This window comes from Peptococcaceae bacterium, assembly GCA_024655825.1.
In the GTDB taxonomy this organism is placed as follows: domain Bacteria; phylum Bacillota; class Peptococcia; order DRI-13; family PHAD01; genus JANLFJ01.
The window spans coordinates 1-40,568 of record JANLFJ010000031.1 but is presented as its reverse complement, the minus strand read 5'-3'; the positions used below and the strand labels follow the sequence as shown (position 1 = coordinate 40,568).

Annotated in this window: 44 protein-coding genes and 1 riboswitch; of the genes, 1 reads left to right on the top strand and 43 read right to left on the bottom strand. The window is 55.8% G+C overall.

The genetic code is table 11. The features are described from left to right. Positions 1-455: 455 nt before the first annotated feature. A complete protein-coding gene (locus tag NUV48_11750) occupies positions 456-590 on the bottom strand; it encodes a zinc ribbon-containing protein (protein MCR4442811.1) in 135 nt (44 codons plus the stop codon). A 103-nt stretch (positions 591-693) separates the two neighbouring features. On the opposite strand from NUV48_11750, the gene NUV48_11745 reads away from it, so the two are divergent. Beyond that, entirely contained in the window at positions 694-1,230 is a 537-nt protein-coding gene (locus tag NUV48_11745; GenBank protein ID MCR4442810.1) for a type II toxin-antitoxin system PemK/MazF family toxin, read from the top strand. Positions 1,231-1,876: 646 nt separating this feature from the next. Here the strand turns inward: NUV48_11745 and NUV48_11740 are convergent. The 42 genes from NUV48_11740 to NUV48_11535 all read right to left on the bottom strand — a co-directional run. Further along, positions 1,877-2,407, bottom strand: coding sequence for a cob(I)yrinic acid a,c-diamide adenosyltransferase (locus NUV48_11740; GenBank protein ID MCR4442809.1), 531 nt, complete (start codon positions 2,405-2,407; stop codon positions 1,877-1,879). 2 nt (positions 2,408-2,409) lie between these two features. Further along, the gene (cobK, locus tag NUV48_11735; protein ID MCR4442808.1) at positions 2,410-3,228 is read right to left on the bottom strand and encodes a precorrin-6A reductase; all 819 of its coding nucleotides are present in this window, start codon (positions 3,226-3,228) and stop codon (positions 2,410-2,412) included. Then, positions 3,225-3,968 (bottom strand): precorrin-3B C(17)-methyltransferase, encoded by a 744-nt coding sequence (cobJ, locus tag NUV48_11730; GenBank protein ID MCR4442807.1) that lies wholly within the window; start codon positions 3,966-3,968, stop codon positions 3,225-3,227. Before cobJ ends, cobK begins: the two co-directional genes overlap by 4 nt. A 97-nt stretch (positions 3,969-4,065) precedes the next feature. Then, a complete protein-coding gene (locus tag NUV48_11725; protein ID MCR4442806.1) occupies positions 4,066-5,127 on the bottom strand; it encodes a cobalt-precorrin 5A hydrolase in 1,062 nt (353 codons plus the stop codon). Further along, complete coding sequence (cobM, locus tag NUV48_11720) at positions 5,124-5,879, bottom strand: precorrin-4 C(11)-methyltransferase (GenBank protein MCR4442805.1); 756 nt, start codon at positions 5,877-5,879, stop codon at positions 5,124-5,126. The genes NUV48_11725 and cobM overlap by 4 nt, the downstream gene beginning before the upstream one ends. Before the next feature lie 3 nt (positions 5,880-5,882). Further along, on the bottom strand, positions 5,883-6,497 hold the full coding sequence (gene cbiT, locus NUV48_11715) for a precorrin-6Y C5,15-methyltransferase (decarboxylating) subunit CbiT (protein MCR4442804.1): 615 nt from the start codon (positions 6,495-6,497) through the stop codon (positions 5,883-5,885). Further along, on the bottom strand, positions 6,484-7,110 hold the full coding sequence (gene cbiE / locus NUV48_11710; protein MCR4442803.1) for a precorrin-6y C5,15-methyltransferase (decarboxylating) subunit CbiE: 627 nt from the start codon (positions 7,108-7,110) through the stop codon (positions 6,484-6,486). The genes cbiT and cbiE overlap by 14 nt, the downstream gene beginning before the upstream one ends. Beyond that, positions 7,103-8,221 carry a cobalt-precorrin-5B (C(1))-methyltransferase CbiD gene (gene cbiD / locus NUV48_11705; GenBank protein MCR4442802.1) on the bottom strand — a complete coding sequence of 373 codons (1,119 nt, stop codon included), beginning with the start codon at positions 8,219-8,221 and terminating at the stop codon, positions 7,103-7,105. The genes cbiE and cbiD overlap by 8 nt, the downstream gene beginning before the upstream one ends. Next, positions 8,218-8,868: a precorrin-8X methylmutase gene (locus NUV48_11700; GenBank protein MCR4442801.1), complete on the bottom strand. Its 651-nt coding sequence runs from the start codon at positions 8,866-8,868 to the stop codon at positions 8,218-8,220. Before NUV48_11700 ends, cbiD begins: the two co-directional genes overlap by 4 nt. 118 nt (positions 8,869-8,986) lie before the next feature. Beyond that, complete coding sequence (cobD, locus tag NUV48_11695) at positions 8,987-10,075, bottom strand: threonine-phosphate decarboxylase CobD (GenBank protein MCR4442800.1); 1,089 nt, start codon at positions 10,073-10,075, stop codon at positions 8,987-8,989. Between the two features lie 16 nt (positions 10,076-10,091). After that, positions 10,092-11,048: an adenosylcobinamide-phosphate synthase CbiB gene (gene cbiB / locus NUV48_11690; protein ID MCR4442799.1), complete on the bottom strand. Its 957-nt coding sequence runs from the start codon at positions 11,046-11,048 to the stop codon at positions 10,092-10,094. 2 nt (positions 11,049-11,050) lie between these two features. Next, on the bottom strand, positions 11,051-12,589 hold the full coding sequence (locus tag NUV48_11685) for a cobyric acid synthase (protein ID MCR4442798.1): 1,539 nt from the start codon (positions 12,587-12,589) through the stop codon (positions 11,051-11,053). A gap of 21 nt (positions 12,590-12,610) precedes the next feature. Beyond that, on the bottom strand, positions 12,611-14,047 hold the full coding sequence (locus NUV48_11680) for a cobyrinate a,c-diamide synthase (protein ID MCR4442797.1): 1,437 nt from the start codon (positions 14,045-14,047) through the stop codon (positions 12,611-12,613). A 68-nt stretch (positions 14,048-14,115) separates the two neighbouring features. Then, entirely contained in the window at positions 14,116-14,814 is a 699-nt protein-coding gene (cobI, locus tag NUV48_11675; protein MCR4442796.1) for a precorrin-2 C(20)-methyltransferase, read from the bottom strand. Between the two features lie 20 nt (positions 14,815-14,834). Continuing rightward, on the bottom strand, positions 14,835-16,145 hold the full coding sequence (gene hemL, locus NUV48_11670; protein MCR4442795.1) for a glutamate-1-semialdehyde 2,1-aminomutase: 1,311 nt from the start codon (positions 16,143-16,145) through the stop codon (positions 14,835-14,837). Next, entirely contained in the window at positions 16,142-17,131 is a 990-nt protein-coding gene (hemB, locus tag NUV48_11665) for a porphobilinogen synthase (GenBank protein ID MCR4442794.1), read from the bottom strand. Before hemB ends, hemL begins: the two co-directional genes overlap by 4 nt. After that, entirely contained in the window at positions 17,128-18,684 is a 1,557-nt protein-coding gene (gene cobA / locus NUV48_11660) for a uroporphyrinogen-III C-methyltransferase (GenBank protein MCR4442793.1), read from the bottom strand. Before cobA ends, hemB begins: the two co-directional genes overlap by 4 nt. Continuing rightward, positions 18,681-19,616, bottom strand: coding sequence for a hydroxymethylbilane synthase (gene hemC, locus NUV48_11655; GenBank protein MCR4442792.1), 936 nt, complete (start codon positions 19,614-19,616; stop codon positions 18,681-18,683). The genes cobA and hemC overlap by 4 nt, the downstream gene beginning before the upstream one ends. Beyond that, positions 19,613-20,911, bottom strand: a complete 1,299-nt coding sequence (gene hemA, locus NUV48_11650; GenBank protein MCR4442791.1) for a glutamyl-tRNA reductase — start codon at positions 20,909-20,911, stop codon at positions 19,613-19,615. The genes hemC and hemA overlap by 4 nt, the downstream gene beginning before the upstream one ends. Then, positions 20,887-21,531, bottom strand: a complete 645-nt coding sequence (locus NUV48_11645; protein ID MCR4442790.1) for a bifunctional precorrin-2 dehydrogenase/sirohydrochlorin ferrochelatase — start codon at positions 21,529-21,531, stop codon at positions 20,887-20,889. The genes hemA and NUV48_11645 overlap by 25 nt, the downstream gene beginning before the upstream one ends. A 27-nt stretch (positions 21,532-21,558) precedes the next feature. Beyond that, the gene (locus NUV48_11640; protein MCR4442789.1) at positions 21,559-22,371 is read right to left on the bottom strand and encodes a sirohydrochlorin cobaltochelatase; all 813 of its coding nucleotides are present in this window, start codon (positions 22,369-22,371) and stop codon (positions 21,559-21,561) included. Between the two features lie 48 nt (positions 22,372-22,419). Then, positions 22,420-23,250: an ATP-binding cassette domain-containing protein gene (locus NUV48_11635; GenBank protein MCR4442788.1), complete on the bottom strand. Its 831-nt coding sequence runs from the start codon at positions 23,248-23,250 to the stop codon at positions 22,420-22,422. A gap of 14 nt (positions 23,251-23,264) precedes the next feature. Continuing rightward, positions 23,265-24,032, bottom strand: coding sequence for a cobalt ECF transporter T component CbiQ (cbiQ, locus tag NUV48_11630; protein ID MCR4442787.1), 768 nt, complete (start codon positions 24,030-24,032; stop codon positions 23,265-23,267). Then, a complete protein-coding gene (locus tag NUV48_11625) occupies positions 24,029-24,316 on the bottom strand; it encodes an energy-coupling factor ABC transporter substrate-binding protein (GenBank protein MCR4442786.1) in 288 nt (95 codons plus the stop codon). Before NUV48_11625 ends, cbiQ begins: the two co-directional genes overlap by 4 nt. Positions 24,317-24,386: 70 nt before the next feature. Then, complete coding sequence (locus NUV48_11620; GenBank protein MCR4442785.1) at positions 24,387-25,142, bottom strand: energy-coupling factor ABC transporter permease; 756 nt, start codon at positions 25,140-25,142, stop codon at positions 24,387-24,389. 209 nt (positions 25,143-25,351) lie between these two features. After that, positions 25,352-25,550: riboswitch (cobalamin riboswitch) on the bottom strand. A 67-nt stretch (positions 25,551-25,617) separates the two neighbouring features. Beyond that, on the bottom strand, positions 25,618-25,872 hold the full coding sequence (locus tag NUV48_11615; protein MCR4442784.1) for a hypothetical protein: 255 nt from the start codon (positions 25,870-25,872) through the stop codon (positions 25,618-25,620). A 34-nt stretch (positions 25,873-25,906) separates the two neighbouring features. Next, on the bottom strand, positions 25,907-26,479 hold the full coding sequence (locus tag NUV48_11610) for a hypothetical protein (protein ID MCR4442783.1): 573 nt from the start codon (positions 26,477-26,479) through the stop codon (positions 25,907-25,909). 43 nt (positions 26,480-26,522) lie between these two features. Beyond that, positions 26,523-29,834 (bottom strand): hypothetical protein, encoded by a 3,312-nt coding sequence (locus tag NUV48_11605; protein ID MCR4442782.1) that lies wholly within the window; start codon positions 29,832-29,834, stop codon positions 26,523-26,525. A 20-nt stretch (positions 29,835-29,854) separates the two neighbouring features. Continuing rightward, on the bottom strand, positions 29,855-31,525 hold the full coding sequence (locus NUV48_11600) for a hypothetical protein (protein ID MCR4442781.1): 1,671 nt from the start codon (positions 31,523-31,525) through the stop codon (positions 29,855-29,857). Between the two features lie 23 nt (positions 31,526-31,548). After that, on the bottom strand, positions 31,549-32,019 hold the full coding sequence (locus NUV48_11595) for a hypothetical protein (protein MCR4442780.1): 471 nt from the start codon (positions 32,017-32,019) through the stop codon (positions 31,549-31,551). A 61-nt stretch (positions 32,020-32,080) separates the two neighbouring features. Continuing rightward, positions 32,081-32,509, bottom strand: coding sequence for a hypothetical protein (locus NUV48_11590; GenBank protein MCR4442779.1), 429 nt, complete (start codon positions 32,507-32,509; stop codon positions 32,081-32,083). Positions 32,510-32,519: 10 nt separating this feature from the next. Further along, positions 32,520-32,702 (bottom strand): hypothetical protein, encoded by a 183-nt coding sequence (locus NUV48_11585; GenBank protein MCR4442778.1) that lies wholly within the window; start codon positions 32,700-32,702, stop codon positions 32,520-32,522. Positions 32,703-32,720: 18 nt separating this feature from the next. Next, a complete protein-coding gene (locus NUV48_11580; protein MCR4442777.1) occupies positions 32,721-32,933 on the bottom strand; it encodes a hypothetical protein in 213 nt (70 codons plus the stop codon). Continuing rightward, positions 32,930-33,103: a hypothetical protein gene (locus tag NUV48_11575; protein ID MCR4442776.1), complete on the bottom strand. Its 174-nt coding sequence runs from the start codon at positions 33,101-33,103 to the stop codon at positions 32,930-32,932. Before NUV48_11575 ends, NUV48_11580 begins: the two co-directional genes overlap by 4 nt. 21 nt (positions 33,104-33,124) lie before the next feature. Continuing rightward, entirely contained in the window at positions 33,125-34,048 is a 924-nt protein-coding gene (locus NUV48_11570) for a hypothetical protein (GenBank protein MCR4442775.1), read from the bottom strand. Between the two features lie 15 nt (positions 34,049-34,063). Continuing rightward, positions 34,064-34,981 (bottom strand): hypothetical protein, encoded by a 918-nt coding sequence (locus NUV48_11565; GenBank protein ID MCR4442774.1) that lies wholly within the window; start codon positions 34,979-34,981, stop codon positions 34,064-34,066. Then, positions 34,981-36,282 carry an ATPase, T2SS/T4P/T4SS family gene (locus tag NUV48_11560; protein MCR4442773.1) on the bottom strand — a complete coding sequence of 434 codons (1,302 nt, stop codon included), beginning with the start codon at positions 36,280-36,282 and terminating at the stop codon, positions 34,981-34,983. The genes NUV48_11565 and NUV48_11560 overlap by 1 nt, the downstream gene beginning before the upstream one ends. Before the next feature lie 13 nt (positions 36,283-36,295). Then, positions 36,296-37,486 (bottom strand): hypothetical protein, encoded by a 1,191-nt coding sequence (locus NUV48_11555; protein MCR4442772.1) that lies wholly within the window; start codon positions 37,484-37,486, stop codon positions 36,296-36,298. 2 nt (positions 37,487-37,488) lie between these two features. Further along, positions 37,489-38,106: an SAF domain-containing protein gene (locus NUV48_11550; protein ID MCR4442771.1), complete on the bottom strand. Its 618-nt coding sequence runs from the start codon at positions 38,104-38,106 to the stop codon at positions 37,489-37,491. Positions 38,107-38,140: 34 nt separating this feature from the next. After that, on the bottom strand, positions 38,141-39,529 hold the full coding sequence (locus NUV48_11545) for a hypothetical protein (protein MCR4442770.1): 1,389 nt from the start codon (positions 39,527-39,529) through the stop codon (positions 38,141-38,143). A gap of 18 nt (positions 39,530-39,547) precedes the next feature. Beyond that, entirely contained in the window at positions 39,548-39,970 is a 423-nt protein-coding gene (locus tag NUV48_11540; GenBank protein MCR4442769.1) for a hypothetical protein, read from the bottom strand. An 11-nt stretch (positions 39,971-39,981) separates the two neighbouring features. Beyond that, positions 39,982-40,568: hypothetical protein (locus NUV48_11535; protein MCR4442768.1), on the bottom strand; the 587-nt coding region annotated here is incomplete at its 5' end.

The following is a 40,568-nucleotide window of genomic DNA, read 5'->3' as shown; positions in this document are numbered from 1 at the left end:
GCTTGATTTGCGATTAGAAAATCATAAAAATAGCTTACATCGCAAAAAGCTCTTAATAGAATACGAGCTTAAATTAATTGATTATAAGATAAAATAGAATAATGCTGGAAAGAAAATTTCGGCAACGATCCCGTTTGCCAACGTTTCCGAACCTTAAGGCGATGGCCAAGCCATAGAAAGCTCTTTTCTTGGGCTTGGGCGAGCCGGCCGTTGCTGCGGTTAGGTTAGGGAATGTGGCGCGCCCGCCCGTGAAAACCGCTAAAGTTTTCCAATTTATTCATTTCGTTATCAATGAAGATATGTACGTTTACCATTTGTGAAGAATCTATAAATAAAAATATCTGTTTAATATAAAATAAGATCTTCTAGAATACCCACATGCTTCAGGTAAACATTTGAGGGTTTGAGAAGCCTATGGGTATTCGGATGAAGACTTTGAGATTTTGATGGAATTTTTAGCGATATTCTGTATTATTACATCTTGGGCAAGGTGGTAAAGTATCTGACGAGTCATCAAGCCTGACAACTTGTCCGCATTTTGTACAAGTATAAGAACCTATCCCGGCTTTTCTCCTGTAGTCGGCATACAATTTCCTCCTTTCCCTTATTATTCAAATATATATTACATATTCTTGCAGGATTTTCCTTCTTTCTGTCTAATTATGGTAGGGTAACACAGAAAGGATGTTAATATTGAATAAAGAAACATTAGAATTGCTTCAAAAAGCACAACGTGTATTAAACTGGAATAAGAGAAAACTATTTTATAGTATTTCAAAAAAACATCAACGTACTTGGACTGTTAAACGTGGTGAAGTATGCTTCGTTGATTTAGGAGAAAATATTGGTAGCGAAGAAAATTCTTTACGCCCCTGTGTTGTACTACAATCAAATGCGTACAATTTTACTTCTCCTGTTTTTACTTGTGCAATCATATCTACTAGCAAACTTACAATTCCCGATATACAAATTGAGATTACAGGGAATTATCAATACATAGACGAAAAGGGTAATAACCGAACACTAACGGGAACAATAGATTTAGGGCAAATTAAAACAATTGCCAAAGAACGCATAATTAATAATATTGGGATGTTAAAGGATGAAATGCAGGAAATTGATAGAAAGTTGTTTAATGTTCTAGGTATGACTTCTGTCATTGTGAAAAAGGATAATACTATAAAATCCTTAGAAGGAAAAGTAAAATACTTACAAGAAAAACTGAATTAAATCTTGCTTTTTTGAATATGCTATAGTAGTATAAAAGTACAGATATGGTGAACTTGGCAGTTCGCCGGTATTAAATTATTCAGTTATGACAAGTTTGGCGACTTGTCGGTAACCCCTCTTCATGAGGGGTTATTTATTTTTGCTTGGTTTTAGCAGCCCTATGGAACCGCAGAGATCACTGAAAAGGAAAATTTCGGCTAACGGGGCGCGGGTTTACGACGCCCCTGAGCCCTAGTGCTTGCACTTGGCGAAGGGGTGTCCGTAAACCTGCTGATAGGCGATGTCGCGAGCGCTTTGCGCGAGCGAGCCTATCAGCAGGCGAAGCCCGCGCCCCGATAATCGGACGAGCGAGCGCAGCGAGCGATGTCCGATTACTTCATTTAACCGAAATGCATTGCGAATTAAACACATTATATTGTAATAAAACAACATACCTTTCGTTTTATTCGCCATATTTTTTAAATTATCAACAAAAGATTTGGTATATTAACTCTCGTCTATATAATTTTATTGAATATGGCTTATATGAGGTTTACATATTCTACAATTAGAGCCTAAACCCTTCGGGAAATATGTCATATTATATCGAACATATTCCCTTTTTTTATTTATTTGGTATATCATGGAAATAGTCCGTAATTGCCGGTCATCTTTCAATACCATCCCTGGCCTTTACTCCGCTGCTGTAGTAATGCTTAACCGGCCTCATCTCCGTGACCAGGTCGGCCCGTTCCAGTATTTCCGGTGGCGCGTTCCTTCCAGTCAAAACAAGTTCCATTTCTTGCGGCTTTATTTCCATAAGCCTGCAGACATCGGATGCGTTGAGCAACCCGTAATGGACCGCCGCCATTACTTCATCAAGGATAACCAGGTCCGCTGAACCCTCGCGGATAAATTTTTCCAGTTCCGCATATTCCTGAGCGAATTTTTCCCGGAGGACACTTTTTTCATCTTCCAGCAATGCCCAAGTTGGTTTATCCGCTGCGGCCAACCGGCGTATTTCAAAATATGGAGCCAGCCGCCGCGCACTTTCAAGCTCGCCGCTGAAACCGCCTTTCAAGAACTGGAACATTACCACTTTCAATCCCCTGCCCACAGCACGCAAACCAAGGCCCAGGGCAGCCGTAGTCTTTCCTTTGCCGTTTCCCGTATAAACCTGGATATAACCCTTCTCCACCGTCACTCACCTGCCGCGTTTTTGTTCCCCGTGCTCCGGGTCTCTTTGACCTGTATCCCCAAAATCCTGCCCAGTTCTTCCAGCAGTTCATCCTTGTCCCTTACTACCAGGGGATACTCGACGGCGGGGCGTTTCACCAGGACCACGGGGATTCTCAGGTCCCGGGCCGCGGAAATCTTCTCCAGTGTTCCCCCGGCACGGCCGCTGTCTTTTGTCACAATCACGCCGGCCCGGTACTGCCTGAACATTTCGCGGTTCAGTTCCCGGCTGAAAGGCCCTTGCATCGCCACGATGCTGCGGGGCAGCAATCCCAGTTCCTCGCATTTTTTCAGGACTTCGCTCTGCGGCAGCACCCGGACCGCAAGGCGTTCCAGCGGTATAACCCGGCAAAATTCGGCCAGGTGCCTGCTTCCCACCGTCAGAAAAACGGTGCCCGCAAACTGCCGGGCTTTTTCAGCCGCCGCGCTAAAGGAAGAAACGGCAATAATCCCCTCCGCACCCGGTTCCAGCCTGGTCTCCTCCCTCTCATAGCGCAGGTAGGGAACAGCCCGCCTGCCGCAGGCTTCCACGGCCGCCCGCGATACGCCGGCGGCGAAGGGATGGGTGGCGTCAACCACCGCCTTTATTTCAGCCCCGGTAATAAGCTCTTCCATTTCCTGCCGGGTAAGAACGCCTTCTCTTACGGCAGCCCCCTCCGAACCCTGCCGGTGCAGCATCCCTCCGTATGAGGTGGCTGCGGAGACCAGCACCTGAAAGCCATGTTTGCTTAAAGTCACGGCTATCTCTCGCCCGTCGGCGGTTCCCGACAAGACCAGGATCATAATGCATACCCCCTGGGAGTGATCATTCTTCCCCCGCTGCAGTATGTCCGGGAGTTGCCGATAATGACCAGAGTGAACATGTCCACACTATAATCGGCCAGTTCCCCAAGGGTGGCGATCCATTTCTCCTGGTTTTCCCTGGCCGCGTTCCGGACAATGCCCACCGGCGTTTCTTTTTTTCTGTACTCAAGAAAGATGTCCCTGGCCCATTTCACGTAACCGGACCGGGAAGCACTCCCGGGATTGTAAAGCACTGTGACAAAATCGCCTTCCGCCGCCAGGCGCAGGCGCTTTTTGATCATCTCCCGTGGTGTCAGCAGGTCGCTCAGGCTGATCAAAGCCGTGTCGTGCATGAGAGGCGCGCCCAGGACGGCCCCGGCCATGCACGCCGCCGTAACCCCGGGGACCACCTCAATTTCTACCGGCTCCGTCTGTTTACCGTTTATTTCCAGCAAGGGACCTGCCATCCCGTAAACTCCGGGGTCCCCGCCGCTCACCAGGGAAACGGTTTTTCCCTCTCTGGCGAGGGCCAGGGCCTTTTCGCAGCGTTCCAGCTCCCGGCGCATACCCGAAGCAAACACTTCCTTTCCCGCCAGCAGTCCTTCAATTAGCTCCAGATAAACATGGTAGCCGATTACGGCTTCGCTGGCCTGAATGGCCTTCAGGACCTCGCCGGTCATATGGCCGGGGCTTCCCGGCCCCAGTCCCACTGCAAAAACCCTGCCTTTTTTCCCCTCCATCGCTTTAACCTCCCCGTTGTTCTGTTACCCTTACACTCCCGGTCGTACTCGCCGCATGTCGGGACATGCTGCCGCATTGATGCGGCCGCGTCCGGCATTAACCGATCACCACGCGCCGGTCCTTGACCAGGGCCACGGTTACCCCAACATGTCGTGATTTGCCCGCTATAAGGAAGGGCTCTTTGGCCGCCAGCCAAGCGGCCGGTTCCGCTACGGCCCCTACCCCGAGGTGTGCTTGGACAAAAGAGGAAACGGCAAACCGGTCCTCCACCGCCGCGATCTCGCGCGCCGTTATGGACAAAAGCGGCACCCCCAGCTCCTTTGCCGCTTCCGCCAGGCCCGGCTCGTCCTTTTTATACTCAATGGTAGCCAGGTGAGAAAGGCTGTAGCGGCTGATGTCGTTTTGGGCCAGTTCTTTCAAAACGGCACTGGTTATTTCCTCTTTTTTCGTGTCTCTCCGGCACCCCACCCCCGCGATAATGTTCCTGGGCCTCAAAATTATGTAAGGCAGCCCATCTCCTCTCCCCTTTTCCCGCACCGTTTCTTTTTCAGTGATATAAATAATTCCGGCATACCCCTCTCCGCAGGCGCGCGTCCCGTCCATCCTCTCCACGTGCGGCGGGAATTCCGCACCCAGCTTTGCTGTGCTGTACAGCCCGACTTTTCTCCCGTCCAGCAGGGCCAAGGCTATTTTCTTCCAGTCCCCGGAGTTCTCCAGGATGCAGCCGTTTTTCCGGGCCAGCTCATCCAGGGCCGGCAGCTCTTCCACATCGGTGGCCGTGGTGATGACCGGCTTTGCCCCGATCAGGGCGGCCAGTTCGCGGGCCAGTTCATTAGCCCCGCCCAGGTGGCCGGAAAGAAGGGAGACAACATGCTCGCCTCTCTCGTCCAGGACCACCACCGCCGGGTCAGCGTCTTTACCCTCCAGGAGAGGTGCAACGAGGCGGACGACAATTCCCGCGGCCATAATGAAGACAAGCCGGGGGTATTCCCGCCAAATTTCCCGGATGAGGGATGCCGGCCCTCCCTCGAAATAACAATGACCGGGGTATTTTTCCCCGTAACGCCGGGGAATAAAGACGCTTGTTCCGGGACAGCTTTCTTTGATTTTCACAGCCAGCGCAGCAGCCCTATCCGTCAGGGCGACAACCGCCGTCATGGACGGCCGCCCCTAAAACCGTGGCTGAAAGCGGGATCGTACAATTTTGAAAACTGGTATCGGTTGCCCAGGAAACCGCCCACCAGAACCAGGGCCGTCTTCTCAATCCCCTCTTTCCTCGCTTTGCGGGCAATGTCCTTCAACGTTCCCCTGATTATCTTTTCATCCGGCCAGGTCACCTTCTGAACCACGGCGGCCGGGCCGTCCTCGCCGTATGCCGGGATAAGGGCAGCCGCCACTTCCTCGATAAGGTGCGCGCTTAAAAAAACAGCCAGCGAAGCCCTTATCCTGGCCAACTCGGCCAGTCCCTGGCCGTCCGGGACAGGCGTCCTTCCCTCCTGCCTGGTGAGGATCACCGCCTGGGAAACACCGGGCAGGGTGTATTCAGCTTTAAGGGCGGCAGCCGCAGCCGTGAAAGAACTGACACCGGGGACGACCTCGCAGTCAATGCCCTGCGCGGCCAGGCCGTCTACCTGTTCACGCACGGCGCCGTATATACTGGGGTCTCCCGAATGCACGCGGGCTACCGTTTTGCCCGCTTTCGCGCCTTCAATCATTATCTGCAGGACCTCCGGAAGGTTCAAGGAAGAACTGTCGTAAACAGCCGCCTCTTTTTTATGTCCCTGCAGCACGGCGGGGTTGACCAGCGAGCCGGCATAAACAATGACATCCGCTTCCTGGATGATCCTCCTGCCCTTGATAGTCAACAGTTCCGGGTCCCCCGGCCCCGCCCCTATAAAATAGACTTTCATTCCTTACCGCTCCTTTCGTCCACAGGGCTTGATGCCTCGGACCAGAAAGACGGGATTCAGCGGTTCCAGGGCCGTCCCTCCGCCAAGTTCTCTCCCGCGGGCCAGCGCCGCAAACGTTACTTCCACCCAAGTAAGACCCGCCTTTTTCATGAAGCCTAGGCCGGCCTGCGCCGTCTCCAGGAGAACAGCGTTGATCACCAGGCGCCCACCCGGTTTCAACAGCCCGGCGGACCGGTCCACAATAGCTTCCAGTTTTCCGCCGCTGCCGCCGATCACAACTCCATCCGCCGGCGGAAGCCCCTCCAGGCAGGAAGGCGCTTCCCCCTGGATGACCCGCACGTTGGAAACGCCGAACCGCTCGCAGTTTTTTTCGATCAGTTCCACCGCCCGCCCTTCCTTTTCCACCGCAATGACCTTTCCTCCAGGCGCCAGCAGCGCGCACTCCACGGAAATGGAGCCCGTACCGGCGCCGATGTCCAGAAAAACCCCGCCAGGGCCGACCCCCATTTTGGACAGGCAAAGGACCCTGACCTCCTCCTTGGTCATGGGAACGTTTCCGCGCAGGAAAAGCCTGTCCGGTATCCCCGGCACCGTATAAGAACGTTTATTGATCATCATAAACCACCATCACGCTCAAATTCGAAACGGCTTGGCCTGCCAGCTTCTCCAGGGGCAAGTCGAGCACCCTTTCGGTGGGATAGGACAGGTCTTCCCCCACCAGGCCGCGTTTTCCCCGGACCCCGTTCTCCACCAGAAATCTCGCTATTTCTCCCGCCGGGAACCCCTGGTCGGTAAAGAATGCCACCTTGGGCCGTGTCTTCACCAGGCCAGCCAAGTCCTCAAGCCTGCGCCCGTGGAGGCTTATTATGCACGCATCCTGCCAGGGCAGGGCCCCCCTGGCAAAAAGATACTGGAGAGAGCTGATCCCGGGATAAACCTCAAGATCGTCTTTTCCGAAGTGCTGTCGCAGTGTCGTTAAAAAGCTGTAAAGCCCTGGGTCGCCCGAAACCAGGACACCCGGCCGCCGCACCCGGCGCGCTTCTTTTAACCGGCTGATGACTTCCTCCACGTGAGACCTGATGACAACTGTTTCTTTGTTTAAATTTTTAAACAGTTCGAGGTTCCTCCGGCCTCCGAACAGGATGTCGCACTGGCCTGCTTTCTCGTATATTATGGGAAGGACGTAGTCCGGGCTGCCCGGCCCGACTCCCAGTACCAGGATTTTATTCACGATAGAATTTCTCCACCATTCTTTTGGCCTCCTCATCCATGGCTAACAGTCCCCTGCTGGCGGAAAAGAGCACGGTCCCAACGGCTGCTTTCCCGTCGATGTGACTTCTCGCCCTTTCGCTGGCGCGCCGGGCCACCAGCCCGGGCAGGCCTGTAATTCCTTCATTTTCCAGCAATTCCAGGGCTGCCGCCGTCGTGTTCGTCTCCAGGACACGGCGGATTGTTTCCTTTTTCGCTCCTAGTAAACCGGCGTAAGCCGCCATTATTTCCATGCGGGCATCGGCTGCGGCGCTGTGGGTATTGAAAATACCGGCAGAAACCTTGATCAGCTTGCCCAGATCCCCGACCAGCAGCAGTTCGCGAAAACCCAGGGCTGCCGCTGCCCGCAGGACATAACCCGCGAAATTGCCGAACCTGACCAGCGGCCTGCCCGCCAGCCCCAGTTCCCGGCAAACGAAATCCTGCCCGTAATTGCCGGGGACCAGAATAACCCTGGCGGCGCCAAGCTGCGCCAACTGTTTTAGTTCAAGCCGCAGCGATTCCTGCCACGCTTCATCGGACATGGGCTCTACAATACCGGTGGTTCCCAGGATGGAAAGACCTCCTTCAATGCCCAGCTTGGGATTTAAGGTTTTGGGGGCCAGTTCTTCTCCGCCGGGAATGGAAACAATTATCTCCACCCCTTTACCGGATGGTAAGACTCTTGCGACTTCATTTTCAATCATCTGCCGGGGTACGGGATTGATGGCCGGCTGACCAATGCCCACGGCCAGCCCCGGCTTCCTGACGACTCCTACTCCCGGTCCCCCTTTTATGGCTATTCCCTCCGCCGCCTCCCTGGCTGTGGCCCAAATGAGCAGGCCATCCGTTATATCAGGGTCATCCCCCGCATCCTTTTTCACGGCACAGGAGGCTTCTCCTGTTTGTCGCCTCGACTCGCAGATTTCCAGGGTTAAATTGACACCGGCCGGGGTCTCAATTTCCACCGCCGGGACGCTTGGGCCGCCGAACAGCATGGCGGCGGCGGCTTTGGCAGCTGCGGCCGCGCACGACCCCGTGGTGTATCCCCGCCGCAGTTCTCTGCCGTTTATCCAGCGGCTCCCCAGGTTCACGCCTCCATCTCCTCCATCTGGTATAGTATGGAGTTGACAATGGCCGCAGCCACACCGCTGCCGCCCTTGCGGCCCCTGGTGATAATACTGGGCACGTCCAGGTCTGCCAGCAGATCCTTGGATTCGGCAGCCCCGACAAAACCCACCGGAACGCCAATCACCGCCCTGGGCCGCACCAGCCCTTCCTCCCTCATCTTCACCAGCCGCATCAGCGCCGTGGGCGCATTGCCGATTACGAAAACGGCGTTGCGTTCATCCCGGGCGGCGCGTTCCATGCTGATCAGGGCCCTGGTGACACCTCTCTCTTTCGCTTCACGGGTCACGTCCTCGTCGTCCATGAAACACTCGGCCTCCACCCCGAAGCGGGCCAGCCGTTGTTTATTGATGCCGGCAAGAGCCATCCGGGTATCGGTGACCAGCCTTAAGCCCGCGCGAAAAGCCCCCATTACCGCCTCCAGGGGATCGCGGCGGAATTCCAGGATACCGGCGTATTCCAGGTCGGCCGTCGTATGGATGACCCTCTTTACCACTCTCAACTCCCCTGGAGAAAAATTCAACCCGGCCGGGAAACTGCTTTCCAGGAGCCCGTCAATGGTTTCCATGCTCTTTTTTTCGATCAACAGCGGGTCGGTAATAAAGTCGCGCATTGGGACACTTCCTCCTGGCTTAAGGGTATTCTTCTATCCCGGTTACCGAAAACGATTAACCGGAAAAACCGGGACAGGGCTGCCTGGTGCGGCGAGTGGGAAACAAAAGGCTCAAAGCCTATAAAAAGTAGCGCAAGGCCTGGATGAGTTTCTCGTTGCCCTGCCGGTCCTTGACCGCCAGCCGGAAAAAACGTTTATCCAACGAAACAAAGCTGCTGGCGTCACGGATCAGGATCTTCTCGGCCGCCAGCACCGCCTGCAGCATACCGGCGTTCCATTTTTCATCCAGTGATTTCAGCAGAAAGAAGCTGGCCGCGCTTTCATATGTCTTCAGTTTATCGATATGTCTCAAACCCTCGAATAAAAAGGGCCGTTCCGTCATGATCCACTCCCTGGTCTTCCTGATAAACTCGCCATGCCCCAGCAGAAAAGGCCCCAGCGTGCAGGCAAGGGTGTTCACCGTCCACGGCTCCCTGTAGGGAAGCAGTTTTTCCAGGAGGCCGGGGTTGGCGAGCAAGTAGCCAAGCCGCAATCCCGGCACGCCAAAAAACTTGGTCAGGGCCCGCAGCACCAGCAAGTTGTCATAGTTCTCCAGTTCCCGCAAAACGGAAGCCTCTTCAGGCTCAGGCGCAAACTCGACAAATGTTTCGTCCACGAGCACTGCAGCGCCTGTCCTTGCGGCCTCCTCAATCACCGCCAGCAGTTCTTCCCTGGGAATAAGGCGGCCCGTGGGGTTATTGGGGTTGCATAGGATGGTCATCTCAAAACCCTGCCGGAGCCGGTCAAGAAAGGCCCCCGTATCCAGCCTGAAATCCGCTTCTTCCTCCAGGTAAAAGTATTCAAGCCGGCAGTCCGTCCCGTAGAAGGCGCGCTCATAGTCGCCGAACGACGGGACGGGGAGCAACACCCGGGCCGGCCGCAGGCTGCGCGCCACAAGATACAGCAGTTCGGTGGCGCCGTTCCCGGCCATAATCCAGTCCAAGGGGCAGCCGGTATAGCCGGCCAGGGCGGTCCTGAGATCGAGGTATTCCCTGTCGGGGTAGCGTCTCAGGTCTTCCAGGGCTCCGTATGCCAGTTCCCTTGCCTCTTCCGGCAGGGGAAGCGGGCTGGCGTTGGAACTGAAATCCAAAACCTCCCGCGGATCGAAACCGTATTTCCTGGCGAACTGCCAGATGTTGCCGCCGTGGATCCCTTCTTTAGGCATCATTCTTTGCTGCTCCTTTCTAGCGGAAACCGAATTTGAGGGCAACCGCGTAAAAAAACAGTATCCCTAAAACAGCCGTTGTTTTCATGATCCTGGAAGCCTCAAGGATGTCGGCCGGTTCCAGCGGTTTAACGGCGTCTCCGATAACCGGCTTCTCCACGGCCTGCCCGCCGTAATAATTGGTGCCGCCCAGCCTGACCCCCAGAAGGCCGGCCATCACGGCCTCCGGGTGACCTGAATTGGGGCTTTTGTGCTTCAGCCTGTCGCGCCGGTATATCCTGAAAGCCCTCCTGGCATCCTTGCCCCAGGCTCCGCCGGCGATGGGCATGAGCAGCCCGGTAATCCTGGCCGGCAGCCAGTTGGCCAGGTCGTCAAGCCTGGCTGAAGCCCAGCCCAAATCCCTGTACCGTTCATTCAGGTAGCCGACCATGGAATCCAGGGTGTTCACCGCCTTGTAGGCCATACCCAGGGCCGGTCCTCCAAGGAAGATGTAGAAAAGGGGAGCGATTACCCCGTCCACCGTGTTTTCAGCCACTGTTTCCACCGCCGCCCGGATTATTCCCTCTTCGTCCAGGTTTCCGGTGTCCCTGCCCACAATGTGCGAGAGCCTTCTCCGGGCCAGCCGGCAATCGCCTTCCTCCAGGGCCCGGTAAACCTTACCCGCCTCGTCGGCCAGGGAACGCGCCGCCAGGGCAAAGTAGATGAAAAGCACGCTGCCGGCGGCATACAGCCAGGGAGATATGGCCAGGGCCAGCTGCAGAAGGACCCAGGTGGCTCCGTAGGCGAAGCCCACCGTAACGAGGGCCAGGATAACGCCGGCCGCTTTCAGACCCCTGCCGCCCCTCGGAACCAGGCTGCGGATCACTGCCTCCAGCCGGCTGATAAGCTTTCCCAAAAGCCTCACCGGGTGGGGAATCCAGGCCGGATCGCCCAGCAGCAGGTCTAGCACGAAGCCGGAAAAAATGTAAACGCTCATGTTCAGTCCTCATTCCCCTTTCCCCAAACGGCGTAAAGCGCCCGCATATCCAGGGACCGCCGGACAACGTCCGCCAGCCTGTCGTATTCCCGTTCTTTCAATTCCCTGCGGGAGGGAGGGATGGCGGGAACAGGCGGCAGCCCTTTTATTTTGCGGACATTGTTTACAAGCTTCCGGGTAAATGCGGTGTTGTCGAAAATCCCGTGCAGGTAAGTGCCGAAAACCGTCCCTTCCCTGTTTGTCACGCCGTCCATTACGCCGGCATCCTTACCCGAGCGTTTCGTTATTTTGGTGAAGGGCCGGGCCGCAGGACCGAAGGCGCTTATTCCCATGTGGATTTCATAGCCTTCCAGCGTTTGACCCCGCAGCCCTTCCAGCAAGGCGGCGTCATCCCGGACAACCACGGCCTCCGCCTGCGCTGTCGTCTTATCCTTTTCTATGACGGTGCTCATGTCCAAAAGCCCCATCCCTTCAATTTCTCCTAGGGTCGATTCGGTGAAATGCGGGTCCCGCAGCGTTTTCCCCAGCATCTGGTAGCCCCCGCATATGCCGATGATCAGCCCGCCTCTTTCATGGTAGTCCAGGATTTGCCTTTCCATGCCCGATTCTCTCAGGTAGAGAAGGTCGGCCAGGGTGTTCTTGCTCCCGGGAATGAGCAGGAGGTCGGGTTTTCCCAGCATCCCGCCCCTGTTTATGTAACGCAGCGACACGTCGGGAAAATGGCGCAGCACGTTGAAATCGGTGAAATTCGACATGTAGGGCAGATGGAGCACTTCCACCGAGATTTCCCGCTCTTCCCCCGCTTCCCTGCGGTAAAATTCTTCCGTAACGCTGTCTTCATCGTCGATATTGTGGTCCAGGTAAGGCACCACGCCCAGCACGGGCACTTTGACAATATCCTCCAGCATTTTGAGCCCCGGTTTGAGGATTTCCTCATCGCCCCGGAACTTGTTGATGATTATGCCCTTGACCCTGGCCTTTTCACTTTCCGTCAGCAACAGCATGGTCCCGGCCAGCCAGGCGAAGACCCCGCCCCGGTCGATGTCGCCCACCAGGATTACCGGGGCGCCGGCCATTTCGGCCATTCCCATGTTGACCAGGTCCGCCTCGCGAAGATTGATCTCGGCCGGGCTGCCGGCCCCTTCGATGACGATGATCTCGTACTGCCCGGCCAGCCGGCGGTAGGCACCAAGAACCATCTCTTTCAGCTCCGGCTTGTAATGGTGGTACTCGCCGGCGGCCATATTTTTATAAACACGCCCCAGGCAGATGACCTGCGCGCCTTTATCGCTGGTAGGTTTGAGCAGGATGGGGTTCATCAGGGCCGAAGGTGGTATGCCGCAGGCTTCGGCCTGCACGACCTGCGCCCTGCCCATTTCTTCCCCCCAGACCGTGATATAGGAATTGAGGGCCATGTTCTGGGCCTTAAAAGGAGCCACCCTGTAACCGTCCTGCTTGAAAATGCGGCACAGCGCCGTCACCAGGAGGCTTTTGCCCACCGACGAGCCGGTGCCCTGGATCATGATCGCCCTGGCAGTCATAAAGCACACCCACTTCCGTTATTAAAGAATGCGCCAGCTGGTAGTTTCGCTGTTAAAATAATCGCGCGCCGCCGCCATGAACTTGCGGGCAAACGATGCGTTGCCATAGAAATGAAGGTGCGGGTAACCGGCCACGCCGTTTCCTTTCAGGTAGCCGCATTCCCATTCCTGCACCACTTTCCCGCTTCTTTTCTTGCTGAGACGGTAAGCGGCGGGGGCCTGGACCCCTTCCACCGCGGAATGGTGAAACTCGTGGACGCGGATGCCCTGGCCCTTTGCTCCCAGGAGACAGCTTTTTTGCAGCATAAGTTCGGCATAACCGAACCTCTGGAGCCGGGAAGTCATGCGGCATTTGCCCTGAAGCCAGCCCACCATCTGGTATTCGCCGCCGGTAAAGTCCACCAGGGACTCAAGCAGGTACATCAATCCCCCGCACTCAGCCAGGTAAGGAAGCCCCCTGCTCAAGGCAGCCTTCAGGCTTTCCCTCATCCCTTCATTCTTCTCCAGGCCAGGGGCGAAAACCTCGGGGAACCCCCCGCCCAGGATAAGCCCGCCGACCCCGTCCGGGAACCTCTCCCCGTGCAGGGGGCTGAAATACTCCAGCCTGGCTCCCAGCTCCTCCAAAAGATCAAGGTTATCCCAGTAGTAGAAGTTGAAAGCCTCGTCCAGGGCCACCCCGACCGGTATCTCCCGGCCGACCGGCGTCCCCGCTTCAAACGAACCGCCGGGCGCTTCCAACGGCCATCCCCCGGCCAGCCTGGCAAGTTCGTCCACCTCTACTGTTTTCTCCACCAAGGCTGCCAGTCTTGCGATTTTCTCCCGCAGAGAGGGGACCTCCGCGCTGGGAACCAGCCCTAAGTGGCGGTCCGGCAGCGCCACCTCCGCTTCTTGGGGCAGGTAACCGAAGACCTTGACTCCCGCGCTCTCTTCCACGGCCTCTTTCAGCAGCCTATAATGCCCCTCGCCGCCGAGCCGGTTGAAAATCACCCCGGCCAGGCTCAATGAGTGATCAAAATCCCGGTAGCCCCTGACCAAAGCCGCGCTGCTGGCGGCCATGCCGCTGCCGTCAACCACAAGCACGACAGGAGCCCGCAGGAGCCTGGCCACCTGAGCCGTGCTTCCCCTCCCGCCGCCTGCCTCGGCCCCGTCGTACAGGCCCATGACTCCTTCGATGACGGCTATACCCGCGCCGGCCATGTTTTTCCTGAACAGGTAGGCGAGGACTTCCTCGTCCAGCATCCAGCCGTCCAGGTTGCGCGACTTCCGGCCGGTGATAAAGGTGTGATAGGCCGTATCGATGTAATCCGGCCCCACCTTGTAAGGCTGGACCTTCATTCTCCCAGACAGCGCGGCCATCAGGCCGAGGCTCACGGTGGTTTTGCCCACGCCGCTTTGCGTCCCGGCAACAACCAGCCGGGGATACCCCGTTTTCCTGTCCAAGCCGGTCACCTCCAGCATTCCGGATCCTCACACCGGTTCCACTGCCTGCTTCTTTGCCCGGTGTCCCCCGGAATAATTTTTGCTCCTCATTTTCTCTTCACGATAATGGTGGAAAAATAGCTGACCTTTTTCTCCCCCAGTTCCCGCAGGTTGCGGTATATCTTTTCGTCTTCAAAGCCGCACTTGCTCACCAGCACGGCATCGTCCAACAGCCCGGCCGCCTCCAGCAGCCCGCTTATCTCCCGGAGGTTGTTGTGCGCCTTCATCAGGACAAGGTTGGACGGTATTTCCAGTACCCTTGCCAGGGTCTCTCTTCCGGCGGCAGCCGGGACAATGCTCAGGACCTCATCGCCCTGGACCAGTGGAATACCGGCCCTGCTGGCTGCAGCGCTGAACGAGGTAATGCCGGGTATGGTGCACACCTGGTACCCGGAAGCGGAAACAGCCTTGTATATGTAGCTGTATGTCCCGTAAAGCATGGGATCGCCGAGGGTCAAAAACACAACGTTTTCGCCCCTCTCCAGGTGAGCAAGGACCGTTCGTTCACCGCGCCGCCAAGATTCCGCCAGCAGTTCCCGGTCCCCGACCATGGGGAAGTCCAGCAGCACCACCCTGGCAGCGTCTTTAAGATACGGCCGGGCAATGGTCAAAGCCATGCTTTCTTCCTTTTGGCCGGCCCGCGGGGCGATGACCACCGCGGCTTCCCTGATCGTCCTGGCGGCTTTGACGGTGACAAGTTCCGGGTCGCCCGGGCCCACGCCCACACCGTAAAAAACACCTGGCATGTTTATCCTCCATTGCATTCCTAATTATTATACCAGACTTTAACCTCTTTAAAAGCTTGGGCGGCTGCGGCGACGGTCTTTTCGACATCTTCTTCGCCGTGGGCCGCGGAAATGAATATGGCTTCAAACTGGGACGGCGGCAGGTATATGCCGCGGGCCAGCATGGCCTGGAAAAAGACTCTGTAGGCTCCGGTGTCAGCCCTGGTTGCCGACCGGTAATCCCTGACCGGGCCCCGGGTGAAAAAGCAGGTGAGAAGAGAACCGCACCGGTTGACCGTCACCTCGACGCCCGCTTCTCCGGCCGCCGCAGCCAGCCCTTCAGCCAGCATGCGCCCCATGTTTTCCAGTCTTTCATAGGGATTGCCTTGCTTCAGTTCCTGCAGGGCAGCCAGCCCCGCGCTCATAGCCAGGGGGTTCCCCGAAAGCGTGCCGGCCTGGTAAACCGGTCCCGCCGGGGCTGCCAGTTCCATGACCTCCCTTTGGCCGCCGTAAGCTCCCACGGGCAGCCCCCCGCCGATGATCTTGCCCAGGCAGGTCAGGTCGGGCCTGATCCCTACGAGGTTCTGGAACCCGCCCCAGGCCAGCCGGAACCCCGTGATCACCTCGTCAAATATCAGAAGGGCGCCGTATCCAGCCGTTATTTTTCTTAAAGTTTCCAGGAACCCCTTTTCCGGCAGGACCACGCCCATGTTGCCGGCTACGGGTTCAACTATGACCGCGGCGATTTCCTCTCCCCTGCTTCGGAAAAGCTCTATTACTCCTTCCACGTCGTTGTATGAAGCGGTCATGGTCTCCGCCGCCGTTTCTTTTGGTACTCCCGGGCTGGAAGGAACGCCGAAGGTGAGGGCGCCCGAACCGGCCCTGACCAGCAAAGGATCGGCATGCCCGTGGTAACACCCCTCGAATTTCAGGAGCTTGCTTCGCCCGGTACGGGCGCGGGCCAACCTCAGCGCGCTCATGGTCGCTTCCGTCCCGGAATTGACCATGCGAACCAGCTCCACCGAGGGCAGGGCCTCGCAGATCAGCCTGGCCATCTCTGTCTCCAGCTCGGTGGGCGCGCCGAAGCTTGTGCCTTTTCTTTCCAGGCACTCCCGGATTGCTTCGACGACCCGCGGGTGGCGGTGTCCCAGGATTAAAGGCCCCCACGAACCGACGTAATCGAGGTACTCGTTCCCGTCCACGTCCGTAACCCGCGCGCCAAGACCGCTCTCGATAAACAGGGGATAATCCCCGACAGCCTTGAACGCCCTAACCGGGCTGTTGACACCCCCGGGAATGACCCGGCAGGCTTCCTCGTAACATTGTTTGGATCTTCGCGAACCGGTTTTCATCTAAAGCCTTCCTCCTTCAACCATCCGGCCAGGTCCAGGGCATGGTAGGTCAGGATCAGGTCGCTGCCCGCCCTTTTCATGGCCGTCACCAGTTCCATCACGACTTTTTTTTCTTCAATCCAGCCGTTTTGAGCAGCCGCCTTGATCATGGCGTACTCGCCGCTGACGTTGTAGCAGGCCACCGGGCAGAGGAATTCTTCCCTGACCCGCCTGACTATATCCAGGTAAGCCAGGGCCGGCTTAACCATAATAATGTCGGCACCCTCTTCCAAATCGAGGAATGCTTCCAGCACGGCCTGTTCCGCGGCGGCAACGGGGTCCATCTGGTAGGTGCTCCTGTCCCCGAAGCGGGGAGCGGAACCGGCCGCTTCGCGGAAAGGACCATAAAAGGCGGAAGCGTATTTGACCGAATAGGCCATGATCAGGGTGTCTTCGTATCCCTCCCTGTCCAGTTCGGCGCGGATAGCTCCCACCCTCCCGTCCATCATGTCGGAAGGAGCCACCATGTCCGCGCCGGCCCGGGCATGAGAAAGGGCGGTCCTGGCCAGCAGTTCCAGGGTGGCGTCATTCAGAACCCGGCCGTTCTCCACAAGGCCGCAGTGACCATGATCCGTATACTCGCACAAACAGACATCGGTGATGACGGCCAGTTCCGGGAACTCTTTTTTTATCGCGGCAATTGCCCGCTGGATGATCCCTTCTTCTGCGTAGGCTTCCGAACCTATACCGTCCTTTTTCTCCGGGATGCCGAAAAGGATTACGGACTTGAGGCCAGCTTTCACCACTTCTTCCACCTTGGGGAGCATCCTGTCAATTGACAGCTGGGAAACGCCCGGCATTGACCGGACGGGATTCTCGATCCCTTTTCCCTCCACCACAAAAAGGGGAAAAATAAGATCATTTACCGACAAGTTTACGCCGGCCAGCATTTTCCTTACCGCAGGTGACTTTCTCAGCCTGCGCATTCTTGTCACCGGGAAACTCATAGCTTCATTCCTCCAATCCGGTTTTTTCCCTTCGCCAAGTATGAGGCGAGAGCCTCGACCAGCCCCTCAATCGTATACTCGGCGGCCGTGATCCTGACCTCGAGCCCGGCGGCGGCCGCCGCCGCAGCCGTGACCGGCCCGATGCAGGCCACAGCCGTTCCTTTTAACAGGTCCCTCGTCTCTTCCCCCAGCAGGGCCAACAAACCGCGGACGGTGGAAGGGCTGGTGAAGGTAACGGCATGGATTTCCTTGTTCCTCATTTTTTCTTTAATAAGCTCGATTATCGCCGCATCCGGACTCTCCAGGACCGTTTCATAGGCCGCGACCTCTTCCACCACCGCTCCCATTTGCTTTAGCCCGTCAACCAGCACAGTCCTGGCTAGGCTGGCGCGCGGCAGCAGGACTTTTTGCCCGGGCAACAACTTGTCTTTCAAAGCCTCCAGCACGGCTTCCGCCCGGTAAGTTGGGGGGACCACGTCCACCACCAGCCCTCTTTCTTCCAGCGCCCGGGCGGTCGTGGGCCCGATGGCGCACAACCTGGCCCGGCCCAACCGCCTGATGTCGATCTGCAGGGCGGCCATTCTCGCCAAAAAGGACCGCACCCCGTTCACGCTGGTGAATACCAGCCAGTCGTACCCCGCAGCCCCGGCAATGGCCGCATCCAGCGCGGAAAAGTCGGCGGGTGGCACAATGGAGATAACCGGCAATTCCAGGGCCTCGCCGCCCAGTTCCTCGATTTTTCCGGAAAGCTCGCCGGCCTGCTCGCGGGAACGGGTCACCAGCACACGCCTGCCGAAAAGGGGCTTGTTTTCAAACCACAGCAGGCTTTCTCTCAACCGGACGACCTCTCCAATGACGGTAACAGCCGGCGAGGCAAGGCCGCTCTTTTTGACCTTCTCTGCAATGTCGCCCAGCACCCCGCTCGCCACCCGCTGCTCAGGTCTCGTCCCCCAGCGAATCACCGCTGCCGGGGTCAAGGGGTCTTTGCCGCAGCCGAGCAGGCGCTCCACAATCGCCGGCAGGTTTCGCCCTCCCATCAAGAAGACAAGCGTGCCCGGTTCGGAGGCCAGCCGCGGCCAGTCGAGGCTGCTGAGCTCTTTTTCCGGGTCCTCATGACCGGCGACAACCGTGAAGCTGGAAGCATAATCGCGGTGCGTCACCGGAATGCCTGCATAAGCCGGAGCGGCAACGGCCGAAGTTATTCCCGGCACTATTTCAAAAGGAACACCCGCTTCCCGCAGGGCAGCAGCCTCTTCCCCGCCCCTGCCGAAAACGAACGGGTCACCCCCTTTCAGGCGGGCCACCAGCCTGCCGGAAAGGGCCTCTTCCACCAGCAGGTTGTTGATCCCGGGCTGGCTGAGCGTGTGCCGGCCCGGTTCTTTCCCCGCAAAAACAAGCCGGCACCCCGGTTTCTTATACGAAAGGAGCCTGGTGTTCACCAGCCGGTCATAGACAATGGTATCGGCAGCCCTGATGCATTCCAACCCCTTCACCGTAATCAATCCGGCCTCCCCCGGCCCTGTTCCCACCAGGTAAACCACGCCTTTTTTTATGACGACCGCCCCCCTCTGGCTTGTTCCAGGATGCTGCCTGCGCCCTGGCTTTTTAACTGCCGGCACAGCGCCTCCCCCAACTCCCCGGGAGGTTCAATTTCCCCGGAAATAGCCGCGCGCAGCATAAGCCTGCCGTCGGGCGAGCCCACCGCCGCCTGCAGAACAATTTTTTTGTTTTCATATACCGCCAGCACACCGGCAGGAACCTGGCAGCCGCCCCCCAGCGCCCGGAGAAATGCTCTTTCTTCCAGGACGCAGCGCGCTGTCTCCCGGTGATTGACCATCACGGCAAGCTCAATTGTTTCTTCGTCGCTGGCCCTTGTTTCCACTCCCAGGGCTCCCTGTCCCGCCGCCGGCAGGCAAACCGAAAAATCAAGTTTTTCCGTTATCCGTGCATGGAGGCCAAGCCTTTCCACACCGGCCGCAGCCAGGACGATAGCGTCATAATCGACCGTCTCCAGTTTATTAAGGCGGGTATCGACATTGCCCCTCATCTCCACGACCTGCAAATCGGGCCGCCGGTGAAGAAGCTGCGACTTGCGGCGCTGGCTGCTGGTCCCGACCCGTGTCCCTTCCGGCAGCCGCAAAAAAGGCTCCCCTCTTTTGCTGATAAGCGCTTCCCGGGGATCGTGCCGCTCTGTCACCGCCGCAATGACCAGGCCGTTCGTCTCTTCCGTGGGATAATCCTTCATGCTGTGCACGGCCATGTCTACCTCCCGGTTGAGCAGGGCAAGCTCCAGCTCTTTTGTAAAAAGCCCCTTATCACCCGCCGTGTCCAGGGAAACGTCAATTAAACGGTCACCCGCGGTAACAATGGGTATAATCTCGAACTCATATGCCGGACAGCAAATTTTTAGCCTGTTCACTACAAAACCTGCCTGCCATAAGGCCAGCCGGCTCGTTCTCGTGCCGACCCTGATCTTTTTTCTCATACCGCGTCCTCCCCGGACATTTCTTTTCCTTCGCTCGAGAGGTTGAACAGTTTGTTGATTGTTTCCGTGTACAACCGGCCGCTGTCCGAGCGCGCGCACTCTTTCAGGTTGATGATCGGGTCATAGAGGAATTTGTTGACGATGGAACCGGCCATGGACATGATCACCTTCTTTTCTTTCTCCGAAAGGCCGCCCAGCTTTCTGAGGGCCTTTTCCAACTCCTTTTCCTTGATTTTTTCGGCCTTTTCCTTAAGGGCGGCAATGGTGGGAATGACAAACAGGCTGTCGTACCACTCGAAGAACTTGTTGAGGTCTTCCCTGACCAGCAGTTCCGCTTTAGCCGCTTCCTTCTTCCTCTCCTCCAGGTTTTTACCGATCACCCCCTGCAGGTCATCCACATCGTGCAGGGACACGTTCTCGAGCAAGGCCACGGCAGGCTCAATGTCGCGGGGCACCGCAAGATCAATGAAGAGAAGCGGCCTGCCCTTTCTTTTAGCCAGAACGCGCTCCACATCGGCGGCCCTGACGACATAATGGGGAGCGGCTGTGCTGCCGATGACCAGGTCCGCTTTTTCCAGGCAGGACATAAACCCGGCAAAACATACGGCTTCGCCGTTCAACTCGCGGGCCAGCCTTAGGGCCCTTTCATAAGTCCGGTTGGCTACGAGCACTGCCCCCACGCCGCCGGCAGCAAGGTGACGGGCCGCCAGCTCGCCGGTCTCACCGGCCCCCAGCACGAGCACCACCCGCCCTTCCAGGCCGCCGAAGAATTCCCTGGCCATCTCTACGGCGGCAGAACCGACGGAGAGGGCCTGGCGGTCAATCCTGGTCTCGGTGCGCACCCTTTTCCCCACTTCGATGGCTTTCTGAAACAGGGGATTCAATATGTTGTTGGAAATACCGTATTCCCTGGCGTAGTTGTAGGCATCTTCCACCTGACCCAGGACCTGGCTTTCGCCCAGCATCATGGAATCAAGCCCCGCGGCCACCCGGAACAGGTGATGCACGGCTTCCCGCCCTTCCTTCCAGTAAATGTGCCTTCCCAGCGTTTCCGGGGGACAGGCGCTGTACCGGGCGGCAAAACCGAGAAGCGAGCGGCGGCTGCCGGCCGGATTCTGCGTTGTAACGTAAAACTCGGTCCTGTTGCAGGTGGAAAGTATGACCGCTCCTTCCACTTCCTGCAGGCCGCCGATTTCCTCCTTTTGGGCTGCAATGCGGCTTCTGGAGAAACTGAGCTTTTCCCGGATTTCGACGGGAGCAGAGCGGTGATTCAACCCGAAAACGGCGATAGGCATTTTCTCACCTCTTCCCTGGCTTCTTCCAGCCTTCCCTCCAGCACCAGCCGCGAAACCTGCCCGCCCGCCACCATGTCTTTAAGTTTTTTGCTTCGCGCCAGCGGGTCGTCGATGCGCCGGCGGGCCATGTCCCTGGCCATCCCCAGCACGTCCAGCAACACCGCGTACTCCGGTCCATAAAGGCTCTCCAGTTCTCCCCTTATTTTAGCGGCCAGGGCCGGGCCTTTGCCGCCGGTGGAAACGGCGATCACCAGGTCTCCCCTCCTAAAATGAGCACTGGCGATGAAATCGCTTTCCGGCAGGCTGTCAGCCGTATTCACCAGAATATTGCGCTCTTTGCAGTCGGCCACGATCCTGCTGTTGACAAGGCGGTCGCCCGTGGCGGCCACGACCAGAAAACTGCCTTCGAGGCAGGCCGGTTCATACTCCTGCCGGAGCCAGGTCACTTTTCCGTTTTTGGTTAATTCTTTTATCCCTTTCGTCACCCGCGGCGATACGACCCTGACTCCGCCCCCGGCCTCAAATAGAGACCGGACCTTGCGTTCCGCCACGCTGCCGCCTCCCACGACGGCGCACGTTTTACCCGCCAGGTTCAGGCAAACCGGATAATATGGCCCCATCTTTTCGCGCTCCTCCTTTACTCGTCTTTACGCGCCGGCAGCCTCAGCCGCTTTTAGGCAGTCCGCAACACGCCGTACAAAGATCTCCCGGTAAGCCGGATTCTCCCCCAACCCGTGCAGGTAAAGGCTCACTTCAAACCCTTCCCTTTCCAGCATTTTTTTCCATGAATCATCCTCATCTCCCGCCAGGTCATTCTTGGCGTGTTCCCCCGCCACCAGCATGTAGGGCATCAGGACCACCTTCTTGATCCCGCCGGCCTTCAGCCTGGAAACAACGTCGCCTATCCCCGGGTATCCTTCCACGCCGGCGATGAAGACCCGGGGGAGGGTAGCCATGAGAACCAGCTGCAGCATGGCATAGCAGGCATTGGCGGGATGGTCCGAGCCGTGTCCCATCAATACAACGGCCTGGTCTTCATCCAGCCTGGGAAGCTGTCTTTTAAGGGCCTCCGCCGCCGCTGCGTAATCGCTTGCAGCCGCCAGGACAGTCCTTCCCACAACAAGCCTCTCAAACTGTTCACGGTATGGCGCAGCCGGTTTGAGGACCTTTTCGTGGTACTCCTCACCCGGGATGATATGTAAGGGCTGGACAATGACCTCCCCGAAGCCCTCTTCTTTCAGTTTCCGGAGCGCCTCGCCTGTATCGTCTATTTCCATGCCGTCCCGTTCTTTGAGGGTTTTCCGGATGATGTTGGAGGTGAAAGCCCTGCGCGTTTCGTAGCCTGGGAAGCGCCGGGCTATTTCCTCCTCGCAGGCTTCTATCGTCACTTTGCAGGCGTCATGGTGAGTGGTGCCGAAACTCACCACCAGGATGGCCTTTTTCTTTTGACCTGTTTTCATGGGCCTCTTTCTTTTTCCCTCGCTTCCTTTTTCTTTCTGCCAGGCCGCTCAAACACCCAAAATATCCAGGAGCTCTTCCCTTTTGTGGGGCGGCGTCCTTTTTTTGTCCAATTTCCCGGAAGCCGCGAGTCTATCGAACACATCCAGAACCCAGGGTTTGACAAGGCCGGCCTTTTTGAGCACATCTTCCCGGCGGAAAACTTCCACCGGGCTGCCTTCCCCGATCACCCGGCCTCTTTCCAGCACAAAAACATGATCCGCCCAGGCGTAAATCTCGTCGGTGTTATGGCTGGAGACAATCACGGCAGCCCCTTCCCTGTTGAATTTATCGAGCAGGCTCAACAAATCGCTGCCAAAGGCCGGATCAAGCCCGGCGGTCGGTTCGTCCAGGACAATCACCTCCGGCTCCATGGCCAGAACACCGGCAATCGCCGCCCGCTTTTTTTGCCCGTGGCTTAAAAAATGCACCGGTTTGTTCCACTCCTCCCAGAGGCCGGTCTGCCGGAGAACTTCTTCTACCTTCCGCCTGGTCTTCTCCTCCGGCCAGCCCAGGTTCAAGGGACCGAAAGAAACATCCTGGTAGACGCTAGCCGAAAAAAGCTGGTCGTCAGGGTCCTGGAAAACAATGCCAACACTTTTCCTCAGCAGTTTCAGCGCCCTTTTCTCATAGCTTACGGCCGACCCGTTAAACTTCACAACGCCTTTTTGAGGCCTCTGGAGGCCATTGAAATGGAGAAAAAGGGTTGATTTTCCAGACCCGTTCTTACCAAGCACGGCAACTTTTTTACCTGCGGGAACCCTCATGGTAAGACCGTTAAGAGCCCTGGTCCCGTCAGGGTAGGTGAAAAAAACATCCTCGGCTTCCAGGACATACCGCACTTCGCTGTCACCTCCTAATACCGGGCCAGGAGCAGCAAGACCCCTTCCAGCAGGACGATGAAAATAATGTTCCGTAAAGAAAAAACGTACGGGGCATCGATAAATCCGAGTTTACCGTCATAACAACGGGAGTTCAGGCCGGTAAGCACCCGCCCGGCACGGAGAAAGGCCTTCGCCCAGATATTGGCCAGCAATACCCCCATGGAAGCAAGGCTCCTCCTGAAGCTGGAATAACCCCACCGGGCGGATTGGGCCACATACAGCTGCCAGGCGGATTCCATGAAAATAAAAATGAAACGGTAGATAAGGACCACGAGTTCGACAATAATGCCCGGAAAGCGCAAAAGCTTGAGCACATAAACAAGTTCCGTCACCGGCGTGGTAAAGGCCAGGAAATAAAGACAGCTTACGGAACCCAGCGACTTTAAGACGGTGTGCCCGGCCAGGCTCAAGCCGGCGGCGGTAAATCCTACCTTGCAGCCGGCAACGCTGAATTGCCACAGGGTTTCGCCCTCAGCCGGACCAACCGACAAAGAGACAGCAGCCGCTCCCGGTAAGAGAAAAGCCAGCGGAACCAGGAGCATTTTCAACACAACCGCTCCCGGAATCCCGGCTTTGCCCACAAGCACGCCCAGCATAAGCACGGTTATTATGACATATATTTCCGGCCTGTTTACCGCCAGGCCAAGCGTCATGGTGACGACAGCAAAGGAAAATTTCTCCAGCGGATGGACGCCGCGCAGCTTACCGGCGTATGCGTACTGCTCGGTGGGGAACATCATTTTTCCGCCGCTTTTTTCTGTCCCCTGCGCAGCCCGATATAGTAACCCAGAAAACCGGCGCCCAGGGCAGCCTGGACAGCAAAAAGCAGGCTTTCCGTTTCGCCGCCGGGGGGTTCCCAGATTGAATCAAACCACGGCACGTACTGGGGGTTTATTTCCAGTATTTTCTCTTTTGCCGCCCCGTCCGCTCCCCCGAAATCAGAATCGTGAACCACCAGCAGGGGAAAGACGGCAAGGACCACCACGAGTCCCAAAAGCACAATGTTTTTACGGGCAAAGGACATGGCGCTTCCTCCTCACATCCGTTTTTTCTTCAGGAAAGGTCTGCTGTTTTAAGATTAACAACAGGCTTGCTCAGAAGTTGTCTTTTTCCAAAATCAGCAGCTCCTGGCCGCTGTACGAGACCAGGAAATTGAAAACGACCACCGTCAGCAGCCCTTCGCTTACCGCCAGGGGAAGCTGGGTTACGGCAAAAATCCCCAGGAACTTGAGCGCCGAGGCCATGACCCCGCCCTGCTGCGAAGGGAAAGCCAGGGCCAGCTGGAGCGAAGTAACCACGTAGGTTATCAAATCCCCGGCAAAGGCAGCCAAAAAAACCGCCGCCCCCCTGGAAGCGCGTAATTTGACGGCCAGGCGGTATGTGCCGTACGCCATAAACGGCCCGGCAACAGCCATGGAAAAAGTATTGGCCCCCAGGGTGGTCAGCCCGCCGTGCGCCAGCAAAACAGCCTGAAAAAACAGGACTATGGCCCCCAGCACGCTCATGGTCAAAGGACCGAACAGGGCGGCGCCAAGTCCAACCCCGGTGGGATGAGAACTGCTGCCCGTCACGGAGGGGATCTTTAAAGCCGACAGGACAAAAGTAAACGCCCCCGCTGCTCCAAGCAGGAGTTTAAGCTCCGGGTTTTGGGCCAGCCGGCGGGAAATGGAAACCGCCCCCAGGACGACAAAGGGCAGGCTGGCCGCCGTCCAGAAAACCGACCATTTCAAGGGCAGAAAACCTTCCATAATGTGCATGGCCATAACCGGCCTGGGCAGCAACACGATAACAACCGCAAGCAGTGCCGCGCAGCCAGCCGTTCTTTTCCACAAGCAGCCTTTTTTCGCCATAATTATTCCTCCTTTTCTTCTCGCTTTTATTAAATGTATTTGAAGGCAGCAAACCGCCGTCTTGTAAAAAGGCGCCCCGCTGGGGCGGAGTATGGAAGGAACGTAAAGAAGCTGTTTGACAAAAACTGAAGGTCTCTTTAGCATTAGCCAAGAGACCTTTCCCCATCTTAAAAGCCGCTTAAACCGTGACCGCTTACATCCCCTTCGGACGCGTTCACGCGCTTTCAGGCAGGTCTCCTGGCTTACGGTTCATCCTCTTCCCCGCCTTCCCGTGTCATGCACAGTGGCCGCCGGCTCTCGCCGGAATTGATGGGGATTCGTCACCGTTTACAGTGGTGGGTCCGCGCCGGATTTGCACCGGCTTCCCTATTCTCCCTTTAAAAGGGCACCTTGAAAGCTTAAGCTTATTCAATTGTCTTCAGGTTACATGATAATTCTATTACATGGTTTCCGTAATTGCAATATAATTGTTTACCTAAGCGAGAACATCATCGCCGGCATCCTGCCAAACATTACTCTGGAGATAATCCGCCATCAGGGGCCTGATTTCAACATCAAGCCGCTGCTGTTCGAGGTTCAACCTGAGGATGTCCTGTTCCAGGGAGGCAAGCTTTTGCTGGACACGCGCCAGTTCCTTCAAGACGTCTTCCTTTTCCAGCATTCTTTTATTAATGATGCTGTTGTTATCCCGCATCCGGTCAATAATTTCGGCGATCTTGCCGATTTCCATCTCAATCCCCCCTTGTCTCGCTCCAATAGATTTTCTAAAACACAAGGCCCAGCAGAACGGCGGCGCCTATCGCCACCATGCCGGGAGGCCTTTCGAACCTGCCGCTGGAATAAGGTATGTTCTTCACCAGCACATGGTTTTCACGGTTCTTAATATTGGCCAAAATGATCGGCCAGCACCTCAGCATCAAAACAAGGTCCCTGCCCTGGTCCAAAAGCAACGTCTTCAGGTCGAACCTGTATGTATACAACAAATAAAGGAAAAGATAGACGAACGCCGCAGGGTAAAAGAACCAGGCAATCTTCAGCATCAGGCTGCCGCCGCACCAGGGAGTGATGGCAATGAGAAACTGTCCGTCACCCCCGTCAAGAATTCCCAGCCAGAAGAGAAATATGGAATAAACTGCCACCAGCAGGCTTGGTCCCAGCCAGGTCCACAATATTTTAATCAGCAAAAACAGCCCCCGCAGGTCACAAGTAATCTCCGGGAAAAGCCGGGCTAAAGGCGCTGCCGTCCAGGCCAAGCCCAGCAAAAACACGGGTATAGTCAACCTTCGGTAGATGGTCCTCGTGCGAAGATCGGTAATGACGGCTGCCGCCGTGGCCAGGCAAACAACCAGCGTGTTTACCAGATGACTTCAACCTCCCCTCTCATAATTTCCAGATGGAACAGGTGGCCTGCCCAATGTTGCCGCCTTCGTCCCTGGCATAAAGGGTGATGTAGTTAAGTCCGGGGACCAACCTGCTCTTGGTGACGCAGCCGTTGCTCAACACCACGTCCCAGTTGACCCGATCGAAGCTGAACTTAAGATTGGCCAGCGGCGAAATATTGTCGGATACCGTCACCCTCAACCGGATAGAGGTCGACCCTGTTGCCGCGGCTCCGCCGTCGGCTCTGATCGACAGCGCAGGCGGCGTGCTGTCGACAATAAGCGCAAACTGCTGCTCTTCTCCGGGGATCCTGTCCTCATTGCAGTAGCGAACATCAATGATATGAACCCCTTCCCCCGGAGGCAGGCGCAGTTTTCTTTTCACCGTTCTGGCGGTTACCGGCCCGTAGCCGTTTTCATTAATCCGAATCTGATAATACGGGTACGGCGCGGAAGCAAAATCCAGTTCCGCGCTGTTTTTGTTCGCCACAAAGGCTGTTTGGCCTTCATAGTCTATTGCCGTAAGGTTGTTTGCCCCGGACCAGTCTTTAACGACGAAACCGCCCTGATTGCCTGCTGAAGCCTCTATCGGCTGGGCCGGTTTGTCTTCCGTTTTTAAATAATATATGGTCCGGGTGGCGATCCCGGTATTAAAAGATTCGTCGATAACCTTGACCATAAGCTTGTAGTATCCCGAAGGCGCATTTCCGCCGGCGCAGAACCCGGAAAGGTCGTAACTGTAGCTGGAAATGCCGGAATAAGGAATTGACGTCAGGCCCAGCCCGTTGTTGTGGCTGATGTAGTATTTAAGGTTTTCCGCCTTTGTCACGTTATCTACGGCATTGATGCATACGTTCAGTACCGGGTTTTCCGTTATTTCCTCGTTGCCGTTCACGGTCAGGGTAACGGTGGGCACGCCGACGTCGGTGCCCAGGATGGCGTAGTTGTAGCTGACAATCGCCGGGGGGTTGGCGGCGGTCGGGGTCCAGTAGGTGTTCAGCTTTACGCCGTTCAGCCATATTTCGGAAACCCCCGCCGCAAACCCGTATGGGGTGACCCCTATCTTCAGCCTGCTGTTCCCTTTGACCGTGGCCGGCGCGCTCCAGGTCCAGGTGCGGGTCATGGGCCCGGAAGTGATCTCCTGCCAGTTGGTGCCGCCGTCCTCGGACTTGTACCTCCTGACGCTGGTGAACAGCTTGAGAAACCGGTTGTAGATCGTCTCGTCCAGGGTAAAGGACACGTCCTGGCTGACCTGGAAGCCGTCCTGCGGTATGTCGCAGAACAAATCGGCCGTGTTCGTCCAGGTGAATTTGTAGATGTGGCTGGCAATGGTCTGGGCAGAGTCTTTCGTGAACCCCGTCAGCTGCTCGTGGGTGTAGGGAAACTGCCGCAGGTCCGTTGTTATGCCCAGTGTCCCCCCGGAAACGTTGGACCACTTGATCGGCCTGTTACAGTTGAAAACTATGTTCGTGCAGTTGATGGTCAATGAGGAACTGTTCGCCGCGTCGTACCCGCCGTAAGCCATGTCGTCGAAAAAAACGGCGTTGTCCGCGGCGATGTTCAATTGACCGGCCACGTTGAACGTGCAGCTGCCGCTGCTGCCGTTGTTCGATTTCACCGCGGGGTTCGGCGTCCAGACATTGCCGCTTCCCGGCCTGGAAAAGGTAAACACGCGCGGGCCGTTCAGGGCAAGGTCGCCGGCCGCGTTAACGGTCAGGTCGCCGGTGGCCCCGCCCGTGCCCGGGTAGTAATATTTCGTGCAGTACTGGTTGGTGTAATTGTAGGTAATATTGTGGCCGGCCCCGCCGCCCGCTGTTTCCACCAGGTGGTTGGAAAGGGCGGCAATGCCGGCAGGGAGGTTTACGACGGCGCTGCCTCCCTTGCCCCCGCTACCGCCGCAAAAATAGTAGGTGTAACCTGAGTATTCATTGTATGTGTAGTATCCGCCCCAATCGCCCCCGTTTCCTCCCGGGCCGGTTTTGATGTTTATTTCGTTGCCTTTGTCGATTGCCCCGGAAACGGCGAGCGTAACGCTGCCCCCGGCGCCGCCCGCGCCGCCCGCGCAGTTGACGTAGCTGGAAACGTCTTTGCCGTTGCCGCCTGCGCCGCCTGCACCCGCGCAGACCAGGGAACCGGGATCCAGGACAAGCCGGGAAACGGAAACGACGACATCCCCGCCTTTGCCCCCGGCCCCGCCCGGCCCAGCACTGGCGGGAGTGCCGCCGCTGCCGCCCGTGCCGCCCGCGATCCTCCCGGTCGAATGAACCCGCAGCGCCGTACCGGCGCCGGTTATGCTTATCGTCCCGGCGTTCCCGCCGCTCGCGCCGTAGGAATAATAATTCAGGCTGCCGTATGTGCCGCTGCCGCCGTTTCCGGTCCGGACCAGGCCGAAGATGTCGACGGCGCTGAAGTTGCTTAGGTTGATGTTTCCGGAAGAACCGGCGGCGCCGGCATAGGCCCCCGCGCTGGTGCCGCCTGAATAAGGATACCCGGTCCCCGGCGTGCCGGGTAGCCCCGTTTTGATGGAACTGGCGGCGTCAACGGTCAAGGTGGTCCCCTCCAGGCTGATGCTGCCGCTTGAACCCGCCGGCCCTGCCGATACCGATCCGCCGTCCTGCACCCAGCATGAGGTGGCGTGCTGGCCGTTTCCTCCCGTGCCCGTTTCTATCCTCGCCCCGTTAACTAGGCTTATCGTTCCCCCGTGCAGGCCCACGTGGCCTGAACTGCCGCCCCCGCCGGAGCTGTACCGGTAGATTTGGTTGTCGCCGGCCGGCCCGCCGTTGCCTGAAACGATTGCGGCATTGTCTACGGTCAGGGTCTCGAAATATAAATCTATACCGCCTCCCTGGGCGCCGCTGCCGGGACCCCAGGTCCCGCTTCCGCCGCTGTACCCGGGATACCCCTTGCCGCCGGTGCCAGCGGCAAGGTCCGCCCCGGCCGAAACAACGATATTGGCGGCGTTGATGGTTATGTTTTTGCCCTGGGTGGGACTGTAAGTCCTGTAACCCTCAATAGAATAGTCATACTGATAATAGCCGTTTGAACCGTTTGCGCTGGTTATCCGCCCGCCGTTTCTCACGGTCAGGGTTTGCGACACGAAAACGGTCGCCTCCGTATCGACGACCAGGTTGCCCCCGGCCTCGATGGTGAGGTTCCGGAAGTTTTTGTTGCTGTAGCTGCTTAAGTTTTTGGCCGCCGTGATTGTAATGTCGCCGGCCGAACCGTTCCCGTAATCGCCGGCACAGTCTGCGCGGGCCTGGAACAGCATAGGAAGAATAATCATGAAGAACAAAAGATAAGCTGGTCTTTTCACACCCTATACACTCCTCCATCTCAGTGGGTTAAATGGATCAGGTGGTTTTCCAGGGCCGAAGCGTAAATCTCCGCAAAACCGGGGTATGAGGCGAAAGCCTGGCCGGCTCCTTTGCCGGCCGTAACGTCCATCTCCAAAAGGGTTCCCCGGGGCACGTCAACGGGCGTGTGAAAGGTTCCCTGCCAGGTGTTGTTATCGCTGCCTGCCGGGAATAAAGGCTCGCAGCTCAAATTGATCGCCGGAACGCCCGCCGCGTGTATGGATGCGCTCACCAGTTCGGCGCCGCCTCTCGTCTCCACCTGGAAGGTCACGTTGTACCCCGCCCATATCTTCACGGGCTGGCCTGTCGGGAGAGGAGGATTGCCGGGTATTTCCGGGCCCACGATATTCACTATCTTCATGTTATCGACCGCCAGGGAGGCATCCGACAGGCAAACGCTGAATATTTTAGGCGAAAGCGTAATGTCGCTTGTCTTAAGTACGGCCCTGTAATTGGGTTTTGTCCCGGGAGTATCGAACCTTACCGCCGGGCCGTTATTCAATATTTCTTTCCAGGTCACGCCGTCAACCGTCGTCTCCCAGGCAATCTCAGTCCCAGTGGGCAACTCCGTTTCGGCGGTCAGCTTCAATCCGGAGACACCGCGGGCAGCCGTGACCCCTTTTCCTACCAGCAGCTGGTCATTGTCGTACGGGACACCTGAAAGGCCGGAGACGCGGAGCGCCGGGACTTCCCTCATCTCCAAGCCGTCAAAGGCATAGTAACTTACGGCCAGACGGCTGCTTTCGTCGTACTGTAAAACCGCATATTCAAGACCGCCGGGTTTCACGGCGACCGCCAGCGGAGTTGACAGCCCCTCGACAGACAAAAAGGGATTGGCTAAAAGACGAGAGCCGTCATAATTAAACGCTTTGACCCCGCTGTCGTCCGCCACGAAAAACAAATTGCCGTCCCTGGAAACGCTCCGGGGAGAGGTCAGGCCGGTTTCTATACTGAGGGCTTCGCTTTTTTCCATGGCCGATCCGTTCCAGACATAGCTCAGCATCTTTTTGTTCAGTCCGTCCACCACGCTGTATTCGCCAGAACCGGCCCCGGCCGAAATGCCGACAGCTCTCGCCCCTTCCAGATTGATGCTCAGTTGGTCGTTTAACACGAAGCCGCCCCCGTCAAAGCTGTACGACTTAACCGCACTGCCGTCGAGAAGCGAAAAATCGTAGCCGGCGCCTGCAGACATGGCCAGGGGGTTGTTTAACAAGCTGACGCCCAAAGAACCGTTTTTCATCATGCCCGTACCGTCATACTGGTAGTAAACGGCTTCCCTGCTTCCTTTTTCCAGCACCAGGTACTCGCCCGGGCTGTGCCCGGAAATGCTGACCGGACTTTTTAGACCGCCGTTGACGGAAAGAGCGCTGTTTTTGACCATCAACCCGCCGGACGGCTGGTATGTTTCCACCGCGTCGCCGTTTACCAGGGTCAGGTCACGGCTTTCGGCATAAAGAAGCAGAGAATTGGCCATATTCAAGCGGGAAAGGGTCACCCATCCGTTGGCGGTATCCACTTCCGCCGTGGTATGGACAGTATCCACCTGGCCCAGGTCATTGAAACTGTCATCGATGTAAGCGGCGGCAAAAACCATAGCGCTGTTTAAAAAAAGGAGCGGTGCCAGTGAAAGAATGCGCCAGCATCTTTCCAAACGATCACCATCCTTCTGTAATGCTATCTTTTAATCTCGGCGGCCGAATACGCATATATCTCCTGCTCAAAGCCGCCCATGAACCTGTGCCTGCACCTGGCCCTGATCACGGCCAGCACCCCCGGATTATTGAAGGTATAAGAAAGGCCCATGACCGTGTTGAAGACATACGGGTAATCGGGACCCTGGCAAACGTAAAACACCAGGACGGAGGGAGCGGCCAGCAGGGGGGAATCCTGCGCGGGCGAAAAGTCGAGATTAAGATTAAGGTTATCCCGCAGCAGGCTGTCAAAAACGGCGCGGGCGCTTGCTTCGTCTATCTCCACCACACCGCCCGCCAGCGCGTCCATGTTTACAGCCGCAACGGCTCCCTTGACCGCCCGGTTTAAGGACATTTTCACTCTTGCCGAAGTGTACCTGGCGTTGGCGCCGTCAAGCGTCAAACACCAGAGCAGCCAAAAGAGGGGTATTAACATGAGCAATGACAAAAGCATAAAGCCTCTTTCGTTGCGCATAAATACGCGCGCTGATTTAAAAATAACTCAACTCCCTCCTCTACGGTATTTTTTCGCTCATAATGCTCCCCGAAGCGGTAATCCGCCAGCCGGCGGGAGGCGGTGTTCCCCCGATCGCTTTCACCCCGTTTAAAGAATCTATACTCCCCGGTACCGAAATTGTAATGCTGATTGTTTCCCCGCGCAGCTTTTGAATGTACCCTCCGGGTTCAATCGTAACAACATCCGGGTTGAAGCCCCTGACCCTCAACGTTTCAATGATCTCCTGCCTTACCGGCGCCGTTATCCCGCCTTCCACCGCGGCTTTTTGCAAAGCCATGTCCAGGACGTCATTTAAAACGCTTCTTTTATGCTGGGCCACGGAAAAACCGAAAGGCAAAAACAGGGCCAGGTACAGCATGGGGATGATGAGCATCGCCTGCAGCAAGACGTGGCCTTTTTGCTCTTTGCAGAAACGCTTCAACAGCATATTATATCCCCTAATTGAGCCAGTTGTTTTGGATAATATCGCTCTGCATCTCCCACTTTGCCCTTAGTCCGGGTAAAAGATCGGAGTTAACGACAAAAAAGGTCACCGCCCCAATCATGAGTATGGCGATTACCGCTTCCAGCATGAGATAGCCTTTTTCCCCCTTCAAAAACGAAACCACCTTGGTCAGCATTGTTTTCCACCTCTTTTTTTACTGCTTGGACAGCCAGTCATCCGTTTCAATTTTTAACCTGATACTGCTCCCGGCGTTTTTGATCCCGTCCTGCCAGCTGTTCCAAAAAGCATAGCTCAGCGCTCCCATGATGACAATCGCCAGCAAGACCTGGATCATATTGCCTTTAAGGCTGGAAAAAAACGATTGAGAACCGCCAACCCGGTCAACCTCCTTTTGGCATTCTTTCATTCCGAACTCGTCCAGGTTTGGATTTTTTCGTTAAGTGAATTCATTTGCGATTCCATCGGCGTCTTGAACTTTGTGGAGTAAAAGGTAAAGCTGAGCGCGCCGATAATGATAAGATAAATAATGTTCTCAATGATACTGCCTCTTTTCGTTCTAAAAAATTTGCCCACCATCGCCCTCACCACCTTTCCTGGTTAAAAACTGTAGATCAGGAGTTCAACTTGCGTGATCAGAGGGTAAAACAAAACAATAAGCAGGATTAAAAAGGGGAAAACCATTTGAACGGTCATGACCAGGGGCCTGATTTTCGACTTTGCCGAGATGTCTATGTTTTTGAGCTCTTCCTCCAGCTTTTTGTTCTCTTCCAGAAAACCGGCGATTCTCTCGTCTCCTACCGAAGCAGCCTGCAGCAACAGGTCGATGACGACCTGGAAACCGGGAACCGCGACCGACTGTTTAAGGTTGCTTAAGGCCCTTTCCTTGCTGGTGTGCCACTCATTGAGACATGCGGCAAGATAAGGTTTTAAATATACGGTTGTTTTGGCGGCTTCCATTATGGAGTCCCGCAAACTTAATTTTGCTCTCAAAGAAATGAATACTATCTCCGTGAACAATCCCTGTTCGGAGAGGACGATCATTTCCCTGCGTTTTACCATCGCCAGTATAATCAGCCCCGGAGCATAAAACGCCGCCGCGGCGAAAATGAAAACGGCTGCCGCCGGCGCCGCCGTTGGCGGGTTCTCAAAAACGGACAAACCGCCGGAAGAAACGAGATGCCGGGCCGACTGGGAAACGGCAAAAAAACCGTAATAAGCGGCCGGCGCCAGCACTGCCAAAACCAGCGAAACGGCACGGGCCAGCAGAATATGGCGGGCCTTTATGCCCCCTGGGTTGCCTGCCCTGGTTAAGAGGTCCTCGAGCCCGGCCGTGGAATGAAGCCTGCCGCAGCCTGCCAGCCTTTGCCAAGGACTGAGGTAGAGCAAGGGGCGCATCATGCCGAGGAGACGTTTTCTCCTGGCAGCAAACAGATCTTCCCGGAAGCGGCTTGTCCTCTTCACGACAAACAGCCCCGCAAACAACAAGGCTATCCCTAAAGCGAAAAGCGCCGCGGCGATCATTGTTCACCCGCCTTTCTATTTTATCCTCGAACTGCCCAGGCGAAGGTTGAAAAAAATGCCGGCCACAAGCAAAAGAGCGGCCGCAAACATCATCAGCCTGCCCCCGGCGGTGCGGGTCATCAAGTAATGGGCCTCAGGGTTAATCTTTGCGGAAAAAGCGTACATCACCGGGATAAACAAATACATGAGATAGCTCTCCATCCTGACGCCGATGGTTTCCATGCCGCGTTCCTTCTCCTTTACAAGCCGGGTTTTCATATCCATGTAAAGGTTAAAGAGCATCGCGTTGATGTCAACGCCCCTGTTTATCCTCAAATTGAGGATATGCGCGAAGCGGTAAGCCCAGCGGCTGTTTATCCTGGCGGCAAAAGAGAAAAGGGCCGCTTCGCTGGACCTGCCGCTGTTCAGTTCCCTGATCAAGCGGTCCAACTCTTCAAAAAGCGGGTAATCAATTACCGGCAAAATGTTGTTCAAGGAAGAAACAATATTGGGCAGCGTTCCGTACTCGGAAATAAAGTGCTGAACCGCGGCAATCAGCTGTTTTTCCAGCAGGCGCTGTTTCCTGTTGATAAAAAAATCGAGGAGTATTCCCGGCAGCAGCGAAAAGCCAAACCCCAGCGGAATAACAACGTAGATGTTGTGGAGATATTTGCCGGCAAGATAAGATCCAGTAATACACGCAGCCAGCGAGTACAGCATGAACCGGTTGAAACTCCAGTTTAAACCGGCCAATCCCGCGTGTTCCTCTATGTATGCCTTCCACCGTTTTACCCGCGGATTGCCGGCCAGCAGCAAATGCTTCTGCGTTTTTTTATCCTTCTGGAAAACGAGACGAAAACGCATTTTTTTCAAAAACGAAAGACCGGCGGTATAAACAATTAAAAAAACGCCGACAGCCCAACCCAGGCAGACCAGTAAGCCCAGCCCGTTCATCAAACCAGCCCCTTCCGCCGGAGTTCGTCCAGGGAAGCGCCGTGAAAGAGCAGGCTGTAGACCAATTCCTCCCGTAAAACATTATTTGTGCGGACCAGCGTGTTTTTTTCCCACCTGAAAATTTCATTGATCACTACCCTTTTTTGCTCGTCCTCATAATCCACTTCCGAAATGCCGATCACCTTGCGTTTGCCGTCCGGAAAATGATGCATGGCGATGACGATGTCCAAAGACCTGGCCACCATCATTTTCAACAAGTCAAGTTGATACTGTTTTCCCGATTCCGTAATCATCAACACCATGTCATCGACCAGGTTGGCCGGCGAGATGCTGTGGGCGGTGGTCATACTGCCGCGGTTGCCCCGCCGCTGCGCTTTCAGCACTTCTTCCATTTCCGCGCCGCGAGCCTCCGGGATGATCAGGACATCCGCGGAAAACCGCAGGGCGTGTTTGAAAATGTCCAGCTCCGTAACCCCCAGCTTTTCGTCTGCTTTCAAAGAAAAGACGTTGCCTTCCGGCCGGCGCCGCTCGATGGTAGTCTCAAAATCAGGGCTTTCCAGCACGCCGATCCGGAAATGCCGCGGGTAATAATCGGTAAGAAAACAAAGCAGTGTTGTTTTCCCCGCGTTTTGCGGGCCAATAATGGTGATGTTGGCCCTGTGTCCAACCAGGAGCTTTAGAATCTCAAGCGCCTCTTTGGTGATGGTTCCCGTAGCCAGGTACTGCTCTTCCGAAGCCGTGAAAACGGAAAACTTCCGGTAATTGAGATAAGGGACCCTGGCCACCGGAGGTATTCCGATATAGATGCGCGAATTATCGAAATTCGACTGGGCGAAGGTTGCCAGGCGGTTTACCTCCTTGTCCGGCAGGCACCGGTCAATAACCTGCTTAAGCTTCTCATCGCTGGCGAATTGTATCCCCTCAGCCCTGCGTTTCAACCCGTTTTTCTCGTACCATATATTGTTATAACCGTTCACATTAACCTCTTGAATCTCCGGGTCGTCAATGAGGGGTTCGATCGGCCCAAGCCCGTACATGTCCTGGAAGAGTTTCCTAACCAGTTCTTCCCGGGTCATCCCCTCCACAAGGTAAGGGCCAGTATCAAGAAAACAGTCCGTCATCAGGTTAATATACTCCCTGGCCGAGGGATCCCGGCGCACAGCGTTATTCAACATCCTGCTGTGGAATTCTTTTAGCCCGGCTTCAAGCGGGGGGTCCGCCAGATACCTGGTGGTGAGTTCCAAGACTTCTTCATATTCTATTCGTTTGAAGCACCCCTGGTTTTGCAGACCATCCGGCATAACCAAACACTCCTTATCTCACAAACACCCTGGAAAAAATTCCGCCTTTCTTCTTCTTGTCTTTTTCTGTGCTCAAACCGCATTTTTCCAAAATTTCGTTTAGCGAAGCAAGGTATGAAGATACCGCCCTGTTTGCGGCATCATCAAAAACTGAAGTGTCGCCGATCATGTTTGCCGCAGGACCCAGGTCGCTAAGCGTCCCGATCACTTCCACATCCAGGCCGGAGGCAATCAACTCCGGGGCATCGTCGATCCCAGGCGAAAACCGGTTTATAACCACCTTAATCTTATGAGGATTAATGCCGTAAGCGGGAAACAAGCCCAGGCTGTGTTTTAAGCACTGCTTGGAAACATAGTTCGGCTGCAGCACGGCCAAAACCAGGTCGGCATTCTTCAAGGCGGTAATTGTCCCGGCATGGTCAATGACATTGCCCGCATCGATCACTGTCTTGCTGAACAAATCGCCGGCCGCCTCGCACAGCCCGTTAAAACACGACGGGTGGTACTTGCTGTAAAACTCCGGCCTCCTGATGCCGCCAACAAACCGCAGCCCGTTTTTTTTCTGGACCGCCCGGGCATACTTTTCCAGCAAACCGGCGGTCAAAAACCCTCCCCCGATGTAAGGAAGAAGCTCATCAATCAACCTGGCTTCGTCCAGTTTAAACCTGTATTTCAAAGAAGGGGTCCTGATATTAAAATCAAGAACTCCAATCATCTCCTCGTCGTAAGTCCTGTTCGCCCATAAAAGTTGGGCCACCGCTTCCGTGGTCAGGCTGGCGCCGTCTCCGGGCTTGGGGGACCAGACAGCAATCAGCTTAATACTCTTGTTGAATTTTTTCGGGGCGGCAACATCGTAAAGCAGTACGCTCAGGTCAGGACCGGTGATGGGGGAAAAAAGGTACCTTATTCCCATGTCCTGCAGTTCTTTTTCCTGCCTGCTTGTCAGTTTCCTCCTGGTGAACAGGCCTACCAGGCTGGCCCCGGGAGAAGTTTCTTTTATCCTCTCGATCGCCTCCCGCTGTCCGGCCCAAGAGTGCGTTTTAATAAGGGCGTCGCTGAATACAACCAGGTCAGGTTTATGAATATTTAAGGATTCAAAACACCTTTCGCTCTCATAAACCTGGGCCAAAACCAGGATGTCCTGGTGAGTCGTCGTGATATAACGGTCTATTTTATGATTATTGGTAGCCAGGATGGCCTTCATGCTTAACCCCCTTGTTTTTGCCTGACGAGATACTCTTTGGCATAACGAACCTTTTCCAGGTACGATTTGATTTCTTCCTCCGTAACAATTATTTCAATCCCGGATAATTTGCTCATTTCGTTTATCTTCGCTCCATGATGAATATCCTGGCCGGCTTCGTTAATTACGGAGGCCACGACCTTATCCGCAAGCACTTTCTCAGCCCCTGCATAAGGCGATTTCTCGGAGTTATAGAGAAGGTACAGGTCTATTTTTTGCCCCGGCGTCAAAACGATCTTGTTGTACGGAATAAAAAGGTATCTCTCATCTTGCGCCGGTACAATTTCTTCCCGGTCAATTTTGGCCCCCAGGACCTGCTCGCCCTCATACAACCTCGTCCCGGCCAGCCTGCCCGCAACCGCGTCCACTGTGGTCACGGCTCCGGGCAGCACGTATTGCGCCGGCAGGAAAACCACCCTGACGTTTTCCGGGGTAAATCTTTCGAGTGGTTCTATTTCCCTGGAGGCCACGACCACCGGTGCCTTTTGCACGAAACGCTCCGTTGAACTGTACATGAACCAGGCAGACCCCAAAGAAATGAGCAGGCCTAGGACGATAAGGGCAAGCCGCTGTTTTCTCAAACTCCGTCCTCCTTTCCCCAAAGCTGTTTTGAGTTTAAAATCCGAACAGCCTTTTTCGCGCTGCCTGCAGCTTGCCCCGCTTTATTTCGCCGCCGCACAGGTGGTTCGCCAGCGTGCTGACGGCCTGGACAAACGCACCTGGCGCGCCGCTTGCATCAAAGGCCGGAACGCCTTCATATATGCTTTTGAAAGCGGTATCGAAAACGGCCGGAATATCAACCGGCAGCATTTTAAAGCCAAGCAGCTCTTCGATCTCTTTCTTTCGGGGAGCCTCGGTCTTGACATGCATGTTTAAAACAATTTCCAGCTTGCTTAAAGGGACGCCGGCGGCGGTAAGCTCTCCCAGGGCTGCCCTTAACAACCGGGCACGCACCAGGTCGAGAGTAACCGGCAGCAGGATCCGGGAAGACAATTTCAGGGCGCACTGGGCCAGCGTGCTTTTTAAATTCTTATCCCCGTCCAGAACGAAAAGATCGGCTTCGCCGCGCAGGTTATCGTAAAGAAAAAAGAAATCTTCCGCCGTCACTTCCGGCAGCTCTGCTTTCCCGGAAGGGAGAGTCAATACGTAGAGGTTTTTCTTGTATACATGGCAGCTGCCAAGCACTTCCTCCGGGTTCAGCCGGTTTTTCATCGCTTTTAAAAACACATACTTCTCTTCTCGCTGCATGTCGAAATAATTTTCCAGCGCCCTGTTCTTGAGGTCCGCATCAATCAACACGATCTTGAATCCCGACCCAGCCAGGGCTGCCGCCAGGTTAACGGCAAGGAACGTCTTGCCTGATTCAAAAGGCGACCAGACCAGTATTGTTTCTTTTATCCCCTTCACATTGCCGACCCGCACATATTCCGTCTTTTCAACCACTTCCGTAACTTTAACCTCTTTGATCACCGGAACCTCGACTATTTTTTCTTTTTCCACGTATTTGGGCACAAGCCTGACATGGCTTTTGTCGTCGGAGGCAAGTCGAAAGCGGGCGGCGTCGGAGTAATTTGCCGGCTGGTAGATGCGGCGAATGACATCAAGCGGGTAAATGTCTTTCCCTGAAACAATATCCCATACTCCAATCTCGACGGCCTTTCGCAAAAGGGTTGAACCCTGTTCAAGGGATGTCAGAAAGACAACCCGGCTGTCTTTACCTTCGCTGTTTTTTATTTCCAGTCTAAGTTCTTCCAGGAGTATTTCCAGGTCTACGGTACCCGGCAGCCTGTCGTACAATAGGACAACATCCGGCTGGGCCGCCTTCGCTTTTTCGATAAGCCTTTCCCTGTACAGCACATGGTCGACAATAAGGATTGGCTTGACCCACCGGTTAAAACCCTCCTGTTTCAGCAATTTTTCAAGCTCTTTTATACCCTTTTCGGTTTCAAGTTTTTCCACAAGGGCGTCTATTTCGGGATGGTTTGTGGCCAGCAGCAGCTTCAAAACACCACCTCCACTAAACTACTTGTAATTGCTGAGATGGTACCGGGTCTTCGTAATAACGACCGGGATGCCCTCCATTCCAAATAATTTCGGTGTCATTGCCTTGATGACGGTACTGAATAAAACTTTCCCTCTCGGTTTATTCCCGTCCTGAACAATAGTCGCTATAAATTTTGAATTTTTCAGCAAGTCGTTTTCCAGTTGGTCGTTCAACCTTAAATTATTTTTAAGAAAACCCACGGCAAGAGCATAACCTTTGCTTTCGTCAATAATGCTTTTCCCGCCTTTCGCGTCGTATTCCAGCAAACCGCCGACCATCGCCGCATCGAGAGCCATATCCAGGGCAACCCCGATTTTATTGCGGGTCGCCCAGACGGTTGTTACATCCATAATCAGGATGGAAACAAACAGGCCGGATATCATCCAGAAGGATATTTTCATTCCCTCACCCGCTAATTATGGTAATATTCCTCCTTGGCGGCCGGGCGGGTGTAGATGTCGTCGTACAGGTCGCCGTGGATAGTCACGTATTTGTCCCGGCAAATTGACAGCCCGCTTTTGCCGCAGTCGAAAACGATGACTCTCACCCCGTAACGGCCGTCCGGGTCGCTGACAGCGGTGTAGTGTTTCCTCTCCCAGGCGTATGTGCCGTCGGAATAGTCGAATCTTTTCAGGGGGAGTTCCCAGGTTGTTTCTTTGTCCCCAGGCCTGCCTCCCGTCGTCTCAAGGTCCACCTGCCCGGCAAAGCGCATCCTGGTGTCGTAAAATTGGGCCACCACCCTGGCCGGCCCCCTGTATTCGCCGCCGTGCGGGCTCGCCGGAGCAGGCACCTTCGTCTCCCAGTCGGTCCGGTATGTCGTCTTGACTTTCACTTCGAAGCCGTACCCCGCCCTGGTCACTTCGTTGGGGTCAAGACCGTTCTTTTTGGCCCAGGGGATGATCTCCCAGGAGCCCCTGCTTTCTCTGTCCGTTTCTTGGGGGTTGTTCCGGCCGGTTGGGATGCCCTGCCTGGTGTTGACACTCACTTCCGCTCTCAGGC

What these genes read in the sequence shown, in the direction of transcription:
- NUV48_11580 (MCR4442777.1), bottom strand. Translation starts at nt 32,933, where the DNA reads ATGAAAGAATGCCAAAAGGAGGTTGACCGGGTTGGCGGTTCTCAATCG.
- cobM (MCR4442805.1), bottom strand. Translation starts at nt 5,879, where the DNA reads ATGAAAGTCTATTTTATAGGGGCGGGGCCGGGGGACCCGGAACTGTTG.
- cbiQ (MCR4442787.1), bottom strand. Translation starts at nt 24,032, where the DNA reads ATGATGTTCCCCACCGAGCAGTACGCATACGCCGGTAAGCTGCGCGGC.
- NUV48_11615 (MCR4442784.1), bottom strand. Translation starts at nt 25,872, where the DNA reads ATGGAAATCGGCAAGATCGCCGAAATTATTGACCGGATGCGGGATAAC.
- NUV48_11620 (MCR4442785.1), bottom strand. Translation starts at nt 25,142, where the DNA reads ATGGCGAAAAAAGGCTGCTTGTGGAAAAGAACGGCTGGCTGCGCGGCA.
- NUV48_11645 (MCR4442790.1), bottom strand. Translation starts at nt 21,531, where the DNA reads ATGGGGCCATATTATCCGGTTTGCCTGAACCTGGCGGGTAAAACGTGC.
- NUV48_11560 (MCR4442773.1), bottom strand. Translation starts at nt 36,282, where the DNA reads ATGCCGGATGGTCTGCAAAACCAGGGGTGCTTCAAACGAATAGAATAT.
- cbiT (MCR4442804.1), bottom strand. Translation starts at nt 6,497, where the DNA reads ATGATGATCAATAAACGTTCTTATACGGTGCCGGGGATACCGGACAGG.
- NUV48_11625 (MCR4442786.1), bottom strand. Translation starts at nt 24,316, where the DNA reads ATGTCCTTTGCCCGTAAAAACATTGTGCTTTTGGGACTCGTGGTGGTC.
- cobK (MCR4442808.1), bottom strand. Translation starts at nt 3,228, where the DNA reads ATGATCCTGGTCTTGTCGGGAACCGCCGACGGGCGAGAGATAGCCGTG.
- NUV48_11595 (MCR4442780.1), bottom strand. Translation starts at nt 32,019, where the DNA reads ATGCTTTTGTCATTGCTCATGTTAATACCCCTCTTTTGGCTGCTCTGG.
- NUV48_11590 (MCR4442779.1), bottom strand. Translation starts at nt 32,509, where the DNA reads ATGCTGTTGAAGCGTTTCTGCAAAGAGCAAAAAGGCCACGTCTTGCTG.
- hemC (MCR4442792.1), bottom strand. Translation starts at nt 19,616, where the DNA reads ATGAGAAAAAAGATCAGGGTCGGCACGAGAACGAGCCGGCTGGCCTTA.
- NUV48_11700 (MCR4442801.1), bottom strand. Translation starts at nt 8,868, where the DNA reads ATGCGCGACTTTATTACCGACCCGCTGTTGATCGAAAAAAAGAGCATG.
- NUV48_11575 (MCR4442776.1), bottom strand. Translation starts at nt 33,103, where the DNA reads ATGGTGGGCAAATTTTTTAGAACGAAAAGAGGCAGTATCATTGAGAAC.
- NUV48_11540 (MCR4442769.1), bottom strand. Translation starts at nt 39,970, where the DNA reads ATGAAAATATCCTTCTGGATGATATCCGGCCTGTTTGTTTCCATCCTG.
- NUV48_11725 (MCR4442806.1), bottom strand. Translation starts at nt 5,127, where the DNA reads ATGACGGCGGTTGTCGCCCTGACGGATAGGGCTGCTGCGCTGGCTGTG.
- hemL (MCR4442795.1), bottom strand. Translation starts at nt 16,145, where the DNA reads ATGAAAACCGGTTCGCGAAGATCCAAACAATGTTACGAGGAAGCCTGC.
- cbiB (MCR4442799.1), bottom strand. Translation starts at nt 11,048, where the DNA reads ATGAGCGTTTACATTTTTTCCGGCTTCGTGCTAGACCTGCTGCTGGGC.
- NUV48_11685 (MCR4442798.1), bottom strand. Translation starts at nt 12,589, where the DNA reads ATGACTGCCAGGGCGATCATGATCCAGGGCACCGGCTCGTCGGTGGGC.
- cobD (MCR4442800.1), bottom strand. Translation starts at nt 10,075, where the DNA reads ATGATGCCTAAAGAAGGGATCCACGGCGGCAACATCTGGCAGTTCGCC.
- hemA (MCR4442791.1), bottom strand. Translation starts at nt 20,911, where the DNA reads ATGCCTATCGCCGTTTTCGGGTTGAATCACCGCTCTGCTCCCGTCGAA.
- NUV48_11565 (MCR4442774.1), bottom strand. Translation starts at nt 34,981, where the DNA reads ATGAACGGGCTGGGCTTACTGGTCTGCCTGGGTTGGGCTGTCGGCGTT.
- NUV48_11585 (MCR4442778.1), bottom strand. Translation starts at nt 32,702, where the DNA reads ATGCTGACCAAGGTGGTTTCGTTTTTGAAGGGGGAAAAAGGCTATCTC.
- NUV48_11640 (MCR4442789.1), bottom strand. Translation starts at nt 22,371, where the DNA reads ATGAAAACAGGTCAAAAGAAAAAGGCCATCCTGGTGGTGAGTTTCGGC.
- hemB (MCR4442794.1), bottom strand. Translation starts at nt 17,131, where the DNA reads ATGAGTTTCCCGGTGACAAGAATGCGCAGGCTGAGAAAGTCACCTGCG.
- cobI (MCR4442796.1), bottom strand. Translation starts at nt 14,814, where the DNA reads ATGCCAGGTGTTTTTTACGGTGTGGGCGTGGGCCCGGGCGACCCGGAA.
- NUV48_11570 (MCR4442775.1), bottom strand. Translation starts at nt 34,048, where the DNA reads ATGATCGCCGCGGCGCTTTTCGCTTTAGGGATAGCCTTGTTGTTTGCG.
- NUV48_11680 (MCR4442797.1), bottom strand. Translation starts at nt 14,047, where the DNA reads ATGCTGGAGGTGACCGGCTTGGACAGGAAAACGGGGTATCCCCGGCTG.
- cobJ (MCR4442807.1), bottom strand. Translation starts at nt 3,968, where the DNA reads ATGGAGGGGAAAAAAGGCAGGGTTTTTGCAGTGGGACTGGGGCCGGGA.
- NUV48_11555 (MCR4442772.1), bottom strand. Translation starts at nt 37,486, where the DNA reads ATGAAGGCCATCCTGGCTACCAATAATCATAAAATAGACCGTTATATC.